Source organism: Pseudomonas guariconensis (assembly GCF_024127895.1).
GTDB lineage: Bacteria > Pseudomonadota > Gammaproteobacteria > Pseudomonadales > Pseudomonadaceae > Aquipseudomonas > Aquipseudomonas guariconensis_B.
On sequence record NZ_JAMYBK010000017.1, the window covers coordinates 1 to 56,008 of the forward strand.

The following is a 56,008-nucleotide window of genomic DNA, read 5'->3' on the forward strand; positions in this document are numbered from 1 at the left end:
AAGTGGGGCGCATTATAAGGGGATTCGAAACCCCGTCAACCGTTATTTTCATAAATCTTTAAATAAAGAGCACAGCACAGACAAAACGGGGAGGCCTACTGGCCTCCCCGTTCTCTATATAGCCACCCACTCAGAGCACCCCAGCCTCTCGCAAGCGCTGCACCGCCCCGGCCTCCAACCCCAACACATCGCCCAACACCGCCTCGGTATGCTCGCCCAGCAGCGGTGGCGCCTGGCGATACTCCACCGGCGTCTCCGACAGCCGAATCGGGCTGGCCACCTGCGGCACGCTGCCGGCCAGCGGATGAGGGATATCCACCGCCAGACCACGGGCCAGCACCTGCGGATCCTGGAACATCTGCGCCAGGTCGTTGATCGGACCACAGGGCACGCCAGCCTTCTCCAGTTCACTGACCCACTCGGCCGTGGTCTTGAATACCGTAGCCTGGCGGATCAGCGGAATCAGCTCGGCACGATGGGCAACCCGCTGCTTGTTGGTGGCGAAGCGTGGATCGTCCGCCCACTGCGGCTGCCCGGCCACCTCGGCGAACTTGCGGAACTGGCCATCGTTACCCACGGTGAGGATGAAGTTGCCATCCGCCGTCGGGAAGTCCTGGTAGGGCACGATATTCGGGTGGGCATTGCCCAGGCGCCGGGGTGGCGTGCCAGTGGTGAGGTAGTTCATCGCCTGGTTGGCCAGGCAGGCCACCTGCACATCCAGCAGCGCCATGTCGACGTGCTGGCCGACGCCGGTCTGGTCGCGATAGGCGAGGGCAGCCAGGATCGCCACCGTCGAATATAGCCCCGTCAGAATATCGGTCAGCGCCACGCCTACCTTCATGGGCCCTGCACCTTCCTCACCCTCCGGGCGCCCGGTCAGGCTCATCAGCCCGCCCAGGCCCTGGATCATGAAGTCGTAGCCGGCGCGCTTGGCATAAGGCCCGGTCTGGCCGAACCCCGTGATCGAGCAATAGATCAGCTTCGGGTTGACCGCCTTCAGGCTCTGGTAGTCCAGCCCATAGGCGGCCAGCCCACCGACCTTGAAGTTCTCGATGACGATATCCGACTTCGCCGCCAGCTCGCGCACCAGGCGCTGGCCTTCCGGCTGGGTGAAGTCGATGGTCACCGAGCGCTTGTTGCGGTTGGCCGACAGGTAGTAGGCCGCCTCGCTGGTGTTCTCGCCCTGGGCATCCTTGAGGAAGGGCGGCCCCCAGGAACGGGTGTCGTCACCCGTGCCCGGGCGCTCGACCTTGATCACGTCGGCCCCGAGGTCGGCGAGGATCTGGCCGGCCCAAGGCCCGGCCAGCACGCGCGAAAGGTCCAGCACCCGCAGATGGGATAGCGCACCCATGGCCTGGCTCCTCTATCAATAGAACGCCTGGATACCGGTCTGGGCACGGCCAAGGATCAGCGCGTGGATGTCGTGGGTCCCTTCGTAGGTGTTGACCACCTCGAGGTTGACCAGGTGACGGGCCACGCCGAACTCGTCGGAAATGCCATTGCCGCCCAGCATGTCGCGGGCCAGGCGGGCGATCTCCAGCGCCTTGCCACAGGAATTGCGCTTCATGATCGAGGTGATCTCCACCGCGGCGGTGCCTTCGTCCTTCATCCGGCCCAGGCGCAGGCAGCCCTGCAGGCCCAGGGTGATCTCGGTCTGCATGTCGGCCAGCTTCTTCTGGATCAGCTGGTTGGCCGCCAGTGGGCGACCGAACTGCTTGCGGTCCAGGGTGTACTGGCGGGCGGTGTGCCAGCAGGCTTCCGCCGCGCCCAGCGCGCCCCAGGAGATGCCATAACGGGCCGAGTTGAGACAGGTGAAGGGGCCTTTCAGGCCGCGCACCTCGGGGAAGATGTTCTCTTCCGGCACGAACACGCTGTCCATGACGATCTCGCCGGTGATCGAAGCACGCAGGCCGACCTTGCCATGGATCGCCGGAGCGCTCAGGCCTTCCCAGCCTTTCTCGAGGATGAAACCGCGGATGTCGCCGGCATCGTCCTTGGCCCAGACCACGAAGACATCGGCGATCGGGCTGTTGGTGATCCACATCTTGCTGCCGCTCAGGCGGTAGCCGCCGTCGACCTTGCGCGCGCGGGTGATCATCGAACCCGGGTCGGAGCCATGGTTGGGCTCGGTCAGGCCGAAGCAGCCGATCCACTCGCCGGTGGCCAGCTTGGGCAGGTACTTCTGTTTCTGCGCCTCGCTGCCGAATTCGTTGATCGGCACCATCACCAACGACGACTGCACGCTCATCATCGACCGGTAGCCGGAGTCGATACGCTCCACCTCACGGGCGATCAGGCCGTAGCACACGTAGTTCAGGCCGCTGCCGCCATATTCCGCCGGAATGGTCGCGCCAAGCAGGCCGACTTCGCCCATCTCGCGGAAGATCGCCGGATCGGTCTGCTCGTGACGGAAGGCTTCCATCACGCGCGGCGCCAGCTTGTCCTGGGCGAACTGATAAGCGCTGTCACGCACCATGCGCTCTTCTTCAGTGAGCTGCTGGTCGAGCAGCAGCGGGTCGATCCAGTTGAAGCTTGCTTTACCGGCCATGAGCGAATTCCTCGAAAAGTGGGAACAGGTTTCTCGTGCCTTGATCCTAGGCCTGATCGGCTGTCGGGACAAACGAGGATTGCGCACCGATTAGTGATATTTTCTCACTTCGAAAATCTGCAAATCGCCTTATTCGACGCTCGACAAGTGAGGTTGACGTACATGCGCCGCAAGATCCCCAGCACTACCGCCCTGGTCTGCTTCGAAGCGGCAGCCCGCCACGAGAGCTTTACCAAGGCCGCCCAGGAGCTGGCCCTGACCCAGGGCGCCGTCTGTCGGCAGATCGGTGGGCTGGAAAGCTTCCTCAATGTCGAGTTGTTCCGCCGCTCGCGCCGGGGCGTGAAACTGACCGAAGCCGGCCTGTCCTATAGCCGCCAGGTCGCCGCCCAACTGGACGCCGTGGAGCGCGACACCTTGTCGGTGATGCGCCAGCAGGGCGCCAACGTGATCGAACTGGCCGTGGTACCGACCTTCGGTACCCAATGGCTGCTGCCACGCCTGAAGGACTTCCAGCAGCGCCATCCCGAGGTCACCGTCAACCTCACCAACCGCACGCGCCCATTCCTGTTCGCCGACACCGCGTTCGATGCCGCCATCTATTTCGGTGACGCCGACTGGTCCGGCACCCAGTCCCACCGGCTGATGGGCGAAAACCCGCTGCCGGTGTGCAGCCCGGCGCTGCTGGGCGGACAGGGCACTCTCGAGGCCCAGCGCATCGCCGAGTTGCCGCTGCTGCAGCAGACCACCCGCCCCTATGCCTGGCGACAATGGTTCGACAGCCTGGGCATGAGCGTGGACCGAGACATGACAGGCCCGCGTTATGAACTATTCTCCATGCTGGCCCAGGCCGCCATGCATGAGATGGGCATTGCGCTGATCCCGCCGTTCCTGATCCAGCGCGAACTGGAAGAGGGCAGGCTGATGATCGCCAACCGCCATGCGCTGTCCAGTGCCAAGGCCTACTACCTGATGATTCCCGATCGCAAGGTAGAGTCCGCGTCGCTGCGAGCCTTCCGCGACTGGCTGGTGGAGCAGGCCCAGCGCTATACCGCGACACACCGAAGCGAAACCTCTGCCTGAGCGTTGTAGTCAATTATTTTAAACACCTACAGATATACGTATCTGTCGCAAATACGAAAACTGTTCAGGTCACTGTCAAAATCCTCTGCGCGCTAACAACCATGCGGCCTCCAGGGATTTTTTGCGACACTCACGAGTGCATTAGCGAAATCCCTGCAAAATTTTTCAAATTTTCCATTAATCTCCCAATAGCCCGTCCTTGATGGGCTGAAGCCGAATCGTTGCGACATACGGTCACAGGGTGACTTGTAGTTTTAAGATCGTTTCGTTTCAGAACCGGTTGAAGCTCCTCAGGTTCATCTGCAAAATGCTCCGCCCGCCCCGGATCAGGCGGGCCGCGTTCAACGGTCGGGCCAGTGCAACGTTGCGGGCTCGTCCGCGATTGCCGGTATCCACAACGATAAAAAGGTCACCGCAGGAGACAAAGTCGTGCACATTGGTGTTCCTCTCGAGACGCAGACGGGCGAGACGCGGGTCGCCGCCACCCCGGAAACCATCAAGAAGCTGGTTGGCCAGGGTCATCAGGTCACCGTCCAACGGGGGGCAGGGCTTCAGGCCAGCATTCCGGACAGTGCCTACGAGGCCGCAGGCGCCTCCCTGGGCAGCGCCGCCGATGCCTTCGGCGCGCAACTGGTGCTCAAGGTGGTCGCCCCCAACGACCAGGAGCTTGCCCAGATCAACAGCGGCAGCCTGCTGGTGGGCATGCTCAATCCGTTCAACGGCGAACTGATCGCCAAGATGGCCGAGCACGGCATCACCGCCTTCGCCCTCGAGGCCGCGCCACGCACCTCGCGAGCCCAGAGCCTCGACGTGCTGTCGTCCCAGGCCAACATCGCCGGCTACAAGGCGGTGCTGCTGGCCGCCCATCACTACCCGCGCTTCATGCCCATGCTGATGACCGCCGCCGGTACCGTGAAGGCTGCGCGCGTACTGGTGCTCGGCGCCGGTGTCGCGGGGCTGCAGGCGATCGCCACGGCCAAGCGCCTGGGCGCGGTGATCGAGGCATCGGACGTGCGCCCGGCGGTGAAGGAACAGATCGAATCCCTCGGCGCCAAGTTCATCGACGTGCCCTACGAGACCGACGAGGAGCGCGAATGCGCCGAAGGCGTCGGCGGTTACGCCCGCCCGATGCCCGCCAGCTGGATGCAACGCCAGGCCCAGGCAGTGCACGAGCGTGCCAAGCAAGCCGACATCGTCATCACCACGGCGTTGATCCCCGGGCGCAAGGCTCCGACCCTGCTCAGCGCCGAAACCGTGGCGCAGATGAAACCCGGCGCCGTGGTCATCGACCTGGCCGCCGCCCAAGGGGGCAACTGCCCGCTGACCGTGCCTGACCAAGTGGTAACCGAGCAGGGCGTGATCATCGTCGGCCCGACCAACCTGCCGGCCCAGGTACCCGCCGACGCCTCGGCGCTGTACGCACGCAACCTGCTGGACTTCATGAAGCTGCTGTTCGACAAGGACGGCGCGCTGGTGATCAACCTCGAAGACGACATCGTCGCCGCGTGCCTGATGTGCCGCGACGGCCAGGTCGTGCGCAAGAACGCCTAAGGAGCACGACAATGGAAGACATGCTGATCTCCCACGGGATCTACAACCTGATCATCTTCGTGCTGGCCATCTATGTCGGCTACCACGTGGTCTGGAACGTCACCCCGGCGTTGCACACCCCGCTGATGGCGGTCACCAACGCCATCTCGGCGATCGTCATCGTCGGCGCCATGCTGGCTGCCGCGCTGACGGTCACCCCGGCCGGCAAGCTGATGGGCACCTTGGCCGTGGCGCTGGCGGCGGTCAACGTGTTCGGTGGCTTCCTGGTCACCCGGCGCATGCTGGAAATGTTCAAGAAGAAAACCAAGAACGAGGCGCAGAAGTAAGTATGAGCATGAATCTGGTAACGCTTCTCTACCTCGTCGCCTCGGTCTGCTTCATCCAGGCGCTCAAGGGCCTGTCGCACCCGACCAGTTCGCGCCGGGGCAACGTGTTCGGCATGATCGGCATGGCCATCGCCATCCTCACCACGGTCGGCCTCATCTACAAGCTGGGCGCCGAGCTCGCGACGGCCGGCATCGGCTACGTGATCGTCGGCCTGCTGGTTGGCGGCACCGCCGGCTCGATCATGGCCAAGCGCGTGGAAATGACCAAGATGCCCGAGCTGGTCGCCTTCATGCACAGCATGATCGGCCTGGCGGCAGTGTTCATCGCCATCGCCGCGGTGCTCGAGCCGCAATCGCTGGGCATCGTCGCCAGCATGAGCGACCCGATCCCCACCGGTAACCGCCTGGAGCTGTTCCTCGGTGCGGCAATCGGCGCCATCACCTTCTCCGGCTCGGTGATCGCCTTCGGCAAGCTGTCGGGCAAGTACAAGTTCCGCCTGTTCCAGGGCGCACCAGTACAGTTCGCCGGCCAGCACAAGCTGAACCTCATCCTGGGCCTGACCACCATCGCCCTGGGCCTGCTGTTCACCTTCACCGGCCACTACAGTGCCTTCACCCTGATGCTGGTCCTGGCCTTCATCATGGGCGTGCTGATCATTATTCCGATCGGTGGCGCCGACATGCCGGTGGTAGTGTCGATGCTCAACAGCTATTCGGGCTGGGCGGCGGCCGGTATCGGCTTCTCGCTGAACAACTCGATGCTGATCATCGCCGGCTCCCTGGTCGGCTCCAGCGGTGCGATCCTCTCGTACATCATGTGCAAGGCGATGAACCGCTCGTTCTTCAACGTCATCCTCGGTGGCTTCGGCGCCGACGTCGACACGAGCGCAAGCGCAGGCTCGCAGGAACAGCGCCCGGTGAAATCCGGCTCGGCCGACGATGCCACCTTCCTGCTCAGCAATGCCGACAGCGTGATCATCGTCCCCGGCTACGGCCTGGCGGTGGCCCGCGCCCAGCATGCGCTCAAGGAGCTGACCGAGAAGCTGGTCCACAACGGCGTGAACGTGAAGTACGCGATCCACCCGGTGGCAGGGCGCATGCCCGGGCACATGAACGTGCTGCTGGCCGAGGCCGAAGTGCCGTACGACCAGGTGTTCGAAATGGAAGACATCAACGCCGAGTTCGGCCAGGCCGACGTGGTTCTGGTGCTGGGCGCCAACGACGTGGTCAACCCGGCGGCGAAGAACGATCCCAAGTCGCCGATCGCCGGCATGCCGATCCTCGAGGCGTTCAAGGCCAAGACCATCATCGTCAACAAGCGCTCCATGGCCAGCGGCTATGCGGGCCTGGACAACGAACTGTTCTACCTGGACAAGACCATGATGGTGTTCGGGGATGCCAAGAAGGTCCTCGAGGACATGGTCAAGGCTGTGGAATAAAAGAAGAAGGGCGGGGCGAGGGTTGCTTTGCAGCCTTCACCCACATGCCCATGCCCCCCCGGCGGACACATTCCCAGGATTCGCCACCGTTTATTGTTCCAGATCAACGGCTCTATTTCCGGCCTTCGCATTCGACCATGGTCGCGGGACGGCACCGGACGAAATCTCTAGACTGCGCTCCAGTAGCTTCAGTAGCCCGAGATAACAATCCATGTACCGTGATCGTATCCGCTTGTCCTCCCTGCACAGCAAGGTAATGAGTGCGGCTGACGCCGCTGGCCTGATCCAGGACGGCATGACCGTCGGCATGAGCGGCTTCACCCGCGCCGGCGAAGCCAAGGCCGTGCCCCACGCATTGGCCGAGCGCGCCAAGCAGTCGCCCCTGAAGATCAGCCTGATGACTGGCGCCAGCCTGGGCAACGACCTGGACAAGCAGTTGACCGAGGCTGGTGTCCTGGCCCGCCGCATGCCGTTCCAGGTGGACAGCACCCTGCGCAAGGCCATCAACGACGGCCAGGTGATGTTCATCGACCAGCACCTGTCGGAAACCGTCGAGCAGCTGCGCAACCAGCAACTGAAGCTGCCGGACATCGCGGTCATCGAAGCGGTGGCCATCACCGAGCAAGGCCACATCGTACCGACCACTTCGGTGGGCAACTCGGCCAGCTTCGCGATCTTCGCCAAGCAGGTGATCGTCGAGATCAACCTCTCGCACAACGCCAACCTCGAAGGCCTGCACGACATCTATATCCCCACCTACCGCCCGACCCGCACCCCGATCCCGCTGGTCAAGGTCGACGATCGCATCGGCAGCACCGCGATCCCTATCGACCCGGCGAAGATCGTCGCCATCGTCATCAGCGACCAGCCGGACTCGCCGTCCACCGTGCTGCCGCCGGACCACGAGACCCAGGCCATCGCCGATCACCTGATCGACTTCTTCAAGCGCGAAGTGGCCGCCGGCCGCATGACCAACCAGCTCGGCCCGCTGCAGGCTGGCATCGGCAGCATCGCCAACGCGGTGATGTGCGGCCTGATCGAGTCGCCGTTCGAAGACCTGACCATGTACTCCGAAGTGCTGCAGGACTCGACCTTCGACCTGATCGACGCCGGCAAGCTGCGCTTCGCCTCGGGCAGCTCGATCACCCTGTCGACCCGCCGCAACGCTGACGTGTTCGGCAACCTGGAGCGCTACAAGGACAAGCTGGTGCTGCGCCCGCAGGAGATCTCCAACCACCCCGAAGTGGTGCGTCGCCTGGGCATCATCGGTATCAACACTGCGCTCGAGTTCGACATCTATGGCAACGTCAACTCGACCCACGTCTGCGGCACCAAGATGATGAACGGCATCGGCGGCTCCGGCGACTTCGCCCGCAACGCTCACCTGGCCGTCTTCGTCACCAAGTCGATCGCCAAGGGCGGCGCGATTTCCAGCGTGGTGCCGATGGTCAGCCATGTCGACCATACCGAGCACGACGTCGACATCCTGGTCACCGAGCAAGGCCTGGCCGATCTGCGGGGCCTGGCACCACGCGAACGTGCCCGGGCGATCATCGACAACTGCGTGCACCCGGACTACCGCGCCGCATTGAACGACTACTTCGAGCGCGCCTGCCAGCGTGGTGGCCATACCCCGCATATCCTGCGCGAGGCCCTGAGCTGGCACGAGAACCTGGAAGAAAGCGGGCGCATGCTCGCCAGCTGAGCCAGTACCAGCCCCCTCTGAAAACCAGTGTGAGCTAGAGGGCTGCTTTGCAGCCCATCGCCAGCAAGCCGGCTCCCATAGGTTCACCACTGCCCTCAGCCCTGGTGGAGTACCTGTGGAAGCCGGCTTGCCGGCGATGGGGCCGGTACAGGCAAAAGCACGACAGTTGCTGCCCATGACTCTGTGGAAGCAGGCCTGCACAGTTCGAACAGCACATCCTCAAAAAACTGTTCTACTGTACCTATAATTTAGCGACCTCCCGCCTGACAAAATCCTGAATCCACTCATAAACGCACCAAATAAGTGCAGACCAGTACAGTTACGCCAAATTCGAGTGCAACAGCAGGGTTAAACAGTTAACTGGACCATCGCAATACTGTTGAACTGTATCTACTGTTCTGGACAGCAGAAGCGGATCATTGGCATCAGTTAAATCACTACCCAATGCCGCCACAAGCGGAAGGATGACACATCATGGAACGCACCCTGAGTTCCGGTCTGGTTTTCGAAAACAACGCTCAAAACGCCCACGCTTCGCTGCCTCTGCGCGCTCTGTCCACCCTGCTGCTGTGGCAGCGCCGCGTTTCCAGCCGCCGTCAGCTGGCTCGCCTGGACGCCCGCCTGCTGGCCGATGCCGGTATCAGCGAGTCGCAGCGCTACGAAGAGCTGAGCAAGCCGTTCTGGCGCTGAGCCTTGGTTCGCCGGGCTTGCCCGGCACCAAAGAATTCCAAGAACCCGCCACGGGAGACCGCGGCGGGTTTTTTGTCGCTTGCTTCAGGCCAAAAGGGGCTTCCGGTGGTGCCCGCGAAAAGATCACCGCGACAGGTACAGTTTTAATAAGATCTTAAAATTCCATAACAGTTATCACCCAACCTCACCATAAAACATCTGGAAACATCGCCGCGTGATACGCTTGGCTTACCAGCCTGGTAAATAGACACGTACCGCGACGAGCCGAACGAGCGTCCGATAACCAGAACCCCCTAGTGCAGGAGTCCATGACCATGTCCCGTAACCACCTGTTTGTTGGCGCCGCCCTGCTGTTGGCCCTGACCGGCACCGCCAACGCCTCCAGCTTCGTCGTCACCACTGACGCGGTCGTGCGCGGTGTCGCCGCCTCCACCGACGCCACCTCCGACCTGTCTTCGTCGCTGCGTGACGACAAGATCGTCCAGGCCGCCCGTGACGACGCCGCCAGCTTCGTCGGCAGCGAAGGCAGCATCCGGGGCGCGAAGCTGGAGAGCGCCTTCATCCATATCCGCCAGCAGATGCCGACCCTGCAGGCCAGCGACGCACAACTGGCCCAGGCCATCCTGGCGCTCTGAGCCTTCGCCGCAACGCCCGGATACGCTGGCCCTCGTCGGCGCATCCGGGGTAGCCTTCGCCGCCCGAGTCCATCGTTTACAGAAAGTCCATGCGTTATCTGTTGCCGTTGCTGTTCGCCCTCGCCGGCATGGGAAGCGCCCATGCCATGGATGTCACCACCCAGAGCCTGGTTGTCAGCGGCTACGTCACCAGCCAGGTGACCACCGCCCCGTTCGACCGCAAGCTGGTCATCCAGGCCCGCGACGACGCCGCGGCCTTCGTCGCCACCGACGGCCTGATCCGTGGCGCACGCCTGCAGGCAGCGCTGGATTCGCTGCGACGTGCCTACCCACATCACTCTGTCGGCGACCGTGAACTGGCCGAGGCCATTCTCGTCCAATGACTACACCTGACTCCCTGTATCTTTCGGAGATGCTCCATGCGTAAACCGCTGATCGCCGCCATCCTCGGCATGTTGTTGCTGGCCGACCTGGCCCAGGCACGAACCCTGGTGGCCACCAGCAACATCATCGTGCGCGCCTTCGGTCGCTCGATCGATTTCACCTCGGACACCACCACCTCCATCCGCGACGCCAAGGTCGTGCAGGAAGCCCGCGACGACGCGGCCAGCTTCGTCGCCAGCCACGGCGAAATCCGTGGTGCCCAGCTCGAGGCCGCGTTCAATGCCATTCGCCAGCGCGTCCCCGAAGCCCGCGACGCCAACGACCAGGTACTGGCCGAAGCCATCCTGGCGCTGTGAGACGCGTGCGTGCCTGGCTGCTCGGCTGCGCCCTGACGCTGCTCGGCACGCCCGCCCTGGCCGACCTACAGCTTGAGCTGCAGGCCCAAGGGCTCGACCCACGGCAACAGCATGCCACCCAGGCCTTGCTCGACGAGGCCCTGGGCAAGCTCCCGCCGCGCTTCAAGCAGCGACTGGACCGCCGCGTCCAGGTCAGTTGGAGCGAGCGCATGCCTGCCGACGCCTACGGCCAGGCCTCGCTGGTTTCCACCCTGGAGCTGAACCGCCGCCTGCTTCCCGGGCTGGTGGACGGCAGCGCGGCCCGCGAACAGACCGGGCGCCCCCATGGCACCGTGCGCCAGGAGTTGCTGGCCACCGTGCTGCACGAACTGACCCACCTCTACGACCGCGCCCGTCTCTGGCCCGCCGGCGAGCGCCAGCTGATCGCCCGCTGCACGCGCCAGCAGGGCAGCCTGGGCAAGGTCGGCCTGCCAGAGCAGTGCCGTGGCCAGGCCGAACGGCGCTTCACCCTCAGCGACGATCCGCGCCTGCTCGACCTGGCCGGCTGGCCGCAATACGTCGGCCGCCGTGGCGAGCGCGAGCTGCACAACGGCCAGCTGGTGCGCAGCCCCGACAGCTACGAACTGAGCAGCCCGAAGGAGTTCATCGCGGTCAACATGGAGTACTTTCTCCTCGACCCGAGCTACGCCTGCCGCCGCCCGGCGTTGAACCAGTACCTGCGCGAGCATTTCGCCTGGGCACCGCCACAAGCCAGTTGCGCCAAGGGCTTGCCATTCCTCAATGCCGGCAACGATTTCGCGCGCCAGCCGCTGGGCGAGATCGACCCCGAGCGGGTCTACGAGGTCGACTACCTGCTGGCCGAGGCCAACCAGAACTGGGTCAGCCGCTGGGGCCACAGCATGCTGCGCCTGGTGATCTGCGCCCCGGGCCGGCCGCGCGGCCCGGATTGCCGGCTGGACCTCGACCAACACCTGGTGCTGTCGTACCGGGCCTTCGTCAACGACCTGCAACTGTCCAGCTGGGACGGTCTCACCGGCGCCTATCCGTCGCGACTGTTCGTCCTGCCCCTGGGCCAGGTGATCGACGAGTACACCAAGACCGAGCTGCGCAGCCTGGCCTCGATCCCGCTCAAGCTCAACCGCCAGGAGGTGGAAGGGCTGGTGCGCCAGGCCGCCGAGATGCACTGGAGCTATGACGGCAACTATTACTTCCTGTCCAACAACTGTGCGGTGGAGTCGCTGAAGCTGCTGCGCAGCGGCACTGCCAACCCGCGCCTCAACGACCTGGACAGCATCATGCCCAACGGCCTGCTGGAGGTGCTCAAGGGCCGTGGGCTGGCCGACACCAGCGTGCTCGACGACCCGCGCGAGGCCCTGCGCCTGGGTTACCGCTTCGACTCCTACCGCGATCGCTACCAGGCCATGTTCGAGGTACTGAAGCAGCAGTTGCCGATCAAGCAGGTGAAGGTCGAGGACTGGCTCGCCCTGGACGCCAGCGAACGCGGCACCTGGTTCCAGCAGGCCAACCTGCGCACCAGCGCCGCCTTGCTCCTGCTCGAGCAAGCCAGCCTGCGCCGCCAGTTGCTGCTGGCCCAGGACGAGGTCAAGCAGCGTTACCTGAACGCCCAGGCGCTGAAGGATGGCAGCATCGCCAAGGCCAACGAGACCTTGCAGCAGATGTTGGCCAACAGCGGCTTCCTCAGCCGCCCGGCGGAGCTGCTGGGCAGCAGCGGCTATGGCCTGCCCCAGCCGGACGAGCGCAAGCACCTGGAGCAGGTCAGCAGCGAGCGCCAGGCGCAACTGCTGCGCCTGAGTACCGATCTGGACAAGGAAGTGCGGGCCTTGCTCGAGCCTGAGCGGGCCAGGGAGATCGCCGCAGTGGAGGCCAATGTGCAGCAGATCGGCGAGCACCTGCGTGCATTGCACAAGGCGGCCGGGGGGCTGCAACTGCCCTGATGGCTGGGCTGCGGAGCGTCACGGGCTGCAAAGCGGCCCCAGACTCGCAGCGCCATCCCATCAGCCGCCTAAAGACGCTCCTCGGTCTCCCCAGGCAAGTCCTCATCCAGGTGCAGCCAGGGCAACCGGCTGCTGGTCCAGATATGCCGATGGGCCCGCACCCGCTGCGGATGATCCAGCGTCGCCACCGTCACATCGATGCTGTCCGGGCTGTGCGAGGTCACCAGGGCCACGTGCGCCCCGCACTGGCCACAGAAGTAACGGCTGCAGCTGGCCGGCGCCATATAGCACCTGGGCGTGCCCGCCAGCCACTGGAAGCCGGTGCGAGGCAGGGTGAGCCAGGTGACCACCAACCCGCCGCTGACCCGCCGGCAGATCGAGCAATGGCAATGGGCGACATCCGTCAGGTCACCCTCCAGGCGATAGCGCAGGGCGCCGCAATGGCAGCCGCCTTCTTGTACCTCCGGCATCGATATGACCTCCCGTCGCCTTGTCCCAGGCGAAAGCTGGCTGAAAGCTTTCGCCAATAGGATAGCCCCACTACCGGCGACAGACCGGTCAGCCAGGGCACCCGGAACATTCCGCGCCCGGCCCAATCGACAAAAACAATGGTGATACTGATGTCTTCCTGCAACCGCCTCCTCGCCGTACCCCATCCGCTATTCCATGCGCAGCGCCTGACGCGCTGATCCGCCCGAATCGACCCGCCTTTCGACGCGCCACGCCTGGAGTACCGCCATGCTGACCTTCCTCGGCTTTGCCATGGTCATCACCTTCATGTACCTGATCATGACCAAGCGCCTGTCGGCCTTGATCGCCCTGATCCTGGTACCGATCCTGTTCGCCCTGTTCGGGGGCTTCTACAGCCATATCGGCCCGATGATGCTCGAGGGCATCAGCAAGCTTGCGCCCACCGGCGTGATGCTGATGTTCGCCATTCTCTATTTCGCCCTGATGATCGACTCCGGCCTGTTCGACCCGGCCGTGCGCAAGATCCTCAAGCTGGTCAAGGGCGACCCGCTGAAAGTCTCGGTCGGTACCGCGGCGCTGGCCCTGGTGGTCTCGCTCGACGGTGACGGCGCCACCACCTACATGATCTGCTGCGCGGCCATGCTGCCACTGTACAGCCGCCTGGGGATGAGCCCGCGGATCATGGCCGGCCTGATCATCCTGGCCGGCGGGGTGATGAACATGACCCCCTGGGGCGGCCCCACGGCCCGCGCGGCCAGCGCGCTGCACGTAGACCCGTCGGACATCTTCGTGCCAATGATCCCGGCCATGGTGTTCGGTGTCCTGGCGATCCTGGGCATCGCCTACATGTACGGCAAGCGTGAGCGGGCCCGCCTGGGCGAATTGCACCTGCCCACCGACGACATCGACCACAGCGAGATCAGCGTGTCGCAGTTCCCCGAGGCACGTCGGCCCAAGCTGATCTGGTTCAATGGCGCCCTGACCGCCGCCCTGATGGTCGCGCTGATCGCCGGCGCGCTGCCGTTGCCGGTGCTGTTCATGATCGCCTTCAGCATCGCCATGATCGTCAACTACCCGTGCCTGCAGCAGCAGAAGGACCGCATCGCCGCCCATGCCGGCAGCGTCCTGGCGGTCACCGGCCTGATCTTCGCCGCGGGCATCTTCACCGGCATCCTGTCTGGCACCGGCATGGTCGAGGCCATGTCCAAGAGCCTGCTGTCGGTGATTCCCGAGGCGCTCGGGCCGTACCTGGCCGTGATCACCGCGATCGTCAGCATGCCGTTCACCTTCTTCATGTCCAACGATGCGTTCTACTACGGCGTCCTGCCGGTCCTGTCGGAAGCGGCTAGCCACTACGGCATCAGCCCGGTGGAGATGGCCCGTGCATCGATCGTCGGGCAACCGGTACACCTGCTGAGCCCCCTGGTACCCTCCACCTACCTGCTGGTGGCCCTGGCCGGCATCGAGTTCGGCGACCACCAGCGCTTCACCCTCAAGTGGGCAGTGCTGGTGTGCCTGTGCATAATGCTCGCCGCACTGCTCATGGGGATTTTCCCGTTGTTCAGCAGTCTGTAAGACAAGCCCAAACCGCGATGCGCCCCGAGCCCGGGCGCATCGCCTCTATCGTTCGAAGGAATACACATGGAATGGCTGACCAGCCCGGAAATCTGGGTTGCCTTTTTCACCCTCACGGCACTTGAGATCGTCCTCGGTATCGACAACATCATCATGATCTCGATCCTGGTCAGCCGCATGCCCAAGCACATGCAGCCACGCACCCGGATCTTCGGCCTGGCCCTGGCCATGGTCACGCGCATCCTGCTGTTGCTGTCGATTACCTGGGTGATGCGCCTGACCGACGACCTGTTCGTCGTGCTCGAGCAGGGCATCTCCGGGCGCGACCTGATCCTGTTCTTCGGTGGCCTGTTCCTGCTGTGGAAGAGCTCCCAGGAGATCTACCACGGCCTGGAAGGCGAGGACGAGAGCCCGGAAGCGCCCAAGGGCGCCGGTGGCCAGTTCTTCTACACCATCATCCAGATCGCCATCATCGACATCGTATTCTCCCTGGACTCGGTGATCACCGCCGTGGGCATGGTCTCCCACGTGCCGGTGATGATCGCCGCGATCATCGTCGCGGTGCTGGTGATGATGCTCTGCGCCGGCACCATCAGCGACTTCATCGACAAGCACCCGTCGCTGAAGATGCTCGCCCTGTCGTTCCTGATCGTGGTCGGTACCGTGCTGATCGCCGAATCCTTCGACGTGCACGTGCCCAAGGGCTACGTCTACTTCGCCATGGCGTTCTCCCTGGCGGTGGAGGCGATCAACATCCGCATGCGCACGGCCATGGCGCGCAAAGAGGGCAAGGAGCACGAGCCGGTGAAACTGCGCAAGGACATCCCGGGTCAATAAGATCAGGACGCGCAAGAAAGAAGGCCCTCCGGGGCTAATGTCAGTCAGTCAAGCGGCGCTTTGTCATTTTTGGGGCTACCTTGCAGCCCATCGCCGGCAAGCCGGCTCCCACAGGGACCGCGGCGACCACACATGATGCGGTTTGCACGGACAGTGTGGGAGCCGGCTTGCCGGCGATGGGGCGCGAAGCGGCCCCAAATGACAACTGAACGTCTTAACTGACCGGCATTGCCCTCCGGGGCCTTCTTTCATTCATGCCCGCCACAGGGCTTGTAGCAGTGGGCCGGGGCCCGCGACGAAATGTTTCAAATATGTTTCAGCCATGCCAAGCTGGCGGCAAGTCCGCAAAACAACTAAAGCTTGAGTGAGCACGGGGCAAACCCGCCTCACGGCTTCACCCGTTGGCCCCATGCTGGGGCGAAGGCATTAGGGGGGCCTCGAAACATGCTGACCCTGCTCAACCTGCTCTCCGCCGTGGCCCTGCTGGTCTGGGGCACGCACATCGTGCGAACCGGCATCCTGCGGGTCTATGGCTCCAACCTGCGCCGGGTGCTCAGCCAGAACATGAGCAAGCGCCCGCTGGCCTTCATCGCCGGCATCCTGGTCACCGCGCTGGTGCAGAGCAGCAACGCCACGGCCATGCTGGTGACGTCGTTCGTCGGCCAGGGCCTGATGGCCATGACCCCGGCCCTGGCGATCATGCTCGGTGCCGATGTCGGGACGGCGCTGATGGCCCGGGTACTGACCTTCGACCTGTCATGGCTGTCGCCGTTGCTGGTCTTCCTCGGAGTGATCTTCTTTCTTTCGCGCAAGCAGACCCGCGCTGGCCAGCTCGGCCGCGTGGGCATCGGCCTGGGCCTGATCATCCTGGCCCTGGAGCTGATCGTCCAGGCGGCCACGCCGATCACCCATGCCCAGGGCGTGAAGGTCCTGTTCGCCTCCCTGACCGGCGACATCATGCTCGACGCCCTGGTCGGGGCCTTGTTCGCCCTGGTGTCCTATTCCAGCCTGGCCGCCGTGCTGCTCACCGCCACCCTGGCCGGTGCGGAAGTCATCAGCCTGCCGGTGGCCATCGGCCTGGTGGTCGGCGCCAACATCGGCAGCGGCCTGCTGGCCTTCCTCACTACCAGCATGCAGAACGCCGCGGGCCGACGGGTGGCACTGGGCAGCCTGCTGTACAAACTGATCGGCCTGGTGCTGGTGATCCCGGTGCTGCACCCGCTGGTGGATTGGATGGACTCGCTGAGGTTCAGCCCGCAGGAGCTGGTGATCGGCTTCCACTTGCTCTACAACACCCTGCGCTGCCTGATCATGCTGCCCACGGTCAAGCCCATGGGGCGCCTGTGCAACGCCTTGCTGCCGGAGCGCGAGAACGGCAACGGCCAGATCCGGCCACGCCACCTGGACGCCTCCGCCCTCGACACACCGAGCCTGGCCCTGGCCAACGCCGCGCGCGAGACCCTGCGTCTGGGGGACATCGTCGACAGCCTGCTCGAAGCCATGCTGGGTGCCCTGCGCGGCACCCAGACCGCCATGCCGCAGCAGGTACGCGCCTTGGTCGAGGATGCCGAAGCCCTGTACAGCGCCATCAAGCTGTACCTGGCGCAGATGTCGCGGGAGGATCTCAGCGAACAGGACAACCGGCGCTGGGCCGAGATCATCGAGCTGGCGATCAACCTCAAGCTCGCCAGCGACCTGATCGAGCGCATGCTGCGCAAGGTCCAGCAGCAAAAAACCTCCCAGCGCCGCGAGTTCTCCCAGGTCGGCCTGGAGGAACTGACTGGCCTGCAGGAGCAGTTGCTGGCCAACCTGCGCCTGGGTCTGTCGGTGTTCCTCAGCGCCGATCCGCAGAGCGCCCGCCTGCTACTACGCGAGAAACGCCGCTTCCGCGCCCAGGAGCGACGCCTGGCCCACGCCCATGTCAGCCGTTTGCAACGCAAAGTGGTGCAAAGTATCGAGACCAGTTCGCTACACTTGGAGCTGATCGCCGACATGAAGCGGTTGAACTCTTTGTTCTGCAGCAGTGCCTATGTGGTACTGGGCGGCGCGGACACGGGCGGGCTTCTGCTCGACAGCGTGCCGGACGAAGCCCGCCTGTCCTGATCCCGCGTACCTGGAGACCCGAGCTCGCCCATGCGTTGCCTGATGTTCGTTTGCCTGCTGTTGTGCAGCCTGCCCACGTTCGCCCTCGATCGCTCCCGGGTCGAAGGGTATCTATTGCCCAACGGCCTGCAGGTGATCCTCAAGTCGGGCTACGAGCGCGACCATGTGGCGATCCGCCTGGTGGTGGGGGTTGGCCTGGACGATTTCGACTGCGACCAGCGGGAGCTGCCACATCTGCTCGAACACCTGCTGTTCAGCGGCATCGACGCCAGCGGCGAGGGCGGCCTGGAAGAGCGCATGCAGGCACTGGGCGGGGAGTGGAACGCCTACACCAGCAGCGCCGACACCACCTTCGTCGTCGAGGCGCCGGCGCGTAACCAGCGCAAGGTCCTCGACCTGCTGCTGGCGGCGATCCGCGACACACGTATCGATGGCAAGGCCCTGGCCACGGCGAAGAAGATCATCGAACGCGAGGACGGCGGCCACTACGGCCACCTGCAGCGCTGGCTCGACCGCCAGGACATCGGCCACCGCGCCAGCGACCAACTGGCCGTGGAACTGGGCCTGAAGTGCCCGGAGCGCTCCAACCTCGACGACATGACCCTGGAGCAGGTCCAGGCACTGCGCGAGCACTGGTATGCCGCCAACAACATGACCCTGATCGTCGTCGGCGGCCTCGACCGCCTGCTGCCGGCCTACCTGGAGCGCACCTATGGCGAGCTGCCGGCCGTGGAGCCAGGCGAGCGGCGCAGCCTGGAAAGCATCAGCCGCCAGGCCGAACAGCGCCGCGACCTGACCCGCGGCTGGCTGGGCGACAGCGTCAAGCTGCACTGGCTGTTCATCGAGCCGGTGCTGGACAACGCCCACGACCAGACCCTCGACCTGCTCTCGCGCTACCTGGACTGGGCCCTGTACGACCAGTTGCGCCTGCGCCATGGCCTGTCCTATGGGCCCTCGGTGCAACGCGAAAGCTTTGGCGACCGGGGCATGCTCAGCCTCAATGCCGACCTCGAGCGGCAGGACATCGACGAAGCGGTCAAGGTCATGCAGCAGTTGTTCGACCACCTGCGCAAGAACGGCCTGGACCCGGACACCTTCGCGCGCCTCAAGGAAGCAGCCATCGCCCGCGAAAGCTGGACCACCCAGGGTAACAGCGCCCTGGCCGACTACTACTGGGGTGCGTTGAACGACTACACCGACGGGCGCTTCGCCGACCCGGTCCGCAAGCTGCGCCAGGTCAGCCTCAAGCAGGCCGACGAAGCCCTGCGCACGCTGCTCGACGACCCAGGCTACCTGCGTATCGAAAAACCGCTGCTCGGCTACGACGAACTCTACGGCTTGCTGGCACTGCTGCTGGGCCTGGTCCTGGCCGCCGGGCTGCTGCGCCGTCGCCGCCACCCGACGCCACGCTCCAGCGGCGCTACACGCCAGCCCTGATTCAGCGGTATCCTGTAGCCATCATCCGGCCCTTTCACGGCGGTTCGGCGCCCCGACGTGCCCGCTCCCACAGGATTCGTGCCAGGCTTTGCGCAAGCCTGTGGGAGCAGGCTCGTCCTGCGACCGAGCCAGAACCGGCACCTAAATCTCTCTGTCTATCAGCCCCATGCCTCCGATACCCAATTTCATCCTGCGCGTGATCGAACTGCTCAAGCGCTACCCCGGCATCATCGCGCTCTGCGGCTTTCTCTCTGGCATCGGCAGCTTCATCCTGGTCGACCGCCAAGCCGGCCTGGCCAGCTGGATCGCCATCGTCATGCTGGTCAGCTGGGTCTGGCTGATGCTGGAAAACACCCTCACGGGCCTGTTCGCCCGAGCCTTCAAGCGCGAGATCCCGCAACCGCTGCTGCGCTACGCGACGCAGATGATCCACCAGGAAAGCCTGTTCTTCGTCCTGCCGTTCTTCTTCATCACCACCACCTGGAACAGCGGGCAACTGGTCTTCACCGGCCTGCTCGGCGCTGCGGGGCTGATCTCGATCATCGACCCGCTGTACTACAAGTGGCTGGCGCCCCGGCGCTGGCTGTTCCTCGCCCTGCACACCCTGACCCTGTTCGCCGCGCTGCTCACGGCGCTGCCGATCATCCTGCACCTGACCACGGCGCAGAGCTTCAAGCTGGCCCTGGTCGCCGCCATGGCGCTGTCCTTCCCCAGCCTGGCCAGCAGCTTCCCGATCAACACCTGGCGCCGCGGCGTGGCTCTGGTGCTGGTGACCCTGGCAGTCGGCGGCGGTGGCTGGTTGCTGCGTTCCTGGGTGCCGCCGGCCACCTTGTGGATGACCGAGGTGGCCGTCAGCACCGAAGTGCAGAACCGCCAGCCGGGCGACTCTCTGGAGGAAGTCGCTGCCAGCCGCATCCGCAGCGGCGGCCTGTATGCCTATACCGCGATCAATGCCCCGCGCGGCCTCAACGAACGCATCTACCACGTGTGGCAGCTCGATGGTAAAGAGGTGGATCGCATCGCCTTGGATATCCACGGCGGACGCAAGGAAGGCTACCGGGCCTGGACGCACAAGCAGAACTTCCCGCCCAACCCGGTGGGCAAGTGGCAGGTGAGGGTGCTGACCGAGGATGGGCAGGTGATTGGCGTGTTGCGCTTCAGGGTGGTGGACGATGCACCTGCACAGTAGCCCGAGGGCACCGCTGAACCTGTCTGGGAGCCGGCTTGCCGGCGATAGGCTGCGAAGCAGCCCCAAATGCCGCCATTACGCTATGATCTGACTCGATGCCTCGCGCCCGGTCAAATGCATGGAGCCTATGACAACCCCCAGCGCCACCCTGGACACCAGTAGCCAACCGGCCTGCTTGCGTATCGCCGGCGACTGGACCCTGGCCCACTACGCCAGCCTCAAGCGCGAGAGTGAGCGCCTGCGCCCGCAATACGGCGACGACACGGTCGCCGACCTCAGCCAGCTGGGCCGCCTGGACACCGCCGGCGCCTCGCTGCTGGCCGAACTGCTCGGTGCCGAACGCCTGTCGCGCTGCACCGGCGACCTTCCCGACGCCAGCCGCGCCCTGCTCAAGAACGTCTACTGTTCGGTGCAGGACTACTGCATCCCGGTCAAGGCGCCGGAACGCACAGTGCTGCTGCAACTGCTCGAGCGCATCGGCCGGGCCGTCGATACCCTCTGGCAGGACACCCGGCAACTGCTCGGCTTCATCGGCCTGATCCTCGAGACACTGCTGCGACGCGCCTTGCAGCCGCATCGCTGGCGGGTCACGCCGGTGGTTGCGCACATCGAGCAGACAGGCCTCGATGCCGCGCCGATCGTGGCCTTGCTCACTTTCTTGGTGGGCGCGGTGGTGGCCTTCCTCGGCGCCACGGTACTGGCCGACTTCGGCGCGAGCATCTTCACCGTCGACCTGGTTGCCTTCTCCTTCCTGCGCGAATTCGGCGTGCTGCTGACCGCCATCCTCATGGCCGGCCGCACTGCCAGCGCCTTCACCGCGCAGATCGGCTCGATGAAGGCCAACGAAGAGGTCGACGCCATCCGCACCCTGGGCCTGAACCCCATCGAGCTGCTGGTGGTGCCGCGGGTCCTGGCCCTGCTGATCGCCCTGCCGCTGCTGACCTTCGTCGCGATGCTCTGCGGGATCATCGGCGGCGCGGTGGTCTGCGCCCTGTCGCTGGATATCTCACCAGCCATGTTCCTCTCGCTGTTGCAGAGCGACATCGGCGTGCAGCACTTCCTGGTAGGCCTGGCCAAGGCACCGTTCTTCGCCTTCCTGATCGCCGCCATCGGCTGCCTGGAAGGCTTCAAGGTCAGCGGCAGCGCCGAATCGGTGGGCGCGCATACCACCTCCAGCGTGGTCCAGTCGATCTTCGTGGTCATCGTGCTGGATGCGGTGGCCGCGCTGTTCTTCATGGAGATGGGCTGGTGAACGGCACGCGCGAGAAAGTGATCGAGGCGCGGGGCATCTGCAACCGCTTCGGCAGCCAGGTTGTCCATGAAAACCTCGACCTGGACCTGTATCGCGGTGAGATCCTCGCCGTGGTCGGCGGCTCGGGCAGCGGCAAGTCGGTGCTGCTGCGCAGCATCGTCGGCCTGCGGCGGCCCAACGAAGGGCAGGTCAAGGTGTTCGGCCAGGACCTGGCCCAGGCCAGCGATACCCAGCGCTCGCGGGTGGAGCGGCGCTTCGGCGTGCTGTTCCAGAAGGGCGCGCTGTTCTCTTCGCTGACCGTGACCGAGAACGTCGCCCTGCCACTGATCGAGCATGCCGGGCTGTCCCGCCCGGACGCCGAACACCTGGCGGGGGTCAAGCTGGCCCTGGCCGGCCTGCCGATTTCCGCTGCCGACAAGTACCCATCGTCGCTGTCCGGCGGCATGGTCAAGCGCGCCGCCCTGGCCCGGGCCCTGGCCCTGGACCCGGACATCCTGTTCCTCGACGAGCCCACCGCTGGCCTCGACCCGATCGGCGCCGCAGCCTTCGACCAGTTGATCCTGACCCTGCGCGACGCCCTGGGCCTTTCGGTATTCCTCATCACCCACGACCTGGACACGCTCTACACCATCACCGACCGGGTCGCGGTACTGTCGCAGAAAAAGGTGCTGGTGGCCGCCCCCCTGGCACAGGTCGAGCAGACCGACGACCCCTGGATCCACGAATACTTTCACGGCCCGCGCGGGCGGGCGGCCGAAGACGCCGCCCGCCGTGCGGAGCAGGAGCGCTGAAGATGGAAACCCGAGCTCATCACGTCCTGATCGGCCTGATCACCGTCCTGGTGGTGGCCGGCGCCATGCTGTTCGGCCTGTGGCTGGCCAAGTCCAGCGTCGACGACACCTTCAAGGACTACGAAGTGGTGTTCAACGAAGCGGTCTCGGGCCTGTCACGCGGCAGCACGGTGCAGTACAACGGCATCAAGGTCGGTGATGTCACCACCTTGCGCCTCGACCCGCAGGACCCACGCCGGGTACTGGCGCGCATCCGCCTGAACGCCGATACACCGGTCAAGCAGGACACCCAAGCCAAGCTGACCCTGGCCGGCGTCACCGGCAACGCCTTCATCCAGCTCAGTGGTGGCACGCCGCAAAGCCCGGAACTCAAGGGCAAGGGAGGCCAGTTGCCGGTGATCGTCGCCTCGCCATCGCCCATTTCGCGGCTGCTCAACGACAGCAGCGACCTGGTGACCAACATCAACCTGCTGCTGCACAACGCCAATCAGATGTTCTCCGAAACCAATATCGACCGCCTGGGCAACACCCTGGCGAACCTCGAGCAAACCACCAGCGCCTTCGCCAACCACAAGGGCGGCATCGCCCAGGCCATCGAGCAACTGGCCGAGGTCGGCAAGCAGGCCAGCGCCACCCTGGCCGAGACCCAAACGCTGATGCACGACGCCAACGCCTTGCTGGGCAGCGAAGGCAAGCAGGCGATCGGCAGCGCCGAGCAGGCCATGCAGTCCCTGGCCGAAAGCACCGCGACCATCAACGCCCTGCTCAAGGATAACCGCCAAGCCCTCGACGACGGCGCCCAGGGCCTGAACCAGCTGGCCCCGGCGATCCGCGAGCTGCGCGAAACCCTCAACGCCCTGAAGGGTATCTCCCGGCGCCTGGAGGCAGACCCAGGCGGCTACCTGCTGGGCCGCGACAACAACAAGGAGTTCCAGCCATGAAACGGTCGCTGCGCCTGCTCGCCCTGACAGCCTCCCTGGGCCTGGCCACGGCCTGTTCGATCCTGCCGCAAAGCGAGCCGGTGGACATCTATCGCTTGCCGGTGAGCCAGGCCAACGGCAACCAGGCGCCGCTGGACTGGTCGCTGCGCCTGAACAAGCCACTGGCCAGCGAAGCCCTGGCCGGGCCGCGCATCGCCGTGATTCCCCAGGGCGACGTCATCAGCAGCTACAAGGGTGCGCGCTGGAGCGACCCGGTGCCGCTGTTGCTGCGCAACCGCCTGCTCGACGGTTTCCAGCGCGACGGCCGGGTACAGCGCCTGAGCGCGGACGACAGCAACCTGCAGGCCGACTTCGAGCTGGTCGGCGAGTTGCAGGCGTTCCAAAGCGAGTACCGGGCCGGGGGCGTAGAGGTGCTGATCCGCTATGACGCACGGCTGGTCCAGGGCCGCAGCCAGCGTATCCTGGCCAGCCGCCGCTTCGAGGTGCGCCAGCCGCTGGGCGACAGCCAGGTGCCAGCGGTGGTCGCCGGCTTCGGCAGTGCCAGCGACCAGTTGGTGGGACAAGTGGTGGCCTGGACCATCGCCCAGGCCGGCCAGGCTCAGGCGAAGAACCAGTAGCAGACGAAGATCGCCGCGATCACCCCGGATAGCTCGGCGAGCAGGGCACAACCCACGGTGTGGCGCACACGCTGGATGCCCACCGCGCCGAAGTACACCGCCAACACGTAGAAGGTGGTTTCGGTGCTACCCTGGATGGTCGCCGCCACCAACGCGGGGAAACTGTCGACGCCGTGGGTCTGCATGGTCTCGATGAGCATGGCCCGCGCCGCGCTGCCGGAGAACGGCTTGACCAGCGCGGTCGGCAGGCCCTCGACGAAACGGGTATCCATGCCCATCCATTCCACCGCATGGCGGATGCCGTCCAGCGCCAGCTCCAGGGCCCCGGAGGCGCGCAGCACGCCGACCGCGCAGAGCATGGCCACCAGGTACGGCAAAAGGCTCTTGGCCACGTCGAAACCTTCCTTGGCGCCTTCGATGAAGGCCTCATAGACCTTGACCCGTTTCAGCGCACCGATCACCAGGAACAGGATGATCACGCCAAACAGCGTCAGGTTGCCGAGGATCGACGAGAGGCTGGCCAAGGCCGCCGCCGACAGGGTGCCGAGGAGAGCCATGAAGCCGCCCAGCAGCAGGGCGCCGGGGATCAGGTAGGCGAGTACCACCGGGTCCCACAGGCGCAGGCGCTGCATCACCGCCACCGACAGCAGGCCGACCAGGGTCGAGCAGCTGGTGGCCAGGAGGATCGGCAGGAACACCAGGGTCGGGTCGGTCGCGCCCTGCTGGGCGCGGTACATGAAGATGGTCACCGGCAGCAGGGTGAGCGACGATGCGTTGAGCACCAGGAACAGGATCTGCGCGTTGCTCGCCGTGCTGCTGCTCGGATTGAGCTCCTGCAGGGCGCGCATGGCCTTCAGGCCGATGGGCGTGGCGGCGTTGTCCAGGCCCAGGCCGTTGGCGGCGAAGTTCATGGTGATCAGGCCCAGGGCCGGATGGCCGGGCGGGACCTCGGGCATCAAGCGGGCGAACAGCGGGCCCAGGACCTTGGCCAGCCATTCGACGATTCCGGCCTGCTCGGCGATCTTGAGAAAGCCCAGCCAGAGGGTGAGGGTGCCGAACAGCAGGACCATGACCTCCACGGACAGCTTGGCCATGGCGAAGATGCTCTCGACCATCGCGGCGAAGATGCCGGCATTGCCGCCGACCAGCCATTGGGCCAGGGCGGAAATGGCCGCCACCAGGAAAAAGCCGAGCCAAAGGCCGTTGAGCATCCGTGTGTTCCCCCTGAAAAATGCCCCGAATGATAACGCATGCCGGTCGGTTGAGCGGGCTTGCCGGGCGAATGCGTCGGTACAGACGACAAAAAGCCCCGACAAGTCGGGGCTCTTCGGTGCAACGCAGCAGGGTCAGCGCTTGGCGGTCTCGCCCACCATCACGGTTTCCCGCTTGCCCGCGGCCTGCATCAGCGAGCTGTAGTACTGCTCGCCCTTGGCCGCATCGTACATGCCTTCCCAGCGCGCGATGACCAGCGCGGCCAGGGCGTTGCCGATCACGTTCAAGGCGGTACGGGCCATGTCCATGATGCGGTCGACACCGGCGATGAAGGCCAGGCCTTCCAGCGGGATGCCCACGCTGCCCAGGGTCGCCAGCAGTACCACGAAGGAAACGCCCGGCACGCCGGCGATGCCCTTGGAGGTGACCATCAGGGTCAGCACCAGCAGCAATTGCTGGCCCAGGGACAGGTCGATGCCATACAGCTGGGCGATGAAGATCGCCGCGATGCTCTGGTACAGGGTCGAGCCGTCGAGGTTGAAGGAGTAGCCAGTCGGTACCACGAAGCTGCAGATCGACTTCGGCGCACCGTACTTCTCCATCTTCTCGATCACACGCGGCAGCACGGTTTCCGAGCTGGAGGTGGAGTACGCCAGGATCAACTCGTCCTTCATGATGCGCATGATCTTGATGACCGAGAAGCCGAATATCCGCGCCACCAAGCCCAGCACCATGAAGGCGAAGAAGGCGATGGCGAAGTACACCAGCAGCACCAGCTTGGCCAGCGGCAGCAGCGAGGCGAAGCCGAAGTTGGCGACGGTGGCGGCGATCAGGGCGAACACACCGATCGGTGCGTAGTTCATGATCATGTGGGTGACCTTGAACATGGTCTCCGACACAGCCTGGAAGGTACGTACCAGCGGGTCGCGCAGCTCCGCCTGCAGGCTCGACAGGCCCAGGCCGAACATCACCGAGAAGAAGATGATCGGCAGCATCTCGCCACGCATCAGCGCCGCGAAGATGTTCGACGGGATCAGGTTGAGCAGGGTCTCGATGAACGCGTGCTCATGCTGCACTTCGGCCGCGGTGGCCTGGTACTTGGAGATATCGACGGTGCCCAGGGTGCTCATGTCGATGCCGGCACCCGGATGGAACAGGTTGGCCAGGACCAGGCCGACGACGATGGCGATGGTGGTCACCACTTCGAAGTAGATGATGGTCTTCAGGCCGATGCTGCCCAGTTTCTTCGCGTCGCCTACCCCGGCGATGCCCACGATCAGCGACGAAATCACGATCGGGACGACGATCATCTTGATCAGGCGAATGAAGATGTCGCCGGCGGGCTGGAGGACGTTGCTGATCCACCATGCCTTTTCTGCACTGAAATGATTAAGCAGCGCGCCGACTGCAACGCCGAGTACCAGACCGATGACGATCTGCCAGGCGAGGCTTAGTTTTGCCTTCTTCATGTCATTCCCCTTTGTTCTAGTGGTCACGGGCACCAACCGGAAAAGCGCGTTGCAGAGCCGTTTCCAGCCCATATGTCAGCGTTTTGCTTCCGTTCGGCGGCTCCATGGAAGGACACCGCAAGCGAGCGACACGGCGCTCGGGTCAGCGAAAAAGGCGGCAACTATTGCGATGCAAAAGGGGGCAGTCTAATGCCGGAAACGAGTAGCCCATGCCGAATCGGCATGATACTTCCAGAGGAAATCGGGCATCAGAAGAGGTTGTCTTTTCTGCGTTCGGATTTCCGAACAAGACCAAAGCGCCATTTTTCGGCAGATTTGGCTGCACCCATTCGAGGGTGTGAACGGCCTGTTCGACAATCCGAATGGCCAAAATCGCCCCCGTCGGGGACGGTAGGGGATCGAAAAAAATTTCGATGTACGGTCGAGACAAAATGTGTCTCGGGGCAATTTCGCTTTTTTCCGTAGGAAGGCGTGCGGATCGAAAGAGGATCTTGTCGAGGGAAAGGGTGGGAGAAACGTGGATGCCTTCTTTATATAGAGGTACCTCGGAAGCCAGGCCCGAGCCCATGCCCATCCGACACGGTCGGCCTGAAGCTTCCGACGTCACCTTCACCTGACCCGGCCCATCGCGGAGGCACTCCCTGTACCCCTAGGCCACTCCGGTCCTGCAACAACCAGAACGGCCCGGCCCCTTGGTCATGCGCCATCCCTCCTCGGGGCGGCGCATCATAGAAGCCGGAAAGCGGGAAAAGTTCGGCTTCTACAGCGTTACAACGCGCGAGCTTCGGTCAGTACCACTTCGGGTCGCGCTTGAGCTGCTCGCGCAGCATGGCCTTCATGCCGTCGTCCGGATCACCCAGCCAGCGGTATTGCGCATGGCGGGTGGGCGACTTGTCCGAGGGCAGGCCCTCCGGGACTTCCACGAGCATCCCGTAGGCGTCGTCCTTGTCCCAACTGAACGCCACGATCAGGCGTTTGTAGGTGCAATTGTTCTCCGATTCGCACAAAGGCCCGACCAGATACCGGTCGCCATCCTCGGTGACCGCCGACATCTGCTCCTGCGAACTGCCGGTGAGGTTGATCACCCAATCGGGCAGCCGCTCTTCGCCCTCGAGGGTGTCCTGCCAGGTTTCCCGGTACTCGGGGTCCGTACCCAGCAGCTGATTGACCCGGACCTGGCCGTCATTGGCCGCCATCGCCGCCGCGCCACCGCCCACTAGCAGAGCGGTAGCCAGGGCTGTGCAAAGCATCCTGCGCATGTTCAACCCCTGCCACGTCCGAAGAAGAAGGAAGCCACGAACAGGACCAGGAAGATGATGAAGAGGATCTTCGCGATACCAGTGGCGGCGCCGGCGATACCACCGAAGCCCAGCACGGCGGCGACAATGGCGATGATCAGGAAAGTGATGGCCCAACTCAGCATGATGGTTCTCCTTTCTTTTCGAAATCAGCCTGGCGTGGCGCTCAGAACACCCAGCGCTCCTGGGGTGCGACGCGCTCCAGGGTGGCAGGGGACGCCTTTGCCGCCGGCAGCGGCTCGGTCGCCCTCACCAGGGTATTGGCACGGTTCGCCTGGATCTGCGCCAGCAGCGCGGTCTGCGCCGCCACCTGCTCGGCCAGCCGGGAGGTCTGCCAGCTGTAGTAGAACTGGCCAGCGGCCAGGGTCAGCAGCAGCGCCAGCCCGAGGTACAGGCACTGGCGCAGGGGCAGTGCGGTAGTCTGCGAGCGGTTGACGGATGGGCGGTTCATGCCAGCTCCTCCTGCTGTGTTTTTATTCGAACCTGCCCAGGAAGTTGCAGCCTGCATGCCAGCCTTGGCCATCTGTAAAATTCCTTTTAAAACAAAAATATAGAAAAAAACTCACGAACACCGGGGACGTATCCTGCACGATGGACCCGGCAAGGTCGTGCGTTTTGCACGATCATCCTTCCACTTTGGTGGCGATCTTCAGCAGGTCGGCGTCCACGCCTCGCACACCGATGATCTGCCTGGCTACCTCCACGGCGATGGCCTTCTGTTCGCTACTGACCACCTCGCCAGACAGCCGGACCAGCCCTTGTTCGCTGGCCACCTTGATGTTCAGGCCATCGAGGTTGCGGCTGAAGCGTAGACTGTTCTGGATCTTGGCGACGATCCAGCTGTCACTGGGTTGCGGCCCCGTGGGCGCATCCACCGGCTTTTCCCGGGCCTTGGCCATGGCGGCGCTGTCCAGGCTGACCAGGTTGTTCACCAGGTGCACGCCATCGGTGCTACGCGCCAGCACGCCGGCCAACTCCTTGGCCTCAGGGCTATCGACCTTGCCCCGCAAGGTCACCACGCCCTCACGGCTCTCGACCTCGATCGGCGCCTTCTCGGTGATACGGCTCCAGAGCAGGCGTGCGCGCACGATCGCCGCGAGCGTGGCGTCTTCCAGACGTTGGGCGTAAGCCCGCAGCTCCTGGGGCCGCTCGACCAGCTCGGGGTTGACCCGCAGCTGGTTGTCGACCTGCTCGATACCACGGGTGGCAAGGGCCACACGCTCGGCCAACTGACTCTCGACCGCGTTCTCCACTTCGCCGGAGAGACGGGCCTGGGCGCCGTCCACCTCGACCGTGATACGGAACGGGTTGAGCACACGGTTGAGCGACAGTGCGGTTTGCAGGGCGCCTTGCAGGCGCGCGTCCTGGACGGGGTCGGCGAGGGCCGGGGTGAACACCGGCAGCAGGCAGGCCGCCAACAGGGTCATTCGAGGGGAAAAGCGCATGAGTCACCTCCTTGCTTGGCATAACAAAAGACAGTCGCAACCGCTGTGCCATTCCTAAAAGCCCGTGGAACCTCGTGCTGTTGGGGGGCTCAGACCGAGACCAGGCCATTGGCTAGCATGCAAACAACGGATTCCTTCAGAATGGACCATGCAACTTGCCCGATTTTTCCGACACTAATTGAGATCAATCCCGAAGGAGCGTAGGAAAATGGAATCAGCCCAGGACAACCAAGGCCGCATTCTGCTGGTGGATGATGAATCCGCGATCCTGCGAACCTTCCGCTATTGCCTGGAAGACGAAGGCTACAGCGTGGCCACGGCCAGCAGTGCCGCGCAGGCGGAAGCCTTGCTGCAGCGCCAGGTGTTCGACCTGTGTTTCCTCGACCTGCGCCTGGGCGAGGACAATGGCCTGGATGTGCTGGCCCAGATGCGTATCCAGGCTCCCTGGATGCGTGTAGTGATCGTCACCGCCCATTCGGCGATCGACACTGCGGTCGATGCCATCCAGGCCGGCGCCGCCGATTACCTGGTCAAGCCGTGCAGCCCCGACCAATTGCGCCTGGCCACGGCCAAGCAGCTGGAAGTCCGCCAGCTGTCGGCGCGCCTGGAGGCGCTGGAAGGCGAGGTGCGCAAGCCCAAGGACGGCCTGGATTCACACAGCCCAGCCATGATGGCGGTGCTGGAAACCGCCCGGCAGGTGGCGACCACCGACGCCAATATCCTCATCCTCGGCGAGTCGGGGACCGGCAAGGGTGAGCTGGCCCGCGCCATCCACGGCTGGAGCAAACGGGCGCGCAAGGCCTGCGTGACCATCAACTGCCCCTCGCTGAACGCCGAGCTGATGGAAAGCGAACTGTTCGGCCATACCCGTGGCGCCTTCACAGGGGCCAGCGAAAGCACCCTCGGGCGGGTCAACCAGGCGGACGGCGGCACGCTGTTTCTCGACGAAATCGGCGATTTTCCCCTGACACTCCAGCCTAAGCTGCTGCGTTTCATCCAGGACAAGGAATACGAGCGGGTTGGCGACCCCATCACCCGCCGGGCCGACGTGCGGATTCTCGCGGCGACCAACCTCAACCTCGAGGAGATGGTCCGCGACGGGCGCTTTCGCGAAGACCTGCTGTACCGCCTGAACGTCATCACCCTGCACCTGCCTCCCCTGCGCGAGCGCAGCGAAGACATCCTCACCCTCGCCGAACGCTTCCTCGCCCGCTTCGTCAAGGAATACTCGCGCCCCGCCCGGGTGTTCAGCGACGAAGCCCGCACAGCCCTGCTCAACTACCGCTGGCCGGGCAACATCCGCGAGCTGCGCAACGTGGTGGAGCGGGCCAGCATCATCTGCCCGCAGGAACGTGTGGAAATCAGCCACCTGGGCATGGCCGAACAACCCACGGGCAACGCGCCGCGGGTCGGCGCCGCGCTGAGCCTGGACGAGCTGGAGCGCGCCCACATCGGCGCGGTGCTGGCCACCAGCGACACCCTCGACCAGGCCGCCAAGACCCTGGGCATCGACGCCTCCACCCTGTACCGCAAGCGCAAGCAGTACAACCTATGAAATGGTCGATGAAGCTGCGCACGCGGCTTTTCCTCAGCATCTCGGCGCTGGTGACGGTCGCCCTGCTCGGCCTGCTGCTGGGGCTCGTCAGCGTGTTGCAGATGGCCACCGTGCAGCAGCGCCTGGTCCGCGACACCACCCATGCCCTGGAAGTCGGCCTGAAGCTGCGGCAGAACCTGGGTGAGCAGCTCAACCTGATCCTCGACGAAAGCACCGATCCGCAAAGCCTGGTGACCCTGCAGGAGAGCTTCAAGACCCTGCTCGACGAGGGCCTGGCCCAAGGTGGCGAGCGCACCGGCTTCAGCAAGGCCAACAGCAACTACCAGGCCTTTCTCCAGGCGTACCGCGAAAGTCCGGCGCCGGCCCGCAGCATGGGGGTCGAGCAACCACTGGGCGCAGCGTTCAACCAGGTGCGTACCGACCTGATCGATTCGCACAAGCAGGCGCTGGAGCACATCACCCGCAGCGAGGAGCAAACCCGCGGCCGCGCGCTGCTGATCAGCGGCATGCTCGGCCTGATGGGCCTGGCGGTACTGGTGCTGGGCTTCGTCACCGCGCACAACATCGCCCGCCGCTTCGGCCAGCCGATCGAAGCCCTGGCCAAGGCCGCCGACCAGGTTGGCCAGGGCAACTTCGATGTCACCCTGCCCGTGACCCAGGCCACCGAGCTGAACCAGTTGACCCGCCGCTTCGGCCTGATGGCCGATGCCCTGCGCAAGCACCAGGCCACCAATGTCGACGAACTGCTGGCCGGCCAGCAACGGCTGCAGGCGGTGCTCGACAGCATCGACGACGGGTTGTTGATCATCGACCGCCAAGGTTGCCTCGAGCACCTCAATCCGGTGGCCCAACGCCAGCTTGGCTGGGACTCCAGCCGTGTCGGCACGGGCCTGGCCGAGGCGCTGCAGCGCCCGGAGCTGGAGCAGCAAGTGCGCCAGGTCCTGCGTGGCGGCAACCTGGACCGCCCGCCCGATGACCTGAGCATCGAAGTCGATGAGGAAACCCGCCTGCTGGCTTATAGCCTCACGCCGGTCAGCCATCCCCAGGGGCCGATCCTGGGCGCCGTGATGGTGCTGCACGATGTCACCGAGCAGCGTGCCTTCGAGCGGGTGCGCAGCGAGTTCGTCCTGCGCGCCTCCCATGAGTTGCGCACGCCGGTCACCGGCATGCACATGGCCTTCGGCCTGCTGCGCGAACGCTTGAAGTTCCCGCCCGAAGCCCGGGAAAACGACCTGCTCGACACCATTGGCGAGGAGATGCAGCGGCTGACTCAGCTGATCAACGACCTGCTCAATTTCTCCCGCTACCAGAGCGGCCTGCAGAAACTGGAACTGGCGCCCTGTGCCATCGACGAGCTGCTCGAACGCGCCCAGGCACGCTTTGCCGAGCAAGCCACGCACAAGCAGATCGAGCTGCTCACCGAACTGGAGCTGCCCTTGCCACGTATCCAGGCCGATATCGCCCAGCTCGAGCGGGTGCTGGACAACCTGCTGCACAACGCCATTCGCCACACCGCCAGCGGCGGACGTATCCGCCTGCACGCACGGCGCCATGCCGAGCGGGTGATCATCAGCGTCGAGGACAACGGCGAGGGCATCGCCTATGGCCAGCAAGGGCGCATCTTCGAGCCCTTCGTGCAGGTGGGGCGCAAAAAGGGTGGCGCTGGCCTGGGGCTGGCGCTGTGCAAGGAGATCGTTCAGTTGCATGGGGGGCGCATGGGGGTGTTTTCCCGGCCAGGGCAGGGTACCCAGTTCTACATGGCCTTGCCGGTCTGAGGTGGGCGACTCGTTTCGCGGGCAATCACTCAAGACTTTGGGGGGCCACTTCGCGCCCCAGGATGACAAGCACCGGCAATGTCAGGGCTTGCCCACGCGCCGCCCCCGCGTGACCAGTTCGGCGAACTGCCGGGCATTGAGCGGGTGGGCGAACAGCCAACCCTGGCCGTAGTTGACGCCTTCATTGTTGAGCAAAATCGCCTGGTCCTCGCACTCGATGCCTTCGGCTATCACCCGCAAATGCAGGTCATGGGCCATGCGAATGATGTGCGGAGCCACACCGCTGCTGGCGGCATCATGGCCCAGCGCGTCGATGAACGACTTGTCTATCTTCAGGCAGTCCACCGGCAGGGTCTGCAAGTAGGCCAGGCTGCAATAGCCGGTGCCGAAGTCGTCGATCAGCACCTGGTGCCCCACCGCGCGCAGCGCCTGCAGGTTGTCACGCGCCACCACCACGTCGATCAGGCCGCGCTCGGTCACCTCGAAGGCGATCTGGCTGGGGGACACCCGATGGTGCGCCAGCAGGCGCGCCGCCACCCGGCCGATACGTGGCACCATGACATCGCAGGCCGCCAGATTCACCGAGATATAGAGGTGGCGGTTGGCCCGCAACAGCTGGCCCAGTTGCTCCAGTACCCGTTGCAGGACGAAGTCGGTGATCTGGCGGATCTGCCCGGTGTTCTCGGCCAGCGGGATGAACAGCTCGGGGCTGGTCAGGGTACCGTCCGGGCGACGCCAGCGCACCAGCGCCTCGGCACCGACACAACGCCGGCTGTCGAGCTCGAAGATCGGCTGATAGAGCACCTGCAGCTCGCCCCGGCGCAGGGCATTCTGCAGCTCCGAGCTCATCGAACGTCGCTGCAGCACCAGTTGCAGCACCAGCCAGCCGATGCAACAGGCCAGCAGCAGGCTGCCAGGGAACAGCAGCCAGAGCATGCCGTTCATTTTCAGCGGCAGGCTGGCGCGGGGGGCAATCAGCACCAACTGGTAGTCCGGCGATTTGGTCGGCATGCGGTAGACCAGGCGATCGCTCAGCTCGAGCAGGGCCTTGTGCGAAGGAGGAGGCCAGTTGGCGACCGGTGGCCAGACCTGGACGGGGCCCAGCACCGGGATCGCCCGGGTGCCGTGGTCGAGGACCACCAGCAGGCTGCCGCCGGGGGGGAGGTCGACCACGTCGCTGAGGTGGCCGCGGGAGGTGGACACCAGGAACCTTCCCCGGCCCAGCATCAGCGCGGCCAGGTTCTCGTTGGGTTCGGTGGTGGTGTTGAGCCAGTAGCTGTAGGTCGGGCCCTGGATGTCGGGTGCCCGCAAAGGCTCGATGAGCCGTTCGCCCCCCCGGTTGGAGCAGGCGATGTTGCCCTCGACATAAGCCGCCTCATAGATGAAGCGCGAACTCAGGCCAACCTGCTGCAAGGCCTCCAGCATCGACGCATCGCAGCCGCGCAGGGGTTGTGCCTGAAGACGGTCGACACCTTCGCGCAATTGGCCGAACACCTGCTCCAGACGCTCCAGGAAGCGCTCGCCCCGGGCGTTCATCTGCGCGCTTTCGCTTTGCTTCATCTGTTGCACGGCCACGCCGAAGCTGGCCGTTAGCAACAGCACGGCGCTGGCCAATGCTGCCATCCCGGCCAGCATCCAGGGTCGGTAGAAAAATTGGCGCAACGCGGCGAAGAGGGCTGACATCACGGGCATCCAGTTGATTACCAAGAGGTATAGCAACGGAATGGACAATCGGCCTCGCCGTTGGGCGCATGGGCCTGGCTGGCCGAGGGTGCTGCTGGCGCTATGTTGACCCGCGAAGGTCTGGGCCGCTTCGCAGCCCCAAGGTTCAGCGCATGCTGTTGAGCACCTGCAGCATCGCCGCAGTCTGGGCGTCCGGCATGCCGTCGAAACGCTGCGGGCGGAAGCGCATCTGGAAGGCGGCGATGACATGACGGGTGGCGACATCCAGCTCGCCGGTCTGCGCGATGGCATAGCCGAACCGTGCCAGTTGCTGCTGGTACCAGCCCGCCGTCGGCGGATTGACGCTGAAGTACGCCTGCTGTCGTGCCACCGCCGTCGCCTCCGGCCATACGCCGAGGCCTGCATCGGCCAGGCGCTTCCAGGGGAACACCGGCCCGGGGTCTAGCTTGCGCAGCGGCGCGATGTCGCTATGGCCGATAATGTTCCGGGGCGCGATGCCGTTGCGCTTGACGATGTCCTTGAGCAAGGCGATCAGTGCCTGGACCTGCGCCTCGCTGTAGGGGTGCCAGACACGGCCAGTGGATGTGTCGGTATAGCCCGGATTGACGATCTCGATGCCGATGGAACTGGAGTTGAGCCAGGTACGGCCTTGCCACTGGCTGTCGCCGGCATGCCAGGCGCGGCGGCTCTCATCCACCAGTTGGTAGACCTTCGCCGGGCCATCGCCGATCAGGTAGTGGCTGCTGACCTCGCCATGGGTCAGCAGCGCCAGGGAGCGCTCCAGCGAGGCGTTGGTGTAGTGCAGGACGACGAACTGGATACGGTTGTCCTGGTTGACCGACGTATGGCTGCGATCGATACGCAAGCCGGTGGAGCAGCCGGTCAGGACGATCAGCAGCAGGGCAGTGAACAACGCTTTCATGGAAACAGCCAGGGTGATGGGTCAGTAATGCAATAGCATAACGTATGCACGCCTCGCCCAGTCAGCCTTGTTCCACCCGATTTCGCCCCAGCTCCTTGGCACGGTACAGCGCGGCATCGGCGCGCTTGAGCACCTGGTCGCCACGCTCGCCGGAGCGAAACGCGCTCAGCCCTATGGAAGTGGTGATCACCACCCGCTGGCCCTTGAAGTGGAACGGGCAAGCCTCGACTGCCGCGCGTAGGGCCTCGGCCATCTCGCCCCCGTCCGCCAGCGAGGTCTGCGGTAGCAGCAGGACGAATTCCTCGCCGCCAAAGCGGGCGATGAAGTCCTGGCCACGCAGGCGCTTGCGCAACTGGTCGGCGACGATCTTCAGGACCTTGTCCCCGGCCAGGTGGCCATAGCTGTCGTTGATACGCTTGAAGTGGTCGAGGTCGAGAATCGCCATCGACAGATGGCCACCTTGCTCCTGCCAGGCTTGTACCTCGCGCTCGACACGCTCCGTCCAGGCGGCTCGGTTGGGCAGGCCGGTCAGTGGGTCGATCAATGCTTTCTGCCGCTGCTCCTCCAGGTGATCGCGATAGCCGAGGGCCTCCTGCTCCATATGCGCCACCCGTTCGGCCAAACCCTGCAGGCGGCCGGCCAGTTCCTGCTCGCGGCGGTCGCGCTCCTGCTGGTGTTCGTCCATGGTCGTCAGCAGGCCCTCGAGGCGGTTCTCCAAGATGTGCTTGAGGCTGTCCAGGTCAACGGCGCCTTGCACGCTGTTCTGCAGACCGTCGACCTGCTCGCGCAACTGGCTGTCGAGTTCGCGGGCGGCGCAACTGTTGTCGGCATGCCCGGCACTGGCCTCCTGCAGGTGGCCCTGGAAGCTTTCCAGGCGTTCGTTGAGCTGCTGCAGGTAGGCCTCGAACTCGTGCTGGCCGCTGTCGGTGATCGCCAGCATCAGCACCGCCAGGTCATCCAGTACCGGGATCAGCTCATACCAGTTGAGCCCGCGTGACACCCGCTCACGCATGGCCAGGGCCTGGGCCTTGTGACGCTCCGGTAGGCTCAGGTCGTCGAGCAGGCCGATCAGGGTCTGCTCGATGTGTGCGGCTACCGTGCTGTAGGGCGGTTCGACGGCATCGGGCAGGGCGTAGGGACCGTCTTCATCGATGGCTTCGCCTGGGCCATCGGCCAGCGGCTCGCCAGGCTCGCGGTCATCGTCCGGCGACGGCTCCACCTCGAGCGGGCACTCGGTCGGGGCCGTCTCCTGCGCCGAGGGTAGCTCGATCTCGATCGGGTCTGGACCTGGTGCCTCGGCCAGCGGCTGCAATTCATCCATGTCGCCCGGAAGGGCTACGGGCTCGGCACCCGGCTGCGCCATGGCGCCGGCGACGGGCAGCGTCTCGGCCATGGCCGCGACAGGCTGGGTTTGCGCCTGCGTCTCGTGGTTACCGAACAAGCGCTGCAGCAACCCTGGCCGGGGCTCCTCCTCCGGCCTTTGCAACACACGCAAGGCCCGGCCCTGCAAACCGCTGAGTTCGCCCAGCAAGGGCGGCAGCTCGCGGGACTGGCTGACGCCCCCTTCGAGCTTCTTGGAGAGTTTCTTCAAAGGGCGGGCGACCTCGCCTGGCAATGGCAGGCCTTGCAACTGACCAACCAGCGCCGTCAAGGCATCACTGACCTGGTTCATGCGGGTTTCGCGTCGCTGCTCAGAATCCAGCACGGCCTTTTCCAGCCGTGGGATCAAGCCGGCGAGGCCGGCGTCCAGGTTGTCACTACGGATGACTTCGCGCATTTCCTTCATGCACTGGTCGACCGCCTTGTCACTGCCCTCGGCTGCCAGGGAACTGCGCACCAGGCCACGGCGCAGCAGGTCGAGACGGGCTTCCCAGCGGCGTTCGAGCTTTTCCTGCTGTTCGATGCTCTTGAGGTATTTTTCTTTCCAGCGCTCGGCTTCGTCGGTCATGCCTGGGTCCGCAACGGGTGGTGGCATCTAGATTTCGGCGAAAAGCCCGAACTCTTGAGACCTCTAGCTCACGACCGGCAGCGTATCCACCGCCAAGGCTTCAGGCAAACGAATCTCGACGGCAACGGGAAGGTGATCGGAAATGGGCTGGGCCAGCACCTCGACCCGCTCCAGGGTCAGGCTCGGGCTGAGCAGGATGTGGTCCAGGCAACGTTGGGGGCGCCAACTGGGGAAGGTGGCCTCGACCTGCGGGGCCACCAGGCCCAAATCGCGCAGGGGTGAATGCTCGAGCAAGTCGTTGGCATGGGTGTTCATGTCGCCCATGAGGACCTGGTGGCGGTAGCCGCCGATCAGCTCGCGCACGTAGGCCAGTTGCCGGGCACGGGTCTTGGCGCCGAGCGCCAGGTGCATCATCACCACGATCAGCGCGTCCTTGCCTTCACCGAAACGCACCAGGATCGCCCCGCGCCCGGCAGGGCCGGGCAGGGGATGGTCTTCCAGGTGCTGGGGCTTGAGCCGGCTGAGCACGCCGTTGCTGTGCTGGGCGAAACGCCCCAGGTTGCGGTTGAGCTGCTGGTACCAGTAAGGGAAGGCACCAAGCTGGGCCAGGTGCTCGACCTGGTTGACGTAGCCCGAGCGCAGGCTGCCGCCGTCGACCTCCTGCAGGGCCACCAGGTCGAAGTCGCCGAGCAGGTCACCGATCTTCTGCAAGTTGCCCGCACGCCCCGTATGCGGCAACAGGTGCTGCCAGCTGCGGGTCAGGTAGTGGTGGTAGCGCTCGGTGCTGATGCCGACCTGGATGTTGAAGCTGAGCAGCCGCAGCCGGCCATCTTCCGGCAGGCCCGGGGCCTGCAGGTGATGTTCGTTGACCTGCGGCTGATGCGGGCCGATACCTCGCGTGGTCCGGAAGCGGCTCATGCAGGGCGCCGCTTACTTCGCGGCGCGCTCCTTGGCGATCAACTGGTCGGCGACATCCAGCACCCCTTCCGGGCCACCGGCGGTGCCCAGGTCGAAACGGTACTTGCCGTTGACCACCATGCTCGGCACGCCGGTGATCTCGTACTTCTTCGCCAGTTCCTTGGCCTGCTTGACCTGGCCCTTGATGGCGAAAGAGTTGAAGGTGGCGAGGAACTTGTCCTTGTCCACACCCTGGGTGGCGAGGAAGTCGGCCATTTCCTCAGGCTTGGTCAGGTGCATGCGCTTGTTCTGGATGGCATCGAACACCGCGGCATGGACCTTGTGCTCCACACCCATGGCTTCGAGGGTCAGGAACATCTGGCCGTGGGCGTCCCACGGGCCACCGAACATGGCTGGCACGCGCTTGAAGTTGACGTCGGCCGGCAGTTTTTCAGCCCAGGGGTTGATGGTCGGTTCGAAGTGGTAGCAGTGCGGGCAGCCGTACCAGAAGAGCTCGACGACTTCGATCTTGCCTGGCACGGAAACCGGGACAGGGTTGCTCAGCTCGAAATACTGCTCGCCTGCCACAGGCTCCGCGGCCTGTACGGCGGTCATTCCGAATACGCTGGCGGCGACCAGCGCAGCGCTGAGAATCAGTTTACGCATGCTTTACTCCTGAGCAGTCATTGGTCGCCTCGACGCGACCCGTACTGTGACAGGTCGGGAAGGGCCCGAGTTCTGTAGTGTAATGGCTACGGACAGAAAAAAGGGCAGCCCGCGCCGCCCTTTCATCATCGCCTGACAGCATTAACCGAAAATTAATGCAGGCCCTGGATGTAACTGGCCAAGGCTTCGATGTCCTTGTTGCTCAGCTTGGCGGCGATCGAACGCATGGTCATGGCGTCGCCGTCATTGGTGCGGTTGCCCTCACGGAAGTCGGTGAGTTGCTTGGACACGTACTGGGCGTGCTGGCCGCTCAGGTGCGGGAAACCGGCCAGGGCGATACCCGCGCCGTTGGGCGAGTGGCAACCGGTGCAGGCCGGCATGCCTTTTTCCAGGTCGCCGCCGTTGAACAGGGCACGGCCACGCTCGACCAGGTTGGGGTCGGCGGCCCCGACGCTGCCCTTCTGGCTGGCGAAATAGGCCGCGATGTCGGCCAGGTCCTGGTCGCTGAAGGGGTCGAGCATGCCCGTCATTTCCAGCACGGTACGCTTGCCGGACTTGATGTCGTGGAGTTGTTTCTCGAGATAGCGCTGGCCTTGGCCGGCCAGTTTGGGGAAGTTCGGCGCCAAGCTGTTGCCGTCGGGGTTGTGGCAGGCTCCACAGACGGCTGTCTTGGCCTGGCCGGCAGCAGCATCGCCTTTGATGGGTTGCGCAGCATTGGCCGCACCTGCGACACCCACGGTCAACAGCAGACTCACGAATAGTTTGTTCATCAGCTAATCCAACACGGCTAAGGGTGAAATGTTATGTATCGGGACTGTCGCTCATCCAGAGGATGACCGACCGGTAGTCCTCGGTACTGCAGTCCATGCACAATCCACGCGGCGGCATAGCCTTGAAACCCTGGGTAACATGCGCCACCAGTACCTCCACACCTCGCGCCAGCCTTGGCTCCCAGGCTGCCCGGTCACCCTTCTTGGGTGCCTGTGGCAACTGCCCGGCGTGACAGGCCGCACACGTGCGGTTGTACAACGCCTCGGGATCCTGTGTAGCCTGAGCGCTGAAAAACGGCAGGAACATACCGACAGCAAGCAGCCATTTCGCCATGCGCAACGACCTTTCAGGGTTGGGGGCCGCGCTGCGTTCTGATGCGCGAGCTTCTGATCGACACCCCATGCACATCATCCTACGCCGGGATAATGCGCACACAAAAACTGGGGCATTATATACTTCCGCCATCCAAACGGAAACGACACAGCTTGCCGGGCCTGGTCTTGGCGGCACCCACATCGGATATCCCATGCAAGTCAAAAACCCCATCCTCGGCCTCTGCCAGAAAGCCAAATTCGCCCTTAGCGCCGCCAAGGTCGAACAATGCCCGGACGACCAGGGTTACGAGGTGGCTTTCGCCGGCCGTTCCAACGCCGGCAAGTCCAGCGCCCTCAACACCCTGACCCATGCCAGCCTGGCGCGTACCTCCAAGACCCCGGGACGCACCCAGCTGTTGAATTTCTTCAGTCTGGACGATGAACGGCGTTTGGTCGACCTGCCAGGCTACGGATATGCAAAAGTGCCGATTCCGCTCAAGCAGCACTGGCAGCATCACCTGGAGGCCTACCTCGGCAGCCGCGAGTGCCTGCGCGGGGTGATCCTGCTGATGGACGTGCGTCACCCGATGACCGACTTCGACAAGATGATGCTCGACTGGTCCACGGCCAGCGGCATGCCCATGCACATCCTGCTGACCAAGGCCGACAAGCTGACCTTCGGCGCCGCCAAGAACACCTTGCTCAAGGTGCAGTCGGAAATCCGCAAGGGCTGGGGCGAGGGAGTGACCATCCAGCTGTTCTCGGCGCCCAAGCGCATGGGGCTGGAAGAGGCCTATGGCGTGCTGGCCGGCTGGATGGAGCTGGAAGACAAGCCAGCGGCATGACTGGGGGCAAGCTTCAAGCTGGGGCTGCTACATGCCCGGGATCGCCGAATCGCGGGCAAAAAAAACCCCGGACTTCGTATGGGGAGGGGGAAGTTCGGGGTTCAAGTCCGGACCGCTAGGGCGGGGTCCGGGTATCTGCCAACACTTAACACAACATAGGAGCATCGAAAGGCTTCACCAGCCATTCAGTTACTCTGAGTCCCGGTTCACCGGTTTAGTTCCGACGCCCTGAAAACTATTTGCGATAGTTTCATGAACACTCAGAACCACTGACGCTGAGCCAGCTTCGGATCCGCGACACTACGCCGCAGATCCTACGCCTCTTTGTCACACCGTTCAGTGAGCTTCGTCCCAATTCGAGCCGATGCCGACTTCCACCAGCAGCGGCACGTCCAGTTGCGCGGCGTTGCTCATGTATGGGCGGATCTGCTCCCTGACCTGCTCCACCAGATCCTCGCGCACCTCCAGCACCAGTTCGTCGTGCACCTGCAGGATCACCCGCGCATCCAGGCCGCTGTCGGTCAGCCAGTTGTCCACCGCCACCATGGCGCGCTTGATGATATCGGCCGCGGTGCCCTGCATCGGCGCGTTGATCGCGGTGCGCTCGGCGCCCTTGCGCAGGGCCGGGTTCTTCGCGTTGATGTCCGGCAGGTACAGGCGGCGGCCGAACAGCGTCTCGACGAAACCCTGCTCGGCGGCCTGGGCACGAGTGCGCTCCATGTAGGCCAGCACGCCTGGGTAGCGGGCGAAGTAACGGTCGATGTAGTCCTGCGACTGCTTGCGGTCGACACCGATTTGCTTGGCCAGGCCGAAGGCGCTCATGCCATAGATCAGGCCGAAGTTGATGGCCTTGGCGCTGCGCCGCTGGTCGCTGGTGACCTGCTCCAGCGGCACGCCGAACACCTCCGCGGCGGTCGCCCGGTGCACGTCCAGGTCATTGCGGAAGGCATGCAGCAGGCCCTCGTCCTTGGCCAGGTGGGCCATGATGCGCAGCTCGATCTGCGAATAGTCGGCGGCCAGCAGCTTGTAGCCGGGGCTGGCGATGAACGCCTGGCGGATACGCCGGCCTTCGGCGGTGCGGATCGGGATGTTCTGCAGGTTCGGGTCGCTGGACGACAGCCGGCCGGTGGCGGCCACGGCCTGCTGGTAGGAAGTGTGGATGCGCCCGGTACGCGGGTTGATCTGCTCCGGCAAACGGTCGGTGTAGGTGCTCTTGAGCTTGCTCATCGAGCGGTACTGCATCAGCACCTTGGGCAACGGGTAGTCCTGCTCGGCCAGTTCCGCCAGGACCGCCTCGGCGGTGGAGGCCTGGCCCTTGGCGGTCTTGCTCAGCACCGGCATGCCCAGCTTGTCGTAGAGGATCACGCCCAGTTGCTTGGGCGAGCCGAGATTGAATTCCTCGCCGGCCAGTTCGAAGGCCTCGCGCTCCAGCTCGGCCATCTTCACGCCCAGCTCGCCGCTCTGCACCGCCAGCAGCTCGGCGTCGACCAGCGCGCCCTGGCGCTCGATCTTCGCCAGTACCGGCACCAGCGGCATCTCGATGTCCATCAGCACCGGCTGCACGCTCGGGGTCTGGGCCAAGCGCGCCTGCAGGGCATGGTGCAGCCGCAGGGTGATATCAGCGTCCTCGGCAGCGTAGGGGCCAGCCTTTTCCAGCGGGATCTGGTTGAAGGTCAACTGCTTGGCGCCCCTGCCGGCGATGTCCTCGAAGGCGATGGTGGAATGGTCCAGGTACTTGAGCGCCAGGCTGTCCATGTCGTGGCGGGTGGCGGTGGAGTCCAGCACGTAGGATTCGAGCATGGTGTCGTAGGCCACGCCACGCATCTGGATGCCCTGGGCCGGGTCGCCGCCGATGGCGCAGTTGGCCAGGATGTTGATGTCGTACTTGGCGTTCTGGCCGACCTTGGCCTTGCCCGGGTCTTCCAGCAGCGGCTTGAGGGCCAGCAGCACCTTGTCGCGGTCCAGTTGGGCGGGGGCGCCTTCGTAGTCGTGGGTCAGTGGCACGTAGGCCGCCTCATGGGGCTCGATGGCGAACGACAGGCCGACCAGCCTGGCCTGCTGGGCATCCAGGCTGGTGGTCTCGGTGTCGAAGGCGAACAGCGGCGCCTGGCGCAGCCGTTGCAGCCAGTGATCGAAGCGCGCCTGGTCGAGGATGGTCTCGTACTTGGGCTCGGCCTTGGCCACCGGCTCCTGCGCCGTGGCGATCGCTTCGCCGGCCTGGGCCGCATCGCGCTGGACCTCGGCGATCCAGCTCTTGAACTCCATCTCGGTGTACAGCGCCAGCAGCGCTTCGCGGTCCGGCTCGCCGCAGACCAGCGCCTCGACCTCGATCTCCAGTGGCACATCGATCTTGATGGTGGCCAGCTCGTACGACAGGAACGCCGCGTCGCGGTGCTCCTCGAGCTTGGCCGGCAGGCCCTTGGCGCCGCGGATCGGCAGGGCGGGGACCTTGTCCAGGTTGTCGTACAGCTCGCACAGGCCGCCACCGATGCCGGTCAGCAGGCCCACGGCGGTCTTTTCGCCGACGCCGGGCACGCCGGGAATGTTGTCGACCTTGTCCCCCATCAGGGCGAGGAAGTCGATGATGTGCTCGGGGCCGACGCCAAATTTCTCGTGCACGCCAGCAACGTCCAGCACGCTACCGGTCATGGTATTGACCAACGTGATGTGCCCGTCCACCAATTGGGCCATGTCCTTGTCACCGGTCGAGATGATCACCGGCCGCCCCAGTGCCGCGCTGCTGCGCGCCAGGGTGCCGATCACGTCGTCGGCCTCGACCCCTTCGACGCACAGCAGCGGGTAGCCCAGGGCCTTGACGCTGGCATGCAGGGGCTCAATCTGCACCCGCAGGTCGTCCGGCATGCTTGGGCGGTTGGCCTTGTATTCGGCGAACATGGCGTCGCGGAACGTACCGCCCTTGGCGTCGAAGACCACCGCGAACAGGCTGTCCGGATACTGCTTGCGCAGGCTCTTGAGCATGTTCAGCACGCCCTTGACCGCGCCGGTAGGCATGCCCTTGGAGGTGGTCAGCGGCGGCAGTGCGTGGAAGGCGCGGTACAGGTAGGAGGAACCGTCCACCAGGACGAGGGGCGCTTGGCTCATGAGGAGAATCAACCTTTTCGGCAGGTCCGGCGCTAGAATAGCGGGAACAATTGACGACAAAGGGACAAGGTTATCATGCGTACACCCATTCGCCTGTTGCTGCTCGGTCTGCTGGCCACCATGCCTGTCGTCACCCTGGCGGCGGACGACGCCCCCTCGGCCGATCCCGAGGTGACCATTCGCACGGAAGGCGACAACACCATCCAGGAGTACCGGCAGAACGGTTTCCTGTATGCGATCAAGGTCACGCCGAAGCACGGCAAGCCTTATTTCCTGGTACGCGCCGATGGCTCCGAGGGCAATTTCATTCGTTCCGACCAACCGGACATGCTGATCCCCTCCTGGAAGCTCTTCGAGTGGTAAGGTAATAACGCGTATCGTTCACATAAACCAGGCACTTCCGGGCGGAAGTGCCCGCATGGGCTTCTTTTCATCATGTCAGTCTTCACCCCTGTGACCCGGCCTGAGCTGGAAACCTTTCTGGCGCCCTACGAATTGGGCCGTTTGCTCGACTTCCAGGGCATCGCCGCCGGCACCGAGAACAGCAATTTCTTCATCAGCCTGGAGCAGGGGGAGTTCGTCCTGACGCTGGTCGAACGGGGGCCGGTCGAGGACCTGCCGTTCTTCATCGAATTGCTCGACGTGCTGCACGATGCCGACATGCCGGTGCCCTACGCCCTGCGCGACCGCGACGGCAACGCCCTGCGCGAGCTGTGCGGCAAGCCGGCGCTGCTGCAGCCACGCCTGTCGGGCAAGCACATCAAGGCGCCGAACAGCCAGCATTGCGCCCAGGTCGGCGAATTGCTCGCGCATATCCACCTGGCGACCCGCGAACGCATCATCGAACGCCGCACCGACCGTGGCCTGGACTGGATGCTCGCGGCCGGCGCCGAGCTGATGCCAGGGCTGGATGCCCGGCAGGGCCAGCTGCTACGCGCGGCGTTGGACGAGATCGCCGCGCACAAGGCGCAGATCCTCGCCTTGCCACGGGCCAACCTGCATGCCGACCTGTTCCGCGACAACGTGATGTTCGAGGGGACCCACCTGACGGGGGTGATCGATTTCTACAACGCCTGTTCCGGGCCGATGCTGTATGACATCGCCATTACCGTGAACGACTGGTGCTGCGACGAGGCCGGTGGCATCGACCTGCCCCGCGCCCAGGCGTTGCTGGGCGCCTACGCGGCGCTGCGGCCATTCACCGCGGCCGAAGCCGAACTGTGGCCGATGATGCTGCGCGTGGGTTGCGTGCGTTTCTGGCTGTCGCGCCTGATCGCCGCGCAGGCGTTCGCCGGGATGGACGTGATGATCCACGACCCGAGCGAGTTCGAGGTGCGCCTGGCGCAGCGTCAGCAGGTGGCGCTGAGCCTGCCGTTCGCCCTCTGATCCGGCGGGGCCGTCTTCGCGGGCAAGCCCGCTCCCACAGGGATCGCGATGGCCTTGCAGGCTGCGAACAAGCTGTGGGGCCGCTGTGCGGCCCCACAGCCCGCACCGGCCCTAGAGCTGCTCCAGGCACCCCGCCAGGTCATTGCCCAGCTTCTCCAGCAACCGCTCATAGCCCTTGGCATCCACCGGGTCGGTGCCTCCCAGGGCATCCAGTTCCGCCAGCCGCACCGGCAGCCCGGCCGTCAGGGTCTCGGCCAAACGCGGGCGCAGCGGCGGTTCGCTGAACACGCAGGTCTTGCCCACCGCCTGCAGGCGTTTGCGCATCGCCGCCACATGCTGCGCACCCGGCTGCACTTCGGAAGCCACGCTGAACACGCCGGTGTGCTTGAGGCCATAGGCCGCCTCGAAGTAGTCGAACGCCTCGTGGAACACGAAGTAAGGCTTGCTCGCGATCCCCGCCACGCGCGCCTTGATGCGCGCATCCAGGGCATCCAGGCGTGCATCGAAGGCCTTCAGGTTGGCCTGGTAGCGGGCGGCATTGGCCGGGTCGACCGCGGCCAGGTCACTGGCCATCTTCGCCGCGATCACCCGGGCGTTGGCCGACGACAGCCACAGGTGCGCATCGAGGCTCCCCGGGCGGTGGTCATGGTCGTGATCGTCGTGGTCTTCTTCATGCTCATGGGAATGGCTGTCTTCGCCGAAATGGCGCAGTTGCATGCCTGGCAGCGACTGCACGGCGACGGTCGGCTTGCCACGGCTGCCCAGCACGCGGGGTAGGAAGCCTTCCATGTCTGGGCCGATCCAGTACAGAAGGTCGGCCTCGGCCACCCGCCGCACATCGGACGGCCGCAGGGCGTAGTGATGCGGCGAGGCGCCCGGCGGCAGCAACACATCCGGGCTGCCGGTACCGTCCTGGACGGCCGCGGCGATCTGCTGCAGGGGCTTGATGCTGGTCAGCACGCGCACGTCGGCCTGGGCCGAAAAGGCGATGAACGCGACAAAAAGGGCAAGGAATCGGGACACGATGAATACTCGACGGCTCAGAAACGAGTAACATAATAACGTCTCTATCCAGAACCGTCGCCGCCCATGTCCATCACGCCGCTGGCCCACCGTCCCCACGATCACTCCCATTGCGTGCACAGCGCCCTGGCCGAAGCCGATGCCCTGTGCACGCGCCAGGGCCTGCGCCTGACCGCCCTGCGCCGCCGTGTGCTGGAACTGGTCTGGCAGAGCCACAAGCCGCTGGGCGCCTATGACATCCTCGCCGTGCTCAGCGAGCAGGACGGCCGCCGCGCCGCCCCGCCGACCGTGTACCGCGCCCTGGACTTCCTCCTGGAAAACGGCCTGGTGCACCGCATCGCCTCGCTCAACGCCTTCATCGGCTGCAGCCACCCCGAGCACGCGCACCAGGGCCAGTTCCTGATCTGCCGCGAATGCCACGTGGCCATCGAACTGGAGCAAGACAGCATCAGCGACGCCATCGTCACCAGCGCCAAGGGCGTCGGTTTCAGCGTCGAGTCGCAGACCGTGGAAGTAGTCGGCCTGTGCAGCAACTGCCGGGGCACGCCATGAGCGACGCGCTGATCCGCCTCGAACAGGTCGGGGTCACCTTCGCCGGCGAGGCGGTGCTCGACAGCATCGACCTGTCGGTCGCCCCCGGCCAGATCGTCACCCTGATCGGCCCCAACGGCGCCGGCAAGACCACCCTGGTGCGCACCGTGCTCGGCCTGCTCAAGCCGCACCGGGGCAAGGTCTGGCGCAAGCCACGGCTGCGCATCGGCTACATGCCGCAGAAGATCCAGGTGGATGCGACCCTGCCCCTGTCGGTGCTGCGTTTCCTGCGCCTGGTGCCTGGCGTGGACCGTGCCGCGGCGCTGGCTGCGCTGCAGGAGGTCGGTGCCGAGCAGGTGATCGACAATCCGATCCAGACCATCTCCGGCGGCGAGATGCAGCGTGTGCTGCTGGCCCGGGCACTGCTGCGCGAGCCACAGCTGCTGGTGCTCGACGAGCCGGTGCAGGGAGTCGACGTGGCCGGCCAGGCCGAGCTCTACAGCCTGATCACCCGCCTGCGCGACCGCCACGGCTGCGGCGTGCTGATGGTTTCCCACGACCTGCACCTGGTGATGAGCACCACCGACCAGGTGGTCTGCCTCAACCGCCACGTGTGCTGTTCGGGCCATCCGGAGCAAGTCAGCGGCGATCCGGCGTTCGTCGAACTGTTCGGCCAGAACGCGCCGAGCCTGGCCATCTACCACCACCATCACGATCACCGCCACGACCTGCACGGCTCGGTGATCGCCCCAGGCCCCCATGTCCACGGAGAACACTGCAAGCATGGCTGACTTTCTTCTCTACGCCCTGCTTGCAGGCCTGGCCCTGGCGGTGGTGGCCGGGCCCCTGGGTTCCTTCGTGGTCTGGCGGCGCATGGCCTATTTCGGCGATACCCTGTCCCATGCCGCGTTGCTCGGCGTGGCCCTGGGCCTGGCCCTGGACATCAGCCCCGCCCTGGCGGTGACCGTCGGTTGCCTGCTGCTGGCGATCCTCCTGGTGACCCTGCAGCAACGCCAGCCACTGGCCTCCGACACCCTGCTCGGCATCCTCGCCCCCAGCACCTTGTCCCTGGGCCTGGTGGCGCTGAGCTTCATGCGCGACGTGCGCATCGACCTGATGGCCTACCTGTTCGGCGACCTGTTGGCCATCAGCCCCACGGACCTGACCTGGATCCTCGGCGGCAGCGTGCTGGTGTTGTTGCTGCTCGGCGCCCTGTGGCGGCCGCTGCTGGCGATCACCGTGCACGAGGAGCTGGCGATGGTCGAGGGCCTGCCGGTGGCGGGCCTGCGCCTGGCGCTGATGCTGCTGATCGCGGTGGTCATCGCCGTGGCCATGAAGATCGTCGGCGTGCTGCTGATCACCTCGCTGCTGATCATTCCCGCCGCCGCGGCACAGCGTCACGCCCGCTCGCCGGAGCAAATGGCCCTGGGCGCCAGTTTGCTGGGCGTGGCGGCGGTTTGCAGCGGCCTGGCCCTGTCCTGGTTCAAGGACACCCCGGCCGGCCCATCGATCGTGGTCTGTGCCGCGGTGCTATTCTTGCTGAGCCTGGCGTTGCCAAAGCGCTGAGTTACAGGGTGTGCGCTGGCGCACCCTGCAACCTTTTCCCCTGTAAAGGGTCTGTAAGACGTGTTTTCGAGCGCGCGCACCTGGGTGTAGACTTGCTCGCTTTTTGCGCAAATAGAGAGTCGCAGGAATGAAGCCGTTCGTCTCCCGTTATCTGCTTGTTGCCGCGTTTTCCCTGTTCCTGGCTGCCTGTTCCGGCACGCCGGCCGAACAGTCGGCCGCGCCTGCCCAGCCAGATGCCTGGCAGCAGTTGCAGCAGAGCATCACCAGCAACGAACTGGCCACGGCCGAAGACCAGCTGGCCGCCCTGCAGGCCCAGTCGCCCGACGACGCACGCCTGGAGCAGTACCAGCGACAGCTCGCCGAGGCCTACCTGCAGCGCAGCCAGATCGTCCTGCAGAAGGGTGACGTCAATGCCGCCGCCACGGCCCTGGCCCGCGCCCGCGCGCTGATGCCCCAGGCGCCGGCGCTGACCGGCGGCGATGCCGTGGCCCAGGCGCGCAAGGCCGAGCTGGAAAAGGCCGAGGCCGCGCTCAAGGCCGCCGAGGCCAGGCCCAAGGCACGGCTGATCGACCCCACCGCGCCGAATACCGTCGTGGCGCTGAAGACCACGGATATCCGTGCCATGCGCCGGCAGCTCGATGACATCGCTGCCGACGTGGTGAACTACCAGTGCGAGGTGGTGTTCCAGGTCCCGCGCACCCAGGATGCGCCCTGGCTCAAGACCCTGCTGGAAAAGCGCGTGCGCAAGCTCGACGAAGGGTTCGCGCTGAAACAACGGCATGAGATCCAGCGCTCGCTGCCGGCGCAGGTGGTGTTGGTGCCGCATCGGCCTTGAGATCCTGGGGCCGCTTCGCGGCCCATCGCCGGCAAGCCGGCTCCCACAGGGTGCCGTGGTGCTCACAAAGCATGGGCCATGCGAGGACTCTGTGTGAGCTTGCCAGCGATGAGCTGCACAGCGCACCTTACGCAGGAATACCCTCGACTCCAGCCTCCCGCGCCCACACCCGGTGCTGCTCCAGCACCTTGACGAAGGCCGCCACCACTTTCTGATCATCCCCCAGTAGCAATCCCTCGTCCTCCTTGAGCCCCAGCCTGTCCAGCAAGGCCTTGGCGCCCCTGGCCAAGCCCATGGGCTTCAAATGCTTGTAGGCCTCGAGCAGGTAATGCTTGGCCACCCCACTCTCGCCCAGGGCATCCAGCGCCGCCTTGCCGGCTGGCACCCACAGCCCATCGATCATCACCGACGGCATCCCCTCCATCGACGCATCCACCGGCAACGGCTTGCCTTCGGCGGTCTTGACCGGCGCCGAAGTCGGCCCCAGCACCAAAATCCGTGCGCTCTCGGCCTCGAAGGCCTTGACCAGCCTGTCGACGCTGGCGCCTTCCACGCCATCGGCCACCAGCAGGACAATCTTGCGCCCCTTGATGCCCACGCTGCCGGGATGGTTCATCTGGCTCAAGGCCGGTGACTGCGCCGGTTTCGAGCCCTTGACCTGCACGGTACCGGCCTTGGGTGCAGGCAGGCCCAGATTGGCCGCCACCGCCGCCGCCAGCCCAAGGTCGATATTGGCCAGGATCTCGTTGACCTCGCGTACACAGATCGCCTCGCGCTCCACCTTGCCCAGCTCGAAGCTGTAGGCCTTGACGATGTGCTGCTGTTCGTTGGGGCTCATGCTCTGGTAGAACAGCCGTGCCTGGGAGAAGTGGTCGCTGAAGGAGTCGCTGCGCTGGCGGATCTTGTGCGCATCGATACGCTCCTGGTAGCTCTCGAAACCGCCATCCTCCGGAGCCGGCGGTGTCTCCTTGGGCCAACCACCATCGATGGAGTTGGGCTCGTAGGAGGCACGTCCCTTGTCGAGGGTCATGCGGTGCATGGCATCGCGCTGGCTGCTGTGGTTGGGCACGATCGGCCGGTTGATGGGGATCTCATGGAAGTTCGGGCCACCGAGGCGGCTGAGCTGGGTGTCGGTGTAGGAGAACAACCGGCCCTGCAGCAGGGGGTCGTTGGTGAAGTCGATGCCCGGCACGATATGCCCGGGGCAAAAGGCGATCTGCTCGACTTCGGCGAAGAAGTTGTCCGGATTGCGATTGAGCACCATCTTGCCCAGCGGCGTCACCGGCACCAGTTCCTCGGGAATGATCTTGGTCGGGTCGAGCAGGTCGAAGTCGAAACGGTGCTCATCCGCCTCGGACACGATCTGCACCCCCAGTTCCCATTCCGGGTAGTCGCCGGTCTCGATGGCGTCCCACAGGTCACGGCGGTGGTAGTCGGTATCCTTGCCTGCCAGCTTCTGGGCTTCGTCCCACAGCACCGAGTGCACGCCCTGGCGTGGTTTCCAGTGGAACTTCACCAGGCTGGCCACACCCTCGGCATTGATCAGGCGGAAGGTGTGCACGCCAAAGCCTTCCATCATCCGCAAGCTGCGCGGGATGGCCCGGTCCGACATGGCCCACATGACCATGTGGGCCGACTCCGGCACCAGCGAGACGAAGTCCCAGAACGTATCGTGGGCCGAGCCACCGGTGGGGATCTCGTTGTGCGGCTCGGGTTTCACCGCGTGGACGAAGTCCGGGAACTTGATCGCATCCTGGATGAAGAACACCGGCATGTTGTTGCCCACCAGGTCAAAATTGCCCTCGTCGGTGTAGAACTTCACGGCAAAGCCGCGCACGTCGCGCACGGTGTCGCCAGAGCCGCGCGGGCCTTGCACGGTGGAGAAACGCACGAAGACCGGCGTGATCTTCTCGGGGTCCTGGAGGAACCCGGCCTTGGTCAGTTGCGCATGGCAGCCGTAGCTCTGGAAGTAGCCATGGGCGCCGGTGCCGCGGGCGTGGACGATACGCTCGGGGATACGCTCATGGTCGAAGTGGGTGATCTTCTCGCGCATGATGAAGTCTTCGAGCAGCGAGGGCCCCCGCGCACCGGCCTTGAGGGTGTTCTGGTTATCGGCGATCTTCACCCCCTGGTTGGTGCGCAAGGCCTGGCCGGTGGCGTCGCTGCGAAACGCCTCCAGGCTCTGCACCTTGGAATTGGTGTTGGCCCGGTCGGGGGTCGTGGTACCGGCGACCTGGCTTTCCCTGGGCATGTCCTTCTTCTTGCTGGGCATGGTTCGGCTCTCCTTATCAGTCTCGAGCGGGCCCGTATCGGGCTTGTTCAACTAGTGACTGGAAGGCGTTCGCGAGCGTTCAATCGGGATTACCGGTTGTCGCGTTATGCCGGCCGGATTGGTTCATGACGAAATAAATGCTAAGAACAACTATGGGAAAAGGCTAAAATGCGCGCCCCGGCTAACCGCTGACCCTATTCCATGCGCCCCACAAGGTTCGCTCAGTGATCGAGTTCCAACATGTCCACAAGACCTACCGTGTCGCCGGTAGGGATATCCCCGCCCTCAATCCGACCAGCCTGACCATCGACAACGGCCAGGTGTTCGGCCTGATCGGGCATTCCGGCGCAGGCAAGAGCACCTTGCTGCGCCTGATCAACCGCCTCGAGGCCCCGAGCGGCGGCAAGATCATCGTCGACGGCGAGGACGTCACCGCCTTCGACGCCAACCAGCTGCGTCGCTTCCGCCAGCAGGTCGGGATGATCTTCCAGCACTTCAACCTGCTGGCCTCCAAGACCGTGGCCGACAACGTCGCCCTGCCGCTGACCCTGGCCGGCGAACTGTCGCGGGCCGAGATCGACCAGCGTGTCGCCGAACTGCTGGCCCGCGTCGGCCTGTCGGACCATGCCCGCAAGTACCCGGCCCAACTCTCCGGCGGCCAGAAGCAACGCGTGGGCATCGCCCGCGCCCTGTCGACCCGGCCGAAGATCCTGCTGTGCGACGAGGCCACCAGCGCCCTCGACCCGCAGACCACCGCGTCGGTGTTGCAACTGCTGGCCGAGATCAACCGCGAGCTGAAGCTGACCATCGTGCTGATCACCCACGAGATGGACGTGATCCGCCGGGTCTGCGACCGCGTGGCGGTGATGGATGCCGGGCAGATCGTCGAACAAGGCCCGGTGGCCGATGTGTTCCTGCATCCGCAGCACCCGACCACCCGACGTTTCGTCCAGGAAGACGAGCAGGTCAACGAGAACGAGCAGCGCGACGACTTCGCCCACGTGCCCGGGCGCATCCTGCGCCTGACCTTCCAGGGCGAGGCCACGTACGCCCCGCTGCTGGGCACCGTGGCCCGCGAGACCGGCGTGGACTACAGCATCCTCGCCGGGCGTATCGACCGCATCAAGGACGTCCCCTATGGACAGCTGACCCTGGCCGTCACCGGTGGCGACATGGACGCGGCGTTCGAGCGCTTCAAGGCAGCGGATGTGCATATGGAGGTACTGCGTTGATGGACGCCCTGAATTTCTTCGCCAACGTCGACTGGGCCGAGATCTGGCTGGCCAGCATCGACACCATGATCATGCTGTTCGGCTCGCTGTTCTTCACCGTGCTGCTGGGCCTGCCATTGGGCGTGCTGCTGTTCCTCTGCGGCCCACGGCAGATGTTCGAGCAGCGGGGCGTGTACGCGCTGCTGTCGCTGATCGTCAACATCCTGCGCTCGCTGCCGTTCATCATCCTGCTGATCGTCATGATTCCGGTCACCGTGCTGATCACCGGCACCTCGCTGGGCGTCGCCGGCGCCATCCCGCCGCTGGTGGTGGGTGCCACGCCGTTCTTCGCGCGCCTGGTGGAAACCGCCCTGCGCGAAGTGGACCGCGGCATCATCGAGGCGACCCAGTCGATGGGCGCCACCACCCGCCAGATCATCATGAACGCGCTGTTGCCAGAGGCCCGGCCGGGCATCTTCGCGGCCATCACCGTCACCGCCATCACCCTGGTGTCGTACACCGCCATGGCCGGCGTGGTGGGCGCGGGCGGCCTGGGCGACCTGGCCATCCGCTTCGGCTACCAGCGCTTCCAGACCGACGTGATGGTGGTCACCGTGGTGCTCCTGCTGGTCCTGGTTCAAGTTCTGCAGAGCGTCGGCGACAAACTGGTCGTGCACTTTTCCCGTAAGTAACCCCAATGGGGTCGGCCTGGCCGACCCGTTCGGGGGCCGTCGCGGCCCTCACAAGGAGTGATCGATGAAGAAACTGCTTGCTGTCGTGGCCGCCGTCGCGGCCTTCTCGGCCAACGCCGAAACCCTGACCGTCGCCGCCACCCCGGTGCCTCACGCGGAAATCCTCAACTTCGTGAAGCCGCAGCTGGAGAAAGCTGGCGTGGAACTGAAGGTCAAGGAGTTCACCGACTACATCCAGCCGAACGTACAGGTGGCCGAGAAGCGCCTGGACGCCAACTTCTTCCAGCACCAGCCGTATCTGGACGAGTTCAACAAGTCCAAGGGCACCGAACTGGTCAGCGTTACCGGCGTGCACCTGGAGCCGCTGGGCGCCTACTCCAGCAAGATCAAGAAGCTCGACGAACTGCCGTCCGGCGCCACCGTGGTCATCCCCAACGATGCCACCAACGGCGGCCGCGCCCTGCTGCTGCTCGACAAGGCCGGCGTGATCGCGCTCAAGGACAACAAGAACATCCTGTCCACCGTCAAGGACATCACCGCTAACGACAAGGGCCTGAAGTTCCGCGAGCTGGAAGCGGCCACCATCCCGCGCGTGCTGACCCAGGTGGACCTGGCGCTGATCAACACCAACTATGCGCTGGAAGCCAAGCTCAACCCCGAAAAGGATGCGCTGGTCATCGAGGGTAGCGACTCGCCCTACGTGAACATCCTGGTCGCCCGCCCGGACAACAAGGACTCGCAGGCCATGAAGAAGCTGGCCGATGCCCTGCATTCGCCCGAGGTGAAGCAGTTCATCACCGAGAAGTACAAAGGCGCGGTGATCCCGGCGTTCTGATTGCGCCGAGCTCGCTGGGCCGGTCAGTTCAGCAGGGCTGCTTTGCAGCCCATCGCCGGCAAGCCGGCTCCCACAGGTCTGCGCCAACCTGTGGGCTTGCCGGCGATGGGACGCGAAGCGGCCCCAAATCAGCCGATACTCAGTCCCGCTTGACCAACCCCGGCAACTGCGCCACCAGCTTCTGGTTGTTGAACGGCGCCCGGATGAACCCCCGCTGGCGCCCATCCGGCCCGACGATCGCCAGGTTGCCACTGTGATCCACGGTATACCCCGGCTTGCTGGTATCCGCCGGAATGAACGGAATGCTCAGGGCATTGGCCAATGCCTGGGTGTCCTCGAGGGTGCCCGCCAATCCGAGGAAGTCCTTGTCGAAGTACCCCAGGTACTGCTTGAGCTGGTCCGGCGTATCGCGATTCGGGTCGACACTCACCAGCACCACCTGCAACCGCTCCAGCGCCTCCTTGGGCAGCTCGCTCTTCACCTGGCGCAGCTGGGCCAGGGTAGTCGGGCAGATGTCCGGGCAGTAGGTATAGCCGAAGAACAGCAACGACCACTTGCCCTTGAGCTCGTCCAGCTCCACCGGCCGGCCTTCCTGGTCCCTCATCTTCACGTCCGGCACGGTGCGGCTCTGGGGCAGGAGAATGATGCCGGCGTCGATCAGTTCGGCCGGGTTCGCCTCGCTGCGGCCGTTGAGCACCTTGTTGACGGTCAGGCCGAGGATCAGGGCGACCACGGCGACGAGGATGAAAACGGTTTTCTGGGTTCGGGTCATAGATTCAGCAACAGGTAGTGGTCCAAGAGCAGTGCGATGAACAGCAGGAACAGGTACCCGATAGAGTACTTGAAGGTCCCGATCGCAGCGTGCGGCCTGGTGCCACGGTACAACACCCAGGCCCAGTGGACAAAGCGCAGCCCCAGCACGAGGGCACACACCAGGTACAACGGCCCGCTCATGTGGATGGCATAGGGCAGCAGGCTCACCGCCAGCAACACCAAGGTATAGAGCAGGATGTGCAGCTTGGTGTAGCGCTCGCCATGGGTCACCGGCAGCATGGGAATGTCGGCCTTGGCGTACTCCTCCTTGCGGTGGATGGCCAGGGCCCAGAAGTGCGGCGGGGTCCAGGCGAAGATGATCAGCACCAGCAGCAGCGGCTCGGCGCCGACATGGCCGCTGACCGCCACCCAACCCAACAGCGGCGGCGCCGCACCGGCCAGGCCGCCGATCACGATGTTCTGCGGGGTGGCACGCTTGAGAAAGCCCGTGTAGATCACCGCGTAGCCGAGCAACGAGGCCAGCGTCAGCCAAGCGGTGAGGGCATTGGTGAACACCAGCAGCAGGGCCATGCCCAGCACCGCCAAGGCCAGGGCGAAGCCCAGCGCCGGCAGCGGCGCGACCCGCCCTTCGGCCAGCGGGCGCCGGTGGGTACGGGCCATCAGCGCATCGATGCGCCGATCCACCACATGGTTGACCACCGCCGCGCCGCCCGCGCACAGGCCGATGCCTAGGTTGCCGAACAGCAGCACGCTCCACGCCACCCCGGCACGGGTAGCGAGGAACATGCCCACCAGCGAGGTGATCAGCATCAGTACCACCACCTTGGGCTTGGTCAGTTCCAGGTAGTCGCGCCAACCGGCCCGCCGTCTGCGCTCGCTCAGAAGCGTCGCCACGAGTCACCCCTCATGTGCTGGGAGAGCCCCACGCCGGTCACCGGTGTCAGGCGCCAGCCCTGCGTGATGCGGACCTTGTCGACCACGCGGATCCGGTAGTTCACCAGCACCATGCACAGCAACAACGCGGCACCGCCGGCGTTGTGCGCCACCGCCACGCCCAGGGGCAGGTGCAACAGCACGTTGCTGATGCCCAGGCCCACCT

The 56,008-nt window shown here is 64.9% G+C and carries 53 protein-coding genes (1 of these 53 cut by a window edge); 31 read left to right on the forward strand and 22 right to left on the reverse strand.

Annotated elements, in window-relative coordinates; all coding sequences use genetic code 11:
• Positions 1-130: 130 nt before the first annotated feature.
• Positions 131-1,351 carry a CaiB/BaiF CoA transferase family protein gene (locus tag NJF35_RS16950; protein ID WP_225790030.1) on the reverse strand — a complete coding sequence of 407 codons (1,221 nt, stop codon included), beginning with the start codon at positions 1,349-1,351 and terminating at the stop codon, positions 131-133.
• A 15-nt stretch (positions 1,352-1,366) separates the two neighbouring features.
• Positions 1,367-2,548: an acyl-CoA dehydrogenase gene (locus NJF35_RS16955; protein ID WP_225790029.1), complete on the reverse strand. Its 1,182-nt coding sequence runs from the start codon at positions 2,546-2,548 to the stop codon at positions 1,367-1,369.
• 162 nt (positions 2,549-2,710) lie between these two features.
• On the opposite strand from NJF35_RS16955, the gene gcvA reads away from it, so the two are divergent.
• The 10 genes from gcvA (at position 2,711) to NJF35_RS17005 (ending at position 12,669) form a co-directional block, all read left to right on the forward strand.
• The gene (gcvA, locus tag NJF35_RS16960) at positions 2,711-3,628 is read left to right on the forward strand and encodes a transcriptional regulator GcvA (RefSeq protein WP_253091307.1); all 918 of its coding nucleotides are present in this window, start codon (positions 2,711-2,713) and stop codon (positions 3,626-3,628) included.
• Between the two features lie 429 nt (positions 3,629-4,057).
• Positions 4,058-5,179, forward strand: a complete 1,122-nt coding sequence (locus NJF35_RS16965; RefSeq protein WP_225790027.1) for a Re/Si-specific NAD(P)(+) transhydrogenase subunit alpha — start codon at positions 4,058-4,060, stop codon at positions 5,177-5,179.
• 11 nt (positions 5,180-5,190) lie between these two features.
• Positions 5,191-5,505, forward strand: a complete 315-nt coding sequence (locus NJF35_RS16970; RefSeq protein ID WP_003256966.1) for an NAD(P) transhydrogenase subunit alpha — start codon at positions 5,191-5,193, stop codon at positions 5,503-5,505.
• 2 nt (positions 5,506-5,507) lie between these two features.
• Entirely contained in the window at positions 5,508-6,944 is a 1,437-nt protein-coding gene (locus NJF35_RS16975) for an NAD(P)(+) transhydrogenase (Re/Si-specific) subunit beta (protein WP_225790026.1), read from the forward strand.
• Between the two features lie 211 nt (positions 6,945-7,155).
• On the forward strand, positions 7,156-8,649 hold the full coding sequence (locus NJF35_RS16980) for an acetyl-CoA hydrolase/transferase family protein (RefSeq protein WP_253081720.1): 1,494 nt from the start codon (positions 7,156-7,158) through the stop codon (positions 8,647-8,649).
• A 474-nt stretch (positions 8,650-9,123) separates the two neighbouring features.
• Complete coding sequence (locus NJF35_RS16985; protein WP_225790024.1) at positions 9,124-9,339, forward strand: DUF1127 domain-containing protein; 216 nt, start codon at positions 9,124-9,126, stop codon at positions 9,337-9,339.
• A gap of 314 nt (positions 9,340-9,653) precedes the next feature.
• Positions 9,654-9,974, forward strand: a complete 321-nt coding sequence (locus NJF35_RS16990) for a DUF2388 domain-containing protein (protein WP_225790023.1) — start codon at positions 9,654-9,656, stop codon at positions 9,972-9,974.
• Between the two features lie 89 nt (positions 9,975-10,063).
• On the forward strand, positions 10,064-10,357 hold the full coding sequence (locus NJF35_RS16995; protein WP_225790022.1) for a DUF2388 domain-containing protein: 294 nt from the start codon (positions 10,064-10,066) through the stop codon (positions 10,355-10,357).
• A 36-nt stretch (positions 10,358-10,393) separates the two neighbouring features.
• Positions 10,394-10,714 (forward strand): DUF2388 domain-containing protein, encoded by a 321-nt coding sequence (locus NJF35_RS17000; RefSeq protein WP_225790021.1) that lies wholly within the window; start codon positions 10,394-10,396, stop codon positions 10,712-10,714.
• The gene (locus NJF35_RS17005) at positions 10,711-12,669 is read left to right on the forward strand and encodes a DUF4105 domain-containing protein (RefSeq protein WP_253091308.1); all 1,959 of its coding nucleotides are present in this window, start codon (positions 10,711-10,713) and stop codon (positions 12,667-12,669) included. Before NJF35_RS17000 ends, NJF35_RS17005 begins: the two co-directional genes overlap by 4 nt.
• Before the next feature lie 68 nt (positions 12,670-12,737).
• Here NJF35_RS17005 and NJF35_RS17010 read toward each other — a convergent pair whose 3' ends face one another.
• Positions 12,738-13,139 (reverse strand): GFA family protein, encoded by a 402-nt coding sequence (locus NJF35_RS17010; RefSeq protein WP_225790019.1) that lies wholly within the window; start codon positions 13,137-13,139, stop codon positions 12,738-12,740.
• A gap of 268 nt (positions 13,140-13,407) precedes the next feature.
• Between NJF35_RS17010 and NJF35_RS17015 the strand changes: the two genes are divergently transcribed.
• The 9 genes from NJF35_RS17015 to NJF35_RS17055 all read left to right on the forward strand — a co-directional run bounded on the left by NJF35_RS17015 (position 13,408) and on the right by NJF35_RS17055 (position 23,882).
• Positions 13,408-14,715 (forward strand): CitMHS family transporter, encoded by a 1,308-nt coding sequence (locus NJF35_RS17015; protein WP_225790018.1) that lies wholly within the window; start codon positions 13,408-13,410, stop codon positions 14,713-14,715.
• A gap of 66 nt (positions 14,716-14,781) precedes the next feature.
• Entirely contained in the window at positions 14,782-15,552 is a 771-nt protein-coding gene (locus NJF35_RS17020; protein WP_225790017.1) for a TerC family protein, read from the forward strand.
• 444 nt (positions 15,553-15,996) lie between these two features.
• Complete coding sequence (locus tag NJF35_RS17025; protein ID WP_225790016.1) at positions 15,997-17,655, forward strand: Na/Pi cotransporter family protein; 1,659 nt, start codon at positions 15,997-15,999, stop codon at positions 17,653-17,655.
• A 30-nt stretch (positions 17,656-17,685) separates the two neighbouring features.
• A complete protein-coding gene (locus tag NJF35_RS17030) occupies positions 17,686-19,092 on the forward strand; it encodes a M16 family metallopeptidase (RefSeq protein WP_225790015.1) in 1,407 nt (468 codons plus the stop codon).
• Positions 19,093-19,258: 166 nt separating this feature from the next.
• Entirely contained in the window at positions 19,259-20,281 is a 1,023-nt protein-coding gene (locus NJF35_RS17035; RefSeq protein WP_225790014.1) for a DUF5924 family protein, read from the forward strand.
• A gap of 118 nt (positions 20,282-20,399) precedes the next feature.
• On the forward strand, positions 20,400-21,533 hold the full coding sequence (locus NJF35_RS17040) for an ABC transporter permease (RefSeq protein ID WP_253091309.1): 1,134 nt from the start codon (positions 20,400-20,402) through the stop codon (positions 21,531-21,533).
• The gene (locus NJF35_RS17045; RefSeq protein ID WP_225790012.1) at positions 21,530-22,324 is read left to right on the forward strand and encodes an ABC transporter ATP-binding protein; all 795 of its coding nucleotides are present in this window, start codon (positions 21,530-21,532) and stop codon (positions 22,322-22,324) included. The genes NJF35_RS17040 and NJF35_RS17045 overlap by 4 nt, the downstream gene beginning before the upstream one ends.
• A 2-nt stretch (positions 22,325-22,326) precedes the next feature.
• Entirely contained in the window at positions 22,327-23,265 is a 939-nt protein-coding gene (locus NJF35_RS17050; RefSeq protein WP_225790011.1) for an MlaD family protein, read from the forward strand.
• Entirely contained in the window at positions 23,262-23,882 is a 621-nt protein-coding gene (locus tag NJF35_RS17055) for an ABC-type transport auxiliary lipoprotein family protein (protein WP_253080766.1), read from the forward strand. The genes NJF35_RS17050 and NJF35_RS17055 overlap by 4 nt, the downstream gene beginning before the upstream one ends.
• Here NJF35_RS17055 and NJF35_RS17060 read toward each other — a convergent pair.
• From NJF35_RS17060 to NJF35_RS17085, 6 genes are all read right to left on the reverse strand, one after another.
• Positions 23,864-25,093 (reverse strand): nucleoside recognition domain-containing protein, encoded by a 1,230-nt coding sequence (locus NJF35_RS17060; protein WP_225790009.1) that lies wholly within the window; start codon positions 25,091-25,093, stop codon positions 23,864-23,866. The genes NJF35_RS17055 and NJF35_RS17060 overlap by 19 nt on opposite strands.
• 135 nt (positions 25,094-25,228) lie before the next feature.
• The gene (gene gltP, locus NJF35_RS17065; RefSeq protein WP_225790008.1) at positions 25,229-26,563 is read right to left on the reverse strand and encodes a glutamate/aspartate:proton symporter GltP; all 1,335 of its coding nucleotides are present in this window, start codon (positions 26,561-26,563) and stop codon (positions 25,229-25,231) included.
• Positions 26,564-27,351: 788 nt separating this feature from the next.
• On the reverse strand, positions 27,352-27,822 hold the full coding sequence (locus tag NJF35_RS17070) for an inhibitor of vertebrate lysozyme family protein (protein ID WP_225790007.1): 471 nt from the start codon (positions 27,820-27,822) through the stop codon (positions 27,352-27,354).
• A 2-nt stretch (positions 27,823-27,824) separates the two neighbouring features.
• A complete protein-coding gene (locus NJF35_RS17075; protein WP_011531543.1) occupies positions 27,825-27,986 on the reverse strand; it encodes a DUF1328 domain-containing protein in 162 nt (53 codons plus the stop codon).
• A gap of 41 nt (positions 27,987-28,027) precedes the next feature.
• A complete protein-coding gene (locus tag NJF35_RS17080) occupies positions 28,028-28,312 on the reverse strand; it encodes a hypothetical protein (RefSeq protein ID WP_253080764.1) in 285 nt (94 codons plus the stop codon).
• Positions 28,313-28,484: 172 nt separating this feature from the next.
• Positions 28,485-29,306, reverse strand: coding sequence for a BON domain-containing protein (locus tag NJF35_RS17085; protein ID WP_225790005.1), 822 nt, complete (start codon positions 29,304-29,306; stop codon positions 28,485-28,487).
• 208 nt (positions 29,307-29,514) lie between these two features.
• Here NJF35_RS17085 and algB point away from each other — a divergent pair, with 208 nt between their 5' ends.
• Positions 29,515-30,861, forward strand: a complete 1,347-nt coding sequence (algB, locus tag NJF35_RS17090) for a sigma-54-dependent response regulator transcription factor AlgB (protein ID WP_225790004.1) — start codon at positions 29,515-29,517, stop codon at positions 30,859-30,861.
• Positions 30,858-32,636, forward strand: a complete 1,779-nt coding sequence (locus NJF35_RS17095) for a KinB sensor domain-containing domain (protein ID WP_225790003.1) — start codon at positions 30,858-30,860, stop codon at positions 32,634-32,636. The genes algB and NJF35_RS17095 overlap by 4 nt, the downstream gene beginning before the upstream one ends.
• Positions 32,637-32,717: 81 nt before the next feature.
• Here the strand turns inward: NJF35_RS17095 and NJF35_RS17100 are convergent, their stop codons facing one another.
• The 7 genes from NJF35_RS17100 to NJF35_RS17130 form a co-directional block, all read right to left on the reverse strand.
• Positions 32,718-34,319 (reverse strand): EAL domain-containing protein, encoded by a 1,602-nt coding sequence (locus NJF35_RS17100; protein ID WP_225790002.1) that lies wholly within the window; start codon positions 34,317-34,319, stop codon positions 32,718-32,720.
• 145 nt (positions 34,320-34,464) lie between these two features.
• Positions 34,465-35,241, reverse strand: a complete 777-nt coding sequence (locus tag NJF35_RS17105) for an N-acetylmuramoyl-L-alanine amidase (RefSeq protein ID WP_225790001.1) — start codon at positions 35,239-35,241, stop codon at positions 34,465-34,467.
• 61 nt (positions 35,242-35,302) lie between these two features.
• Entirely contained in the window at positions 35,303-37,189 is a 1,887-nt protein-coding gene (locus tag NJF35_RS17110) for a GGDEF domain-containing protein (protein ID WP_225790000.1), read from the reverse strand.
• Between the two features lie 63 nt (positions 37,190-37,252).
• Positions 37,253-38,107, reverse strand: coding sequence for an endonuclease/exonuclease/phosphatase family protein (locus NJF35_RS17115; protein WP_225789999.1), 855 nt, complete (start codon positions 38,105-38,107; stop codon positions 37,253-37,255).
• Positions 38,108-38,119: 12 nt separating this feature from the next.
• Entirely contained in the window at positions 38,120-38,752 is a 633-nt protein-coding gene (gene dsbA, locus NJF35_RS17120) for a thiol:disulfide interchange protein DsbA (RefSeq protein ID WP_225789998.1), read from the reverse strand.
• A gap of 152 nt (positions 38,753-38,904) precedes the next feature.
• Positions 38,905-39,522, reverse strand: a complete 618-nt coding sequence (locus tag NJF35_RS17125) for a c-type cytochrome (protein WP_225789997.1) — start codon at positions 39,520-39,522, stop codon at positions 38,905-38,907.
• A 31-nt stretch (positions 39,523-39,553) separates the two neighbouring features.
• Positions 39,554-39,856 carry a c-type cytochrome gene (locus NJF35_RS17130; RefSeq protein ID WP_225789996.1) on the reverse strand — a complete coding sequence of 101 codons (303 nt, stop codon included), beginning with the start codon at positions 39,854-39,856 and terminating at the stop codon, positions 39,554-39,556.
• Positions 39,857-40,049: 193 nt separating this feature from the next.
• On the opposite strand from NJF35_RS17130, the gene yihA reads away from it, so the two are divergent.
• On the forward strand, positions 40,050-40,682 hold the full coding sequence (yihA, locus tag NJF35_RS17135) for a ribosome biogenesis GTP-binding protein YihA/YsxC (RefSeq protein ID WP_225789995.1): 633 nt from the start codon (positions 40,050-40,052) through the stop codon (positions 40,680-40,682).
• Positions 40,683-41,018: 336 nt separating this feature from the next.
• On the opposite strand, the gene polA is transcribed toward yihA, so the two are convergent.
• Entirely contained in the window at positions 41,019-43,784 is a 2,766-nt protein-coding gene (gene polA / locus NJF35_RS17140) for a DNA polymerase I (RefSeq protein WP_253091310.1), read from the reverse strand.
• 75 nt (positions 43,785-43,859) lie between these two features.
• On the opposite strand from polA, the gene NJF35_RS17145 reads away from it, so the two are divergent.
• Both NJF35_RS17145 and NJF35_RS17150 read left to right on the forward strand, forming a co-directional pair.
• Positions 43,860-44,147 carry a DUF2782 domain-containing protein gene (locus tag NJF35_RS17145; protein ID WP_225789993.1) on the forward strand — a complete coding sequence of 96 codons (288 nt, stop codon included), beginning with the start codon at positions 43,860-43,862 and terminating at the stop codon, positions 44,145-44,147.
• 72 nt (positions 44,148-44,219) lie between these two features.
• Entirely contained in the window at positions 44,220-45,170 is a 951-nt protein-coding gene (locus tag NJF35_RS17150; protein ID WP_225789992.1) for a homoserine kinase, read from the forward strand.
• A 111-nt stretch (positions 45,171-45,281) separates the two neighbouring features.
• On the opposite strand, the gene NJF35_RS17155 is transcribed toward NJF35_RS17150, so the two are convergent.
• The gene (locus tag NJF35_RS17155; RefSeq protein WP_253080761.1) at positions 45,282-46,193 is read right to left on the reverse strand and encodes a zinc ABC transporter substrate-binding protein; all 912 of its coding nucleotides are present in this window, start codon (positions 46,191-46,193) and stop codon (positions 45,282-45,284) included.
• A gap of 66 nt (positions 46,194-46,259) precedes the next feature.
• Here NJF35_RS17155 and zur point away from each other — a divergent pair, with 66 nt between their 5' ends.
• The 4 genes from zur (at position 46,260) to NJF35_RS17175 (ending at position 49,125) form a co-directional block, all read left to right on the forward strand.
• Positions 46,260-46,745 carry a zinc uptake transcriptional repressor Zur gene (gene zur, locus NJF35_RS17160; RefSeq protein ID WP_225789990.1) on the forward strand — a complete coding sequence of 162 codons (486 nt, stop codon included), beginning with the start codon at positions 46,260-46,262 and terminating at the stop codon, positions 46,743-46,745.
• The gene (znuC, locus tag NJF35_RS17165) at positions 46,742-47,515 is read left to right on the forward strand and encodes a zinc ABC transporter ATP-binding protein ZnuC (RefSeq protein WP_225789989.1); all 774 of its coding nucleotides are present in this window, start codon (positions 46,742-46,744) and stop codon (positions 47,513-47,515) included. The genes zur and znuC overlap by 4 nt, the downstream gene beginning before the upstream one ends.
• Entirely contained in the window at positions 47,508-48,290 is a 783-nt protein-coding gene (gene znuB, locus NJF35_RS17170; protein WP_225789988.1) for a zinc ABC transporter permease subunit ZnuB, read from the forward strand. Before znuC ends, znuB begins: the two co-directional genes overlap by 8 nt.
• A gap of 127 nt (positions 48,291-48,417) precedes the next feature.
• Positions 48,418-49,125 (forward strand): PA5502 family lipoprotein, encoded by a 708-nt coding sequence (locus NJF35_RS17175; RefSeq protein WP_253091311.1) that lies wholly within the window; start codon positions 48,418-48,420, stop codon positions 49,123-49,125.
• Between the two features lie 127 nt (positions 49,126-49,252).
• On the opposite strand, the gene katE is transcribed toward NJF35_RS17175, so the two are convergent.
• The gene (gene katE, locus NJF35_RS17180) at positions 49,253-51,448 is read right to left on the reverse strand and encodes a catalase HPII (RefSeq protein WP_262924626.1); all 2,196 of its coding nucleotides are present in this window, start codon (positions 51,446-51,448) and stop codon (positions 49,253-49,255) included.
• A gap of 173 nt (positions 51,449-51,621) precedes the next feature.
• Between katE and NJF35_RS17185 the strand changes: the two genes are divergently transcribed.
• The 3 genes from NJF35_RS17185 to NJF35_RS17195 all read left to right on the forward strand — a co-directional run bounded on the left by NJF35_RS17185 (position 51,622) and on the right by NJF35_RS17195 (position 54,135).
• The gene (locus NJF35_RS17185; protein WP_253091313.1) at positions 51,622-52,629 is read left to right on the forward strand and encodes a methionine ABC transporter ATP-binding protein; all 1,008 of its coding nucleotides are present in this window, start codon (positions 51,622-51,624) and stop codon (positions 52,627-52,629) included.
• Positions 52,629-53,300, forward strand: a complete 672-nt coding sequence (locus NJF35_RS17190) for a methionine ABC transporter permease (RefSeq protein ID WP_225789984.1) — start codon at positions 52,629-52,631, stop codon at positions 53,298-53,300. Before NJF35_RS17185 ends, NJF35_RS17190 begins: the two co-directional genes overlap by 1 nt.
• 64 nt (positions 53,301-53,364) lie before the next feature.
• A complete protein-coding gene (locus NJF35_RS17195) occupies positions 53,365-54,135 on the forward strand; it encodes a MetQ/NlpA family ABC transporter substrate-binding protein (protein ID WP_225789983.1) in 771 nt (256 codons plus the stop codon).
• Between the two features lie 139 nt (positions 54,136-54,274).
• On the opposite strand, the gene NJF35_RS17200 is transcribed toward NJF35_RS17195, so the two are convergent.
• The 3 genes in view from NJF35_RS17200 to NJF35_RS17210 are tightly spaced (each overlapping or abutting the next) and all read right to left on the reverse strand, a layout consistent with a single transcriptional unit that may run on beyond the window.
• A complete protein-coding gene (locus NJF35_RS17200; protein ID WP_225789982.1) occupies positions 54,275-54,907 on the reverse strand; it encodes an SCO family protein in 633 nt (210 codons plus the stop codon).
• Complete coding sequence (gene cyoE, locus NJF35_RS17205; protein WP_253091314.1) at positions 54,904-55,803, reverse strand: heme o synthase; 900 nt, start codon at positions 55,801-55,803, stop codon at positions 54,904-54,906. The genes NJF35_RS17200 and cyoE overlap by 4 nt, the downstream gene beginning before the upstream one ends.
• Positions 55,788-56,008: the final stretch of a COX15/CtaA family protein gene (locus tag NJF35_RS17210; RefSeq protein ID WP_225789980.1), read on the reverse strand. It continues 853 nt past the right edge of the window; 221 of the gene's 1,074 nt are visible here — the last part of the coding sequence; its start codon lies off the right edge, out of view; its stop codon occupies positions 55,788-55,790. The genes cyoE and NJF35_RS17210 overlap by 16 nt, the downstream gene beginning before the upstream one ends.

What these genes read in the sequence shown, in the direction of transcription:
- NJF35_RS17030 (WP_225790015.1), top strand. Translation starts at nt 17,686, where the DNA reads ATGCGTTGCCTGATGTTCGTTTGCCTGCTGTTGTGCAGCCTGCCCACG.
- NJF35_RS17150 (WP_225789992.1), top strand. Translation starts at nt 44,220, where the DNA reads ATGTCAGTCTTCACCCCTGTGACCCGGCCTGAGCTGGAAACCTTTCTG.
- gcvA (WP_253091307.1), top strand. Translation starts at nt 2,711, where the DNA reads ATGCGCCGCAAGATCCCCAGCACTACCGCCCTGGTCTGCTTCGAAGCG.
- NJF35_RS17200 (WP_225789982.1), bottom strand. Translation starts at nt 54,907, where the DNA reads ATGACCCGAACCCAGAAAACCGTTTTCATCCTCGTCGCCGTGGTCGCC.
- NJF35_RS17105 (WP_225790001.1), bottom strand. Translation starts at nt 35,241, where the DNA reads ATGAAAGCGTTGTTCACTGCCCTGCTGCTGATCGTCCTGACCGGCTGC.
- NJF35_RS16955 (WP_225790029.1), bottom strand. Translation starts at nt 2,548, where the DNA reads ATGGCCGGTAAAGCAAGCTTCAACTGGATCGACCCGCTGCTGCTCGAC.
- NJF35_RS17000 (WP_225790021.1), top strand. Translation starts at nt 10,394, where the DNA reads ATGCGTAAACCGCTGATCGCCGCCATCCTCGGCATGTTGTTGCTGGCC.
- NJF35_RS17070 (WP_225790007.1), bottom strand. Translation starts at nt 27,822, where the DNA reads ATGCGCAGGATGCTTTGCACAGCCCTGGCTACCGCTCTGCTAGTGGGC.
- NJF35_RS17050 (WP_225790011.1), top strand. Translation starts at nt 22,327, where the DNA reads ATGGAAACCCGAGCTCATCACGTCCTGATCGGCCTGATCACCGTCCTG.
- NJF35_RS16950 (WP_225790030.1), bottom strand. Translation starts at nt 1,351, where the DNA reads ATGGGTGCGCTATCCCATCTGCGGGTGCTGGACCTTTCGCGCGTGCTG.
- NJF35_RS16985 (WP_225790024.1), top strand. Translation starts at nt 9,124, where the DNA reads ATGGAACGCACCCTGAGTTCCGGTCTGGTTTTCGAAAACAACGCTCAA.
- znuC (WP_225789989.1), top strand. Translation starts at nt 46,742, where the DNA reads ATGAGCGACGCGCTGATCCGCCTCGAACAGGTCGGGGTCACCTTCGCC.
- NJF35_RS17010 (WP_225790019.1), bottom strand. Translation starts at nt 13,139, where the DNA reads ATGCCGGAGGTACAAGAAGGCGGCTGCCATTGCGGCGCCCTGCGCTAT.
- NJF35_RS17130 (WP_225789996.1), bottom strand. Translation starts at nt 39,856, where the DNA reads ATGGCGAAATGGCTGCTTGCTGTCGGTATGTTCCTGCCGTTTTTCAGC.
- NJF35_RS17145 (WP_225789993.1), top strand. Translation starts at nt 43,860, where the DNA reads ATGCGTACACCCATTCGCCTGTTGCTGCTCGGTCTGCTGGCCACCATG.
- polA (WP_253091310.1), bottom strand. Translation starts at nt 43,784, where the DNA reads ATGAGCCAAGCGCCCCTCGTCCTGGTGGACGGTTCCTCCTACCTGTAC.
- gltP (WP_225790008.1), bottom strand. Translation starts at nt 26,563, where the DNA reads ATGAAGAAGGCAAAACTAAGCCTCGCCTGGCAGATCGTCATCGGTCTG.
- NJF35_RS17035 (WP_225790014.1), top strand. Translation starts at nt 19,259, where the DNA reads ATGCCTCCGATACCCAATTTCATCCTGCGCGTGATCGAACTGCTCAAG.
- NJF35_RS17115 (WP_225789999.1), bottom strand. Translation starts at nt 38,107, where the DNA reads ATGAGCCGCTTCCGGACCACGCGAGGTATCGGCCCGCATCAGCCGCAG.
- NJF35_RS16980 (WP_253081720.1), top strand. Translation starts at nt 7,156, where the DNA reads ATGTACCGTGATCGTATCCGCTTGTCCTCCCTGCACAGCAAGGTAATG.
- NJF35_RS17095 (WP_225790003.1), top strand. Translation starts at nt 30,858, where the DNA reads ATGAAATGGTCGATGAAGCTGCGCACGCGGCTTTTCCTCAGCATCTCG.
- NJF35_RS17195 (WP_225789983.1), top strand. Translation starts at nt 53,365, where the DNA reads ATGAAGAAACTGCTTGCTGTCGTGGCCGCCGTCGCGGCCTTCTCGGCC.
- znuB (WP_225789988.1), top strand. Translation starts at nt 47,508, where the DNA reads ATGGCTGACTTTCTTCTCTACGCCCTGCTTGCAGGCCTGGCCCTGGCG.
- NJF35_RS17055 (WP_253080766.1), top strand. Translation starts at nt 23,262, where the DNA reads ATGAAACGGTCGCTGCGCCTGCTCGCCCTGACAGCCTCCCTGGGCCTG.
- NJF35_RS17040 (WP_253091309.1), top strand. Translation starts at nt 20,400, where the DNA reads ATGGAGCCTATGACAACCCCCAGCGCCACCCTGGACACCAGTAGCCAA.
- NJF35_RS17080 (WP_253080764.1), bottom strand. Translation starts at nt 28,312, where the DNA reads ATGAACCGCCCATCCGTCAACCGCTCGCAGACTACCGCACTGCCCCTG.
- NJF35_RS17060 (WP_225790009.1), bottom strand. Translation starts at nt 25,093, where the DNA reads ATGCTCAACGGCCTTTGGCTCGGCTTTTTCCTGGTGGCGGCCATTTCC.
- dsbA (WP_225789998.1), bottom strand. Translation starts at nt 38,752, where the DNA reads ATGCGTAAACTGATTCTCAGCGCTGCGCTGGTCGCCGCCAGCGTATTC.
- NJF35_RS16970 (WP_003256966.1), top strand. Translation starts at nt 5,191, where the DNA reads ATGGAAGACATGCTGATCTCCCACGGGATCTACAACCTGATCATCTTC.
- NJF35_RS17085 (WP_225790005.1), bottom strand. Translation starts at nt 29,306, where the DNA reads ATGCGCTTTTCCCCTCGAATGACCCTGTTGGCGGCCTGCCTGCTGCCG.
- NJF35_RS16995 (WP_225790022.1), top strand. Translation starts at nt 10,064, where the DNA reads ATGCGTTATCTGTTGCCGTTGCTGTTCGCCCTCGCCGGCATGGGAAGC.
- NJF35_RS17190 (WP_225789984.1), top strand. Translation starts at nt 52,629, where the DNA reads ATGGACGCCCTGAATTTCTTCGCCAACGTCGACTGGGCCGAGATCTGG.
- NJF35_RS17110 (WP_225790000.1), bottom strand. Translation starts at nt 37,189, where the DNA reads ATGACCGACGAAGCCGAGCGCTGGAAAGAAAAATACCTCAAGAGCATC.
- NJF35_RS17015 (WP_225790018.1), top strand. Translation starts at nt 13,408, where the DNA reads ATGCTGACCTTCCTCGGCTTTGCCATGGTCATCACCTTCATGTACCTG.
- yihA (WP_225789995.1), top strand. Translation starts at nt 40,050, where the DNA reads ATGCAAGTCAAAAACCCCATCCTCGGCCTCTGCCAGAAAGCCAAATTC.
- NJF35_RS17100 (WP_225790002.1), bottom strand. Translation starts at nt 34,319, where the DNA reads ATGTCAGCCCTCTTCGCCGCGTTGCGCCAATTTTTCTACCGACCCTGG.
- NJF35_RS17175 (WP_253091311.1), top strand. Translation starts at nt 48,418, where the DNA reads ATGAAGCCGTTCGTCTCCCGTTATCTGCTTGTTGCCGCGTTTTCCCTG.
- algB (WP_225790004.1), top strand. Translation starts at nt 29,515, where the DNA reads ATGGAATCAGCCCAGGACAACCAAGGCCGCATTCTGCTGGTGGATGAT.
- NJF35_RS17075 (WP_011531543.1), bottom strand. Translation starts at nt 27,986, where the DNA reads ATGCTGAGTTGGGCCATCACTTTCCTGATCATCGCCATTGTCGCCGCC.
- zur (WP_225789990.1), top strand. Translation starts at nt 46,260, where the DNA reads ATGTCCATCACGCCGCTGGCCCACCGTCCCCACGATCACTCCCATTGC.
- NJF35_RS16990 (WP_225790023.1), top strand. Translation starts at nt 9,654, where the DNA reads ATGTCCCGTAACCACCTGTTTGTTGGCGCCGCCCTGCTGTTGGCCCTG.
- NJF35_RS16975 (WP_225790026.1), top strand. Translation starts at nt 5,508, where the DNA reads ATGAGCATGAATCTGGTAACGCTTCTCTACCTCGTCGCCTCGGTCTGC.
- NJF35_RS17025 (WP_225790016.1), top strand. Translation starts at nt 15,997, where the DNA reads ATGCTGACCCTGCTCAACCTGCTCTCCGCCGTGGCCCTGCTGGTCTGG.
- NJF35_RS17020 (WP_225790017.1), top strand. Translation starts at nt 14,782, where the DNA reads ATGGAATGGCTGACCAGCCCGGAAATCTGGGTTGCCTTTTTCACCCTC.
- NJF35_RS17125 (WP_225789997.1), bottom strand. Translation starts at nt 39,522, where the DNA reads ATGAACAAACTATTCGTGAGTCTGCTGTTGACCGTGGGTGTCGCAGGT.